Annotated in this window: 49 protein-coding genes and 7 pseudogenes (2 of these 56 running past the window's edge); 28 read left to right on the top strand and 28 right to left on the bottom strand. The window is 69.0% G+C overall.

Features of this window, described 5'->3' with window-relative positions; genetic code table 11:
- A protein-coding gene (locus tag OG698_RS17920) for a creatininase family protein (RefSeq protein WP_406111125.1) crosses the window boundary here: on the top strand, window positions 1–549 show its 3' portion. 192 nt of this gene lie to the left of the window's left edge; the window shows 549 of its 741 coding nt (coding positions 193–741); the start codon falls outside the window, past its left edge; its stop codon occupies window positions 547–549.
- Window positions 550–565: 16 nt separating this feature from the next.
- On the opposite strand, the pseudogene OG698_RS17925 reads toward OG698_RS17920, so the two are convergent.
- The 3 genes and pseudogenes from OG698_RS17925 to OG698_RS17935 form a co-directional block, all read right to left on the bottom strand.
- Window positions 566–685 (bottom strand): annotated as a pseudogene (locus OG698_RS17925) (IS5/IS1182 family transposase); the annotation flags it as partial.
- A 102-nt stretch (window positions 686–787) separates the two neighbouring features.
- Window positions 788–2,689, bottom strand: a complete 1,902-nt coding sequence (locus OG698_RS17930) for a pentapeptide repeat-containing protein (protein WP_406104021.1) — start codon at window positions 2,687–2,689, stop codon at window positions 788–790.
- 267 nt (window positions 2,690–2,956) lie between these two features.
- Window positions 2,957–3,316 (bottom strand): hypothetical protein, encoded by a 360-nt coding sequence (locus tag OG698_RS17935; RefSeq protein WP_406104023.1) that lies wholly within the window; start codon window positions 3,314–3,316, stop codon window positions 2,957–2,959.
- A gap of 363 nt (window positions 3,317–3,679) precedes the next feature.
- On the opposite strand from OG698_RS17935, the pseudogene OG698_RS17940 reads away from it, so the two are divergent.
- Window positions 3,680–3,760 (top strand): annotated as a pseudogene (locus OG698_RS17940) (glutamine synthetase); the annotation flags it as partial.
- A gap of 76 nt (window positions 3,761–3,836) precedes the next feature.
- Window positions 3,837–3,953 (top strand): annotated as a pseudogene (locus OG698_RS17945) (winged helix-turn-helix transcriptional regulator); the annotation flags it as partial.
- A 27-nt stretch (window positions 3,954–3,980) separates the two neighbouring features.
- Here OG698_RS17945 and OG698_RS17950 read toward each other — a convergent pair.
- The 4 genes and pseudogenes from OG698_RS17950 to OG698_RS17965 form a co-directional block, all read right to left on the bottom strand.
- A pseudogene (locus OG698_RS17950) lies at window positions 3,981–4,277 on the bottom strand (integrase core domain-containing protein); the annotation flags it as partial.
- Between the two features lie 4 nt (window positions 4,278–4,281).
- Complete coding sequence (locus tag OG698_RS17955) at window positions 4,282–5,481, bottom strand: IS30 family transposase (RefSeq protein ID WP_406104024.1); 1,200 nt, start codon at window positions 5,479–5,481, stop codon at window positions 4,282–4,284.
- Between the two features lie 89 nt (window positions 5,482–5,570).
- Complete coding sequence (locus OG698_RS17960) at window positions 5,571–6,368, bottom strand: IS3 family transposase (protein ID WP_406104025.1); 798 nt, start codon at window positions 6,366–6,368, stop codon at window positions 5,571–5,573.
- Window positions 6,365–6,706, bottom strand: a complete 342-nt coding sequence (locus OG698_RS17965) for a transposase (protein WP_406104026.1) — start codon at window positions 6,704–6,706, stop codon at window positions 6,365–6,367. Before OG698_RS17965 ends, OG698_RS17960 begins: the two co-directional genes overlap by 4 nt.
- Window positions 6,707–7,031: 325 nt before the next feature.
- On the opposite strand from OG698_RS17965, the gene OG698_RS17970 reads away from it, so the two are divergent.
- On the top strand, window positions 7,032–8,141 hold the full coding sequence (locus OG698_RS17970) for a SpoIIE family protein phosphatase (protein WP_326773036.1): 1,110 nt from the start codon (window positions 7,032–7,034) through the stop codon (window positions 8,139–8,141).
- Window positions 8,142–8,595: 454 nt separating this feature from the next.
- Here the strand turns inward: OG698_RS17970 and OG698_RS17975 are convergent.
- Together OG698_RS17975 and OG698_RS17980 are read right to left on the bottom strand one after the other, a co-directional pair.
- Window positions 8,596–8,767: pseudogene (locus OG698_RS17975) on the bottom strand (helix-turn-helix transcriptional regulator).
- A gap of 42 nt (window positions 8,768–8,809) precedes the next feature.
- Window positions 8,810–9,319 (bottom strand): annotated as a pseudogene (locus tag OG698_RS17980) (replication initiator).
- Between the two features lie 193 nt (window positions 9,320–9,512).
- Between OG698_RS17980 and OG698_RS17985 the strand changes: the two are divergent.
- Window positions 9,513–10,685: an RNA-guided endonuclease InsQ/TnpB family protein gene (locus OG698_RS17985; RefSeq protein WP_406104028.1), complete on the top strand. Its 1,173-nt coding sequence runs from the start codon at window positions 9,513–9,515 to the stop codon at window positions 10,683–10,685.
- A 1,228-nt stretch (window positions 10,686–11,913) separates the two neighbouring features.
- On the top strand, window positions 11,914–12,693 hold the full coding sequence (locus tag OG698_RS17990) for a BTAD domain-containing putative transcriptional regulator (protein ID WP_406104030.1): 780 nt from the start codon (window positions 11,914–11,916) through the stop codon (window positions 12,691–12,693).
- Between the two features lie 83 nt (window positions 12,694–12,776).
- Here the strand turns inward: OG698_RS17990 and OG698_RS17995 are convergent, their stop codons facing one another.
- From OG698_RS17995 to OG698_RS18015, 5 genes are all read right to left on the bottom strand, one after another.
- Window positions 12,777–14,153, bottom strand: coding sequence for a beta strand repeat-containing protein (locus OG698_RS17995; RefSeq protein ID WP_406104031.1), 1,377 nt, complete (start codon window positions 14,151–14,153; stop codon window positions 12,777–12,779).
- A gap of 312 nt (window positions 14,154–14,465) precedes the next feature.
- The gene (locus OG698_RS18000; protein WP_406104033.1) at window positions 14,466–15,194 is read right to left on the bottom strand and encodes a hypothetical protein; all 729 of its coding nucleotides are present in this window, start codon (window positions 15,192–15,194) and stop codon (window positions 14,466–14,468) included.
- A gap of 727 nt (window positions 15,195–15,921) precedes the next feature.
- Window positions 15,922–16,062, bottom strand: a complete 141-nt coding sequence (locus OG698_RS18005; protein ID WP_406104034.1) for a hypothetical protein — start codon at window positions 16,060–16,062, stop codon at window positions 15,922–15,924.
- 89 nt (window positions 16,063–16,151) lie between these two features.
- Window positions 16,152–17,342, bottom strand: a complete 1,191-nt coding sequence (locus OG698_RS18010) for a damage-control phosphatase ARMT1 family protein (protein ID WP_406104036.1) — start codon at window positions 17,340–17,342, stop codon at window positions 16,152–16,154.
- On the bottom strand, window positions 17,329–17,949 hold the full coding sequence (locus OG698_RS18015; protein ID WP_406104037.1) for a TetR/AcrR family transcriptional regulator: 621 nt from the start codon (window positions 17,947–17,949) through the stop codon (window positions 17,329–17,331). The genes OG698_RS18010 and OG698_RS18015 overlap by 14 nt, the downstream gene beginning before the upstream one ends.
- 191 nt (window positions 17,950–18,140) lie before the next feature.
- Here OG698_RS18015 and OG698_RS18020 point away from each other — a divergent pair, with 191 nt between their 5' ends.
- Both OG698_RS18020 and OG698_RS18025 read left to right on the top strand, forming a co-directional pair.
- Window positions 18,141–19,070, top strand: a complete 930-nt coding sequence (locus OG698_RS18020; protein WP_406104039.1) for a class I SAM-dependent methyltransferase — start codon at window positions 18,141–18,143, stop codon at window positions 19,068–19,070.
- Window positions 19,071–19,112: 42 nt separating this feature from the next.
- The gene (locus OG698_RS18025) at window positions 19,113–19,478 is read left to right on the top strand and encodes a PH domain-containing protein (RefSeq protein WP_326774098.1); all 366 of its coding nucleotides are present in this window, start codon (window positions 19,113–19,115) and stop codon (window positions 19,476–19,478) included.
- A gap of 109 nt (window positions 19,479–19,587) precedes the next feature.
- On the opposite strand, the gene OG698_RS18030 is transcribed toward OG698_RS18025, so the two are convergent.
- Window positions 19,588–20,724: a Ku protein gene (locus OG698_RS18030; RefSeq protein ID WP_406104041.1), complete on the bottom strand. Its 1,137-nt coding sequence runs from the start codon at window positions 20,722–20,724 to the stop codon at window positions 19,588–19,590.
- Between the two features lie 176 nt (window positions 20,725–20,900).
- Between OG698_RS18030 and ligD the strand changes: the two genes are divergently transcribed.
- From ligD to OG698_RS18045, 3 genes are all read left to right on the top strand, one after another.
- On the top strand, window positions 20,901–21,785 hold the full coding sequence (gene ligD / locus OG698_RS18035) for a non-homologous end-joining DNA ligase (protein ID WP_406104043.1): 885 nt from the start codon (window positions 20,901–20,903) through the stop codon (window positions 21,783–21,785).
- Between the two features lie 89 nt (window positions 21,786–21,874).
- A complete protein-coding gene (locus tag OG698_RS18040) occupies window positions 21,875–22,777 on the top strand; it encodes a DNA ligase (RefSeq protein ID WP_406104045.1) in 903 nt (300 codons plus the stop codon).
- A gap of 96 nt (window positions 22,778–22,873) precedes the next feature.
- On the top strand, window positions 22,874–23,518 hold the full coding sequence (locus tag OG698_RS18045) for a DNA alkylation repair protein (RefSeq protein WP_406111127.1): 645 nt from the start codon (window positions 22,874–22,876) through the stop codon (window positions 23,516–23,518).
- Window positions 23,519–23,570: 52 nt separating this feature from the next.
- On the opposite strand, the gene OG698_RS18050 is transcribed toward OG698_RS18045, so the two are convergent.
- Entirely contained in the window at window positions 23,571–24,374 is an 804-nt protein-coding gene (locus OG698_RS18050; RefSeq protein WP_406104047.1) for a nuclease-related domain-containing protein, read from the bottom strand.
- A 211-nt stretch (window positions 24,375–24,585) separates the two neighbouring features.
- Between OG698_RS18050 and OG698_RS18055 the strand changes: the two genes are divergently transcribed.
- From OG698_RS18055 to OG698_RS18080, 6 genes and pseudogenes are all read left to right on the top strand, one after another.
- Window positions 24,586–24,846, top strand: a complete 261-nt coding sequence (locus tag OG698_RS18055) for a hypothetical protein (RefSeq protein ID WP_406104049.1) — start codon at window positions 24,586–24,588, stop codon at window positions 24,844–24,846.
- A gap of 138 nt (window positions 24,847–24,984) precedes the next feature.
- On the top strand, window positions 24,985–25,713 hold the full coding sequence (locus OG698_RS18060; protein ID WP_406104050.1) for a hypothetical protein: 729 nt from the start codon (window positions 24,985–24,987) through the stop codon (window positions 25,711–25,713).
- A 337-nt stretch (window positions 25,714–26,050) separates the two neighbouring features.
- Window positions 26,051–27,337, top strand: a complete 1,287-nt coding sequence (locus OG698_RS18065) for an ATP-binding protein (protein WP_406104052.1) — start codon at window positions 26,051–26,053, stop codon at window positions 27,335–27,337.
- A gap of 164 nt (window positions 27,338–27,501) precedes the next feature.
- On the top strand, window positions 27,502–28,866 hold the full coding sequence (locus OG698_RS18070) for an FtsW/RodA/SpoVE family cell cycle protein (RefSeq protein WP_406111129.1): 1,365 nt from the start codon (window positions 27,502–27,504) through the stop codon (window positions 28,864–28,866).
- Complete coding sequence (locus OG698_RS18075) at window positions 28,863–30,329, top strand: peptidoglycan D,D-transpeptidase FtsI family protein (RefSeq protein ID WP_406104054.1); 1,467 nt, start codon at window positions 28,863–28,865, stop codon at window positions 30,327–30,329. Before OG698_RS18070 ends, OG698_RS18075 begins: the two co-directional genes overlap by 4 nt.
- An 82-nt stretch (window positions 30,330–30,411) precedes the next feature.
- Window positions 30,412–31,015: pseudogene (locus OG698_RS18080) on the top strand (DUF3291 domain-containing protein).
- On the opposite strand, the gene OG698_RS18085 reads toward OG698_RS18080, so the two are convergent.
- Both OG698_RS18085 and OG698_RS18090 read right to left on the bottom strand, forming a co-directional pair.
- A complete protein-coding gene (locus OG698_RS18085; RefSeq protein WP_406104056.1) occupies window positions 30,996–31,859 on the bottom strand; it encodes a hypothetical protein in 864 nt (287 codons plus the stop codon). The pseudogene OG698_RS18080 and the gene OG698_RS18085 sit on opposite strands and share 20 nt — an antisense overlap.
- A gap of 90 nt (window positions 31,860–31,949) precedes the next feature.
- The gene (locus tag OG698_RS18090) at window positions 31,950–33,059 is read right to left on the bottom strand and encodes a ferritin-like domain-containing protein (RefSeq protein WP_406104057.1); all 1,110 of its coding nucleotides are present in this window, start codon (window positions 33,057–33,059) and stop codon (window positions 31,950–31,952) included.
- A 150-nt stretch (window positions 33,060–33,209) separates the two neighbouring features.
- Between OG698_RS18090 and OG698_RS18095 the strand changes: the two genes are divergently transcribed.
- From OG698_RS18095 to OG698_RS18110, 4 genes are all read left to right on the top strand, one after another.
- Window positions 33,210–34,148: a diiron oxygenase gene (locus OG698_RS18095; protein WP_383095537.1), complete on the top strand. Its 939-nt coding sequence runs from the start codon at window positions 33,210–33,212 to the stop codon at window positions 34,146–34,148.
- Between the two features lie 378 nt (window positions 34,149–34,526).
- A complete protein-coding gene (locus OG698_RS18100; RefSeq protein WP_406104059.1) occupies window positions 34,527–35,252 on the top strand; it encodes a TetR/AcrR family transcriptional regulator in 726 nt (241 codons plus the stop codon).
- A 10-nt stretch (window positions 35,253–35,262) separates the two neighbouring features.
- Entirely contained in the window at window positions 35,263–35,529 is a 267-nt protein-coding gene (locus OG698_RS18105) for a hypothetical protein (protein ID WP_399969650.1), read from the top strand.
- A 148-nt stretch (window positions 35,530–35,677) separates the two neighbouring features.
- Window positions 35,678–36,829 (top strand): NlpC/P60 family protein, encoded by a 1,152-nt coding sequence (locus tag OG698_RS18110; protein WP_406104061.1) that lies wholly within the window; start codon window positions 35,678–35,680, stop codon window positions 36,827–36,829.
- 22 nt (window positions 36,830–36,851) lie between these two features.
- Here the strand turns inward: OG698_RS18110 and OG698_RS18115 are convergent, their stop codons facing one another.
- The 5 genes from OG698_RS18115 to OG698_RS18135 all read right to left on the bottom strand — a co-directional run bounded on the left by OG698_RS18115 (window position 36,852) and on the right by OG698_RS18135 (window position 42,601).
- Complete coding sequence (locus OG698_RS18115; RefSeq protein ID WP_100595895.1) at window positions 36,852–38,102, bottom strand: styrene monooxygenase/indole monooxygenase family protein; 1,251 nt, start codon at window positions 38,100–38,102, stop codon at window positions 36,852–36,854.
- A 33-nt stretch (window positions 38,103–38,135) separates the two neighbouring features.
- Window positions 38,136–38,735 (bottom strand): GTP-binding protein, encoded by a 600-nt coding sequence (locus OG698_RS18120; protein WP_399970355.1) that lies wholly within the window; start codon window positions 38,733–38,735, stop codon window positions 38,136–38,138.
- Window positions 38,736–38,799: 64 nt separating this feature from the next.
- The gene (locus OG698_RS18125; RefSeq protein ID WP_100595897.1) at window positions 38,800–39,231 is read right to left on the bottom strand and encodes a DUF742 domain-containing protein; all 432 of its coding nucleotides are present in this window, start codon (window positions 39,229–39,231) and stop codon (window positions 38,800–38,802) included.
- Window positions 39,228–39,731 (bottom strand): roadblock/LC7 domain-containing protein, encoded by a 504-nt coding sequence (locus tag OG698_RS18130; RefSeq protein ID WP_116510014.1) that lies wholly within the window; start codon window positions 39,729–39,731, stop codon window positions 39,228–39,230. The genes OG698_RS18125 and OG698_RS18130 overlap by 4 nt, the downstream gene beginning before the upstream one ends.
- On the bottom strand, window positions 39,728–42,601 hold the full coding sequence (locus OG698_RS18135; RefSeq protein ID WP_406111131.1) for a nitrate- and nitrite sensing domain-containing protein: 2,874 nt from the start codon (window positions 42,599–42,601) through the stop codon (window positions 39,728–39,730). Before OG698_RS18135 ends, OG698_RS18130 begins: the two co-directional genes overlap by 4 nt.
- 356 nt (window positions 42,602–42,957) lie before the next feature.
- On the opposite strand from OG698_RS18135, the gene OG698_RS18140 reads away from it, so the two are divergent.
- Complete coding sequence (locus OG698_RS18140; RefSeq protein ID WP_406104062.1) at window positions 42,958–43,746, top strand: protein phosphatase 2C domain-containing protein; 789 nt, start codon at window positions 42,958–42,960, stop codon at window positions 43,744–43,746.
- 171 nt (window positions 43,747–43,917) lie between these two features.
- Here OG698_RS18140 and OG698_RS18145 read toward each other — a convergent pair whose 3' ends face one another.
- Window positions 43,918–44,421, bottom strand: coding sequence for a MarR family transcriptional regulator (locus OG698_RS18145; protein ID WP_329570363.1), 504 nt, complete (start codon window positions 44,419–44,421; stop codon window positions 43,918–43,920).
- 218 nt (window positions 44,422–44,639) lie between these two features.
- On the opposite strand from OG698_RS18145, the gene OG698_RS18150 reads away from it, so the two are divergent.
- The gene (locus tag OG698_RS18150; protein ID WP_406104064.1) at window positions 44,640–45,473 is read left to right on the top strand and encodes a lysozyme; all 834 of its coding nucleotides are present in this window, start codon (window positions 44,640–44,642) and stop codon (window positions 45,471–45,473) included.
- Between the two features lie 235 nt (window positions 45,474–45,708).
- Here the strand turns inward: OG698_RS18150 and OG698_RS18155 are convergent, their stop codons facing one another.
- The 3 genes from OG698_RS18155 to OG698_RS18165 form a co-directional block, all read right to left on the bottom strand.
- Window positions 45,709–45,831: a hypothetical protein gene (locus OG698_RS18155; RefSeq protein ID WP_406104065.1), complete on the bottom strand. Its 123-nt coding sequence runs from the start codon at window positions 45,829–45,831 to the stop codon at window positions 45,709–45,711.
- Between the two features lie 144 nt (window positions 45,832–45,975).
- A complete protein-coding gene (lon, locus tag OG698_RS18160) occupies window positions 45,976–48,390 on the bottom strand; it encodes an endopeptidase La (RefSeq protein ID WP_406104067.1) in 2,415 nt (804 codons plus the stop codon).
- 168 nt (window positions 48,391–48,558) lie between these two features.
- Window positions 48,559–49,254, bottom strand: coding sequence for a rhomboid-like protein (locus tag OG698_RS18165; protein WP_406104069.1), 696 nt, complete (start codon window positions 49,252–49,254; stop codon window positions 48,559–48,561).
- Window positions 49,255–49,607: 353 nt separating this feature from the next.
- Between OG698_RS18165 and OG698_RS18170 the strand changes: the two genes are divergently transcribed.
- The 5 genes from OG698_RS18170 (at window position 49,608) to OG698_RS18190 (ending at window position 56,663) form a co-directional block, all read left to right on the top strand.
- Window positions 49,608–50,309 (top strand): spermidine synthase, encoded by a 702-nt coding sequence (locus tag OG698_RS18170; RefSeq protein ID WP_406104071.1) that lies wholly within the window; start codon window positions 49,608–49,610, stop codon window positions 50,307–50,309.
- Window positions 50,310–50,402: 93 nt separating this feature from the next.
- Window positions 50,403–51,140: a response regulator transcription factor gene (locus tag OG698_RS18175; protein ID WP_406104072.1), complete on the top strand. Its 738-nt coding sequence runs from the start codon at window positions 50,403–50,405 to the stop codon at window positions 51,138–51,140.
- Complete coding sequence (locus tag OG698_RS18180) at window positions 51,137–52,327, top strand: ATP-binding protein (RefSeq protein WP_406104073.1); 1,191 nt, start codon at window positions 51,137–51,139, stop codon at window positions 52,325–52,327. Before OG698_RS18175 ends, OG698_RS18180 begins: the two co-directional genes overlap by 4 nt.
- A 261-nt stretch (window positions 52,328–52,588) precedes the next feature.
- Window positions 52,589–56,395: a multifunctional oxoglutarate decarboxylase/oxoglutarate dehydrogenase thiamine pyrophosphate-binding subunit/dihydrolipoyllysine-residue succinyltransferase subunit gene (locus tag OG698_RS18185; protein WP_406104075.1), complete on the top strand. Its 3,807-nt coding sequence runs from the start codon at window positions 52,589–52,591 to the stop codon at window positions 56,393–56,395.
- Window positions 56,396–56,480: 85 nt separating this feature from the next.
- A complete protein-coding gene (locus OG698_RS18190; protein WP_005312030.1) occupies window positions 56,481–56,663 on the top strand; it encodes a DUF6104 family protein in 183 nt (60 codons plus the stop codon).
- A gap of 17 nt (window positions 56,664–56,680) precedes the next feature.
- On the opposite strand, the gene OG698_RS18195 is transcribed toward OG698_RS18190, so the two are convergent.
- A protein-coding gene (locus OG698_RS18195; protein WP_406104076.1) for a hypothetical protein crosses the window boundary here: on the bottom strand, window positions 56,681–57,015 show its 3' portion. 514 nt of this gene lie beyond the right edge of the window; only the last 335 of its 849 coding nucleotides appear in the window; its start codon lies beyond the right edge, outside the window; the stop codon is at window positions 56,681–56,683.

Genomic DNA, 57,015 nt, shown 5'->3' on the forward strand with positions numbered 1-57,015 from the left:
TACCCGGTGCTGCAGCTCCCGCCAGTGACGATCGCGTGCAGTCACGAACACGGCACGTGGGCCGGAACCGTAAGCATCAGCGCGCGTACGCTCCACGCGATGGTGACGGACATCGCTACTTCCCTGGAAGCCTCAGGGATCCGCAAGCTGGTGCTTGTGAACGCCCACGGTGGCAACTACGTGCTGTCCAACATTGTTCAGGAAGCGAACCTGACCGAGCCGCGGATGACGCTCTTCCCACAAGGCCGCGAGTGGAATCGGTGCCGGGACCGCGCCGGCCTAGTGTCTGACGCTCACAGCGACATGCATGTGGGGGAGATTGAGACGTCCATTCTTCTCCACGCGGAACCCACGCTCGTACGAGATGGGTACGAAACCGCGGATCACGACGGAGGAGAGCGGCCGTTCCTGCTGACGCACGGGATGAAGGCGTATACCGAGACCGGGGTGATTGGCTTTCCCCCGTATGCGACGGCGGATAAGGGAAAGGCTGTGCTTGCGAGTCTTGTGGAGGACTTCTCCGCACACCTTGAAGCACTCGGGGGCTAGTGAGCTCTTTCCAACCTCACGTTGAGCTGGCCAAATGCAGGAAGAGAACGGCTTGGACGAGGCTCGTAATGCGGGTGGTTGAGCATCGCAGTCTGCGGAGGAGCCGCCAGGACTTGAGGGTGGCGACTGCCTGCTGACGTGTGCGGATGAAGCACCCGAGAATCTGAGCACACGACGGAAAGGCGTTCCTTTGGGGTGCCACCCGACAGATCCGATGTCGGCGGGTTTCACAGGCTGGCTACCGCTTAATTCGTCCACGGACGGCGAGTACCGCGAGACCGAGGAAGACCGGCTCCACGACCCGTGAGATCATCTCGACGTACATTCCGGAAGTCGTCAGATCCTGCTCCGAAGAGCGGAACACCACAGAATTTATGACCACGCGCAAGGATTTCTCGAAACGCTCGGTCGACAACCGCGCAAGATATGATCCTGATGGATTCTCAGGATCAGGCGTCTCTGTAGTAATTGTGATCCGATTCCCAGACAATGTACCTGAGCTCTCTAGTTTTGCAGATTCCTTTGGTATACCCCACAACATAATGGCGAGCATGGTGATTAGCATGGAATTTGCAAGCCATCCAACGGCTCGTATCGCGCGCAGGCCATACCCGGACACGGCCCAGTAAGACGTTAGAAGCGTCCGCTCACCCAGGGAGATTTCTGGGTCATGACGACGCATCTCCATTTCACCGTAGTAGAAGTCGGCCGCTCCGGGTTCGTTCTTGCTATCCTCGAAGGCTTTACGAAGCTGCCTGTACACCGGGGCCAGCGCAGCCGGCTCCAGTACTCGAACTCCTTCTGGTGCGGGATTCCAGCCGATTTCCTGCTTGCTCCGCGTGGCCCGCCAATAATGTTCCTCCACCAGCGTCCGGCGTGATGTCCAGCGCAGAGGGAGCAGGCCCCGCCTTCGCACTCCGACCGGGGTTGCCGGCAGAGGGCATCGGCCTTCAAGCCGCAACTGGTCCAGGTGAATTGTTCCCGCGAACCGGCACTCTGTAAGGTCGACATCGGTCAATACGAGGTGCGCGGCGTCCACACCTTGGAGCGAGGTGACACGGGCCACCGGAGGCACATTCGGAACTGCTTCGTGCTCGTCACCTGTCCGGTCGGGCCTAAATCCCCCGACGATGCTCACCGGGAACTCCAGGACGGCTTCACTGAGATCCAGCTCGGCATCCCCTGCGTAAAGTGTGGCAGTAGACGCCCAACGTACGCGGCGACAGACTGCCCGCGTCTCTACCTTCATAGCAATGGAAGATTCGAAGGTGACGCCAGACAGATCCGCAGTGCCTCTGGGGAGCAGCACCTCAAGCAGTGGAGCGCGCGTGAACACGGCATGATTGAGTCGCAGAGTACCGCTCATTTCTGCAAAATCAAACCGCACCTCGCCATCGATTGCCGCTTTATCAAACCGCGCATCACCGTCAAGCGATGATTTGTCGAAAATCACGCCGCCATTGAGTGATGCCCCGACGAACCAGATGCCGCCCTCGATCGTCGTGTATAGGAAGTGGATGCCATTCTCAATATTTGCATTGACCGCCCAAAGGCCACCGTTGACGGTCGTCGCAACAGACCAGATGCCCCCGCCAATCTCAGCCTTAACGAATCGCGCACCGCCCTCGATCTTCGATTCATCGAACCAGACATCATTTTTAACGCTCACCCCGCGAAAGTGTACGCCGCCTTCAATTTTCGCATTTTGGAAAAAGGCCCATCCGATTTTTGCTTCATCGAAACAGGCGCCGCCCTTGACTTCTGCTCTGTCGAGCCGAGCGTCTTTTTCGATTTCAGCGGCGCGGAACAGGAGTTTCCCGCCGACTCTCGCGGCGTCAAATCTGGCGTCGCCCCTAATTGTTGCGAAGTCGAATCGAACGTCCCCAACCACTTGAGCTCTATCGAATCGGACGACGCCGTTTACGGCTGCTTTGACGAACCAGGCGTCGCCTTTAATGCTCACGCCGTCGAACCGAGCCGTGCCATTGATGGTCGTGTTGACGAAGCGGGCTTCACCATCGATCGTCACATTGCTAAATGTGGCGTCACCCTCAATTTTTGCGCCAAGAAAAGAAGCGTTTCCGATTCGAGGAAAGCCGCTTTCGGGATCTCTCAGCGCATCGAGCAGCCGGGTGAGCATTTCCGAAGATAGGACGGTCTCCTCATGGGATATATCGGCACCAGGCGTCAAGGCCGCCAGGAAGGCCGACTTTTCCTGTTCGCTTAGATGCTCCAGGCACGATCCGTACGGGGCTACGCGGCGACCCCGGCAGCCCACGGAGTCGCTGTCCGGGTCGGATCCCTGCCCGCAGTGCGGCCAGTCTGGTGGAGCACAGGACTCCCCAGCGGACGACGTAACAGACATGCCTGGAGGTCCCCCCACACTGACAGCGCCTGGCCGAGAAGCCTAACGCAGTACACAAGGATGCCACGTTATCCACATGAATTCATATTGGCGATCTAATCCGTCTTTGATCGCCTTCGCTGTAGCCGAGTAGCAGTCGGTCAAATACTCGCGATACTTAGGGCCTTGGTTGTCGCTCGTGTACGCCTTGATTTCAGCGTAGAACAAGTTCTTCGTTTTGTTTTCGAAGTATCCGGCTACGTCCCACGACTCCTGCTTCCCGTTCAGCAGGGTCAGTTTTGTCATCTGTGGCGCCTCGTAAACGATCCAAGGAGCGCTCACGCGCGTGGTGCTCTCCAGCCACTGCTGCGCGAAGTAGGCACCCTCGCGGCCCCGTTCCTGCTGCTCCTCGCCCGCCGCCATGCAAGCAAGATATGACCCGCAAACGCGCGTGTCACCATAGCGATCAATGAGTGACTTAGAGTCATGCTTTGGCCAAAACATGGGCTCGTGGTGTCGTCAACGATCGCCGACAGGGTGGGCTCTGTCAGCCTGCTTTCCCCCAGGTGACCCCCGAGCGGAGTGCGCGGAGAAGAACCTCCTGGTCAGCGAGGGGGGAGTCGGCCCGCTGCAAATCTGCCGACCCTCGGAAGGCCGCCTAACCCGGGCCGTCAACGGGTGGCCCTCAACGACAGACAACGACCATCAATGACCCGGTGCCCGCAGGTCAGGAGTGGTCCAGCTTGGATCGCAGCAGGCGGTCGGCGGCGCTCATCAATTCCTGCGCGCAACAAGAAGCAGGAGTGGGAGGAGTACCGCTCCGAGGTCACCGCGTTCGAACTGCGGAAGAACCTGCCGGTGCTGTAAGCACAGGTCAGGGGTGCTTTTCGTCCAACGACCGACAGGGGCCCACGGTCAATGATCGTGGGCCCCTGTCGCGCCTCCCGCCATCTCCCGGCGCATGCTCACCCTCGTCCTCAAGCGCCTTCAGTGCAGCGGCCTTGTCGAGCGCACTGCCTATGCGGAGGTGCCGCCCCGCGTCGAGTACTCGGGCCTTCCCCCGTGAAGGTGGGCACGCGGTTATTGATCACGCGGCGAGCGTGAGTTTAGCGGTGTGGTGTCGGTGTTCGTATGCGTTGGGGCTGAGGTGGCCGTTGGCGGAGTGCCGGCGGCGGGTGTTGTAGCGGGTCAGCCAGGCGAAGACGGTCCTGCGGCAGGTGCCGGAGTCGCTGTAGTCGTGGGCGCCCTGGAGGGTCTCGCGTTTCAGGGAGGCGTGGAAGCTTTCGCAGGCCGCGTTGTCGGCACTGGTGCCGACCGCGCCCATCGACCGGGTGACCCCGAGCTGGTCGCAGAGGCCGGCGAAGGCCCGGGAGACGTATTGGGCGAGTTCAACTGGTCGATGCAACACCGGCTTGTTGAAGCGAGCGTAGTTGCTCCTCGAAGATTTCAGCGGGCGTCTTCCACCCGAGGATCTTTCGTGGCCGGTTGTTGAGCGCGTGAGCGACGGCCTCGAGTTCGTCAGCGGACCAGCGCGACAGGTCGGTGCCTTTGGGGAAGTACTGCCGCAGCAGACCGTTAGTGTTCTCGTTCGTCGGGCGCTGCCACGGTGAGTGCGGGTCAGCGAAGAACACCCGCGTCCCGGTCTCCAGCGCGAACTGCGCGTGGCCCGAAAGCTCCTTCCCGCGATCCCACGTCAGGGTCTTGCGCAACTGGTCGGGCAACTTGGTCATCGACGCCGCGAGTGCGGCGTTCATCGCGACGGCCCCGTAGCCGCCGAGCGATGGCCCGTTCTTCACATACGGCTTCTCGCCCCAGCCCTCCATGCGTGGCAGGTGGACCAGGAGCGTTGAACGGCTGCTGCGCTCGACAAGCGTGCCGATCGCGGACCTGTCCGTCCCGATGATCAGGTCGCCTTCCCAATGCCCGGGCATGGCCCGGTCGTTGGCCTCGGCGGGGCGCTCGCTGAGGACGACATCGGCGGTGACATGCCCTTGGGGCTTGTTCCGTGACCTGGCCCTCGGCTCCCGCAACGCTCGCCCCGTTCGGAGACAAGTGACCAGTTCACGCTTGAGCGCACCACGCCCCTCGATGAACAGCGACTGGTAGATGGCCTCGTGGCTGATGCGCATGGACTCATCATCGGGGAAGTCGACCTTCAGCCGATGCGCGATCTGCTCTGGGCTCCATGCCGTCGACCACCGTCGGTCTTGGCGATGGGGCTTGTTCAACCCCTTCCACGGCGGTGTCCTGGGGCCCGGGACGATCGTGCCGTCATGCCTACGGACGTTCCCAGCGAGCCGGTCTTGCACGTACTCACGCAGCCGCTCGTTGCCCACCAGCTTCGCCGTCTTCGGACGCTTTGCGGCCCGCTGGGCCTTCCACTGCGCCACCACGGCGCGGTAGACCGGCTTCCCGCCCCTGGTCGCAGCGTTTCGGCGCAGTTCACGAGACACGGTCCCGGGGTCGCGGCCGATCGTGAGAGCGATCTCGCGCACGCCCTTGTCCTGGGCCTTGAGCAGCGCGATCTCCTCACGCTCGGCGAACGACAGGTACCGGCCAGTGGGCTCGTCCAGGCTCAGCGGGGTCATCCCGCCAGCGTGTCGAAACCATCGGATCCCGACCGGTGCCGACACGCCGACCCCCTCGGCGGCCTGGACCGTTGTGACCCCGGACTCGATCAGGCGCCAGAACTCCCGTTGCACAGCGCGCGACGGCTCCGGGCGGCCGGGCGAGCGCATCGGCGCCCGCATCGCCCGATCCGCGGCCCACTGCCGTCGCGCCCCGGCCGGCGCCTGCGGCATCGGCTTCTTCGCTCGTCCCATCCAACACCTCCGTGATCAAGGTGTTGCGACGACCAGTTGAATTCGCCTTGGGCCCCGTGGTCGGAGTGGAACACGGCGCCCTCCAGGCTGCCGCGGGTCGCCGCTGCCATCCGCAGTGCGTCGGCGACCAGGCTGGTGCGCATGTGGTCGGCGATGGACCAGCCGACGACCTTGCGGCTGAAGCAGTCCAGCACGGTCGCCAGATAGAGGAACTGCCCTTTTTCCAGGGGGAGATACGTGATGTCGCCCATGTATTTCAGTCCGGGTCCGGTGGCGGTGAAGTCCCGCTGGAACAGGTCCGGGACCGGTGAGGCTGCCGGGTCCGGGACGGTGGTGCGCACGTGTCTGCGCAGGCGGATCCCGGTGATGGAGAACGTCCGCATGATCCGGGCGATGCGCTTCTCGTTGACCCGCCGTCCTTTCTCGCGGAGCTCGGCGGTCACTCGCGGGGAGCCGTAGGCGCCGCCGGACTCGCCGTGGACCTCGCGGATCTCCTCGGCCAGGAGCCGGTCCTGGTGCTGCCGGGTGGCCCGGGCCTCGGCGCCGGCGAGCCACTTGTAGTAGCTGGACCGGTTCACGTCCAGGACCTGGCAGAGCCGCTTCACCTCGTAGGTGTCCCGGTGGTCGTCAACGAACTGGAAGCGGCTCCTCACCAGTTCGTCTCTCCGGCGAAATACTTGGCCGCCTTGCGGAGGATGTCCCGCTCGGTGGCCAGCTTGCGCTCACTCGCCTCGAGCTCGGCCACCCGGGCCTCCAGCTGCCGGACCCGCTCGTCCGGATCAGCGGACGGCACCGCCTCCCGAGGCCGGGTGCCCTTCGCAGCCGCGGCGCCGGCGCCACGGCGTTCGCGGTCCCGCAGCACCCACTCACGCAGGGTCGCCCGGTTGACGCCCAGGTCAGCGGCGATGCTCTTGTAGGTCGCCCCGGGTGTGGACTCGTACAGGGCCACGGCATCGGCCTTGAACTCGTCCGAGTAGTCCTTCATCGCCATCGGCGGTCTTCTCGCTTCCTCCGGATCAAGCAGATCCAGTATCAGCGTGTCCACCACTCAGGGGGAGGCCCCCTCCACTCACTCCCTCGGCGCCTCCCTGCTGTCCGCCATTGAGCACCTGGCTGCCTGGAGCTCCGAGCATCACACCGGGATCCGACGCCACCAGGACGCGTACGACAAGAGCGCCACACAGTGCGTAACTGGCATGAGCAATCGATCATCGTTCGTGTGTAGCTTCCCTTAGGCCTGCAACATCATGATGCGAGCTGTGGCTCTCTGCTCGTATCGTGAAAAGACAGACAGCGGCGTGGTGAGCAGGAAAATCATGGCAGAACCGGCGGTCGACTACGCGGCGGTGTTCCAGGCTCTGCCCGGGGCGGTGGCGCTGGTGACTCCGCAGCTGATCTTCGCGGACGCCAACGCGGAGTTCTTGCGCCTCCGGGGCCTCCCCCGCGAGCAAGTGGTCGGTCGCTTTCTGCCTGAGGACCAGCCCGAAAACGACTCCGCCGAGCCTCTCCTGCTCAGAGTTCTGGCGTCACTGCGCCGGGCGGTGGACACCGGTGAGCGCAGCACCGTAGCGCTGCAGCGCGTCGACATGGAGGACCACGACCAGCCCGGGGTATGGCACGAGCGGTATTTCAACGTGACCAACATTCCCGTATTCGGACCCGATGGGCGGATGACGCTGCTGCTGCATCGGCTGGAGGACGTCACCGAACTCATCCGCGCCCGTGACGTCGCGCTGACCTTGCAAGAAGCCATGTTGCCCGCTCCTCGCACGGTCGGCCGGCACTCGGCGGCCGTTCGCTACCGGCCCGCCGCCCAAGCGCTGAATGTGGCCGGCGACTGGTACGACCTGGTCGACCTGCCTGGCGATCGCATCGCCGTCGCCGTCGGCGACGTCGTCGGCCACGGCCTGCCCGCGGCCTGCGTCATGGGGCAACTGCGCAGCGCCCTCACCGCCGCCTCTCTCGATCCTGAAGGCCCCGCCCGCGCCCTGGAAGTTCTCGGGCTGTACGCCCGCACCATCGACGGCGCCGAGAACACCACCGTGGCCACGGCATTCATCGACTGGGAGAACCACACCATCACCTACAGCAGCGCCGGCCACCCCCCACCAGTGCTCCTGCAGAGGGACGGGACCGTCGAGTTCCTGGACCAGGCCACCGACCCGCCACTGGCCGCTCGTCCTCAACACGGCTCCCGGATCCAGGCTGTCGCTGCCTTCCACGAGGGCGCCGTCCTCGTGCTTTACACCGACGGTCTGATCGAACGCCGCGGCGAAGACATCGACACGGGCCTCGCCCGGCTCGCCGACTCCCTGGCCCGCCACCGGGCAGGTGATCCCGAAGCTCTCGCCGACGCCGTGCTCACGGACCTGCTCCCACCCGGTGACGCCACCGACGACACCGCCCTGGTCATCCTGCGCCTGTAAACCTGGCCCGCCACCTTCGGCCGCTCGGCCGTCCCTCGTCGACGACAGTGAAGTACGAATGCCCAGTTGCGCAGGGACTTCCTCAGTACGTCATCAGCCGGCCGGCCCGGACGGTCGTCCAGCATCGCCAGCGTGACCGACGCCAGCGTCTCATTGATCCCGTCTCGCGTGTTGGGGGCAGCGTGCGGCCACTTCATCGCCAGGTACCTCAGCGCGAAGGCGTACCAGGTCAATGCGGCCGGCTTCTCGGCCATCGCCCCAGGAAGACCCGTCTCGCTGTCGAACTCTTCACCCTCTCGCGCAGCACGCAGGAGCTTGGTGCGATAGTGATCAGCCAGCGCCTTTGTGCGGAACGACTCCGAAAAGACGTTGGCGGCGACCGACCAACGCACGTCATAAGACGGCCGCTTCGTAGCCCTCTTGCGGACTCCCCAGATCTTGACATCGAGGGACTTCACGCGGCCTCCTCCAGGTCACGAAGCCACGCCTTGAAGTCACTCCGCCGGACTCGAAGCTCACCGTTCGGGAGCTTGAAGGCCTTGGGCGCCTGACCCAGTTCACGCCAGCGGTAGAAGGTGCGCCGGGACACTTTCCGAAGCTCACTCAGGATCTCGGGGGACGGTCATGAACTCGTCTTTCACTGGTGTGTTCCTTCCAGGGCGAGTTGGTCATGTAGGGCTTCGCGGGCGGTTTCGCGGTTGAGTTGGAGGTCCCGGGCGATGTTGGCGGCGAGCCACGATTCGCCGGGCATGTGGCCGTGGCCGGCGTAGGTCCAGTGGGCGGGGGTGAGCGCGGTCGACTCCGGGTCGTCGTCCGAAGCGGGTCACGGCGTGGAAGTGGATGGCTCCGTGCTTCTGGTATTCGGCCACCTTGCCGTAGAGGATGCGGATTTGCTCATTGAGCTCGCGTTAGGTGATGCCGACGCGGGAGGCGAGTTCGCGAGGGAGGTAGATCGTCACGTAACGCCACGGGGGCCCGGCGTGGTTGTTCCACAGCACGGCGCCGGCGTAGTCGTACGGGGCCGGGCCGAGCGCGGTGCCGAGTTCCTCTGATAGAGCCGTTCCTGCCGATAGGACGGTACGGCCCTTTCGGGCCCGGCCGGTCGGCGGTGAGGTCAAGGTGAGCTCAGCGGATTCTTGCGAGGAGCCCCGGGCGTTCACGCCCGGGAGGAATCGCATCCACGGGGTGTGACGCGGAGCGTCGCCGTGATGTGCCGCAGGCCATCACGGGCCGCGGAGCGGCCCGGGGCGCTCCGGCGGAGCCGGGCCACGGCGCTGTGCGCGGCCAGAGCCGGAGCAGGTGTCGCTCGTTCGGGTGGGGCGGGGGCGAACATGTGGTGGGTCTTCGTCCAGGTGTATAGGTTCGCTGATCGTGAAGCTGGTGGTGCGGGTGAAGCTGCTGCCGACGCCCGTACAGGCGGCGGCACTTGAGACGACCCTGCACGCCTGCAACGAGGCCGCCACCTGGGCCGCCGAGGTTGCGTTCGAGGAGAATGCGCGACGTGTGCTGGAGCTGCGCAAGCACACCTATGCCGAGATCCGGGCCAGGTGGGGACTGGGCGCGCAGGCCGCCCAACACGCGATCAAGAAGACCTGCGACGCCTACACCACCTTGAAGGCGAACCTGCGTAACGGCCGCTACGGGCGGCCCGGGACCAAGCGGCACGCCCGGGCCTCGGGCAAGCCGGTCGTCTTCCGGCCCCAGGCGGCGCAGCCCTACGACGATCGGATGCTGTCCTGGCAGCACGAGCAGCAAACGGTGTCCATCTGGACCACTGCCGGCCGGCTCAAGGGTGTGGCGTTCACCGGGCAGGCCGGGCAGCTGGCTGTGCTGGCTGTGCACCGCCGCGGTGAGTCCGACCTGGTGTGCCAGGGCGGGAAGTGGTTCTTGATCGCGACGTGCGAGATTCCCGAAGCCGCCCCGAACACTCACCCGGCCGACTTCCTCGGCGTCGACCTGGGGATCGTGAACATCGCCGCCACTTCCGATGGCGAGCGTCACTGCGGCAGGCAGATCAACCGCAAGCGCGAGAGTGACCGCAAGCTGCGGTCCAAGCTGCAGAAGAAGAACACCAAGTCCGCCAGGCGGCGGGCGAAGAGGCATGCGGGCAAGGAAGCCCGGCGCGCCAAGGACATCAACCACAAGATCAGCAAAGGGATCGTGGCGGAGGCTGAACGCACCGGTCGCGGGGGCGCCCTGGAGGACCTGGGCGGCATCCGTGAGCGGGCACGGCTGAGAAAGCCCCAACGCACCACACTCCACTCCTGGCCCTTCGCCCAGCTCGGCTCGTTCATCGCCTACAAGGCGAAGCGGGCCGGGGTGCCGGTCGTCTACGTCGATCCGGCGTACACCAGCCAGGAATGCTCCCAGTGCCATCACACCGCACGCGGCAACCGGCCCGCCCAGGCCGTCTTCTCGTGCCGGGTCTGCGGCTTCGTTGAGCACGCAGACCACAACGCGACCCACAACATCCGCCAACGCGGCTGGATGGTGTGGGTCTGCGGGGCTCAGTCAACGGCCCCTGAACTCACCCTCATCGCGTGAGTCCTGGACGCAGCCGAACCCATCACAGCCAGTGATGACTCGAGCAGCAAGCCCGGTCGTTTCACGACCGGGTAGTTGACAGTCCTTCGCAGTGCGGTGGGTCCCCGGAGCGGAGCTGGACTCTCTCGACATCTGGCGGACCACGCGTCGACGCCTCGAAGAGGGGTTCCGTAACGCCACGGTCCCTCTGATCAGCTGAGTTTCGCCACCACCGCCCTGGCACGCCGCCGCCGTACCCGGGCCTCCCTGGCCATGAGTTCGGGCCGGGCCGCTGATACCACCCGGAAAACGACGTGCTCGGGACCGTGCCGCTCCAGCGCTTCGGAGAGTCGCTCTGCAGGTCCGCCAGATCCCGGCCGGACTCATGGTCAGGTCGCGATAGATGATCGTGTCCATCAACCCGGGTTCGGCGGGCCCAGACTCGTTGAGCGCATGGTCCGACCCGAGTTCGGATGCCTCCCATGAGGAAGACGTGTGGAAGGCCACGATGGTGCACAGACGCGGGTCAGCCCCAACGACGGCGCGCAAGTACCGCGCCCCGTCGGTCATGTGCTGTCCGGTGTCCACGGCGGCGCGGGCATACCCGATGTCGTGCGCAATGTACTGCGGCCGCCAACAGCTCGGCGTCCCCGCCCAACGTCGGCGCCAGGTTCAGTGCCTGGGAGTAGACCCGCTGAGAGTGGGCCCACCGCCGCGGCAGGCTGTCGGCCAATACTGACTCAGCAGGGCCATGCGCCCACTTGGCCAGCTGCATTGTCCAATGCCTCTGAGGCAACCGGGAGTTCAAGAAGGAGAGCTGACGAACCAGCCACCCCGTGTCGCGCCGCGACGTGGCCGGCGGCTCCAGCTCACGCACGGCGCGGCGAACCGTGCCACGCGATACCCCGTACTTCTCGACAGACAAGGGCAGCTTCGCTCTGCGGATCACCGGCTCGCGGCAGGGGACGTCATTCAGTGACGGCACGGTCGTACGGCACGGTCGTGTCGCGCAGCCTTCACCGGTTCCACCTCGTCAGACTCCGTCCCGGCATGCGTGCGGTGCCCGTAAGGGGTCAGCGGCCCACACCCAGAGGGCTCTCCATAGGCCACTTTGGACGATTAGACAATCCTCGGCGGGCGGAGCAGCATGGATTTGTTGGGAGGTGTGGAGATCGCGGATCCTTGGAGAATGGCGGCGCCGCCAGTCTGCGGGCGCCCGGGGCGACGGATCCCGAGCGATCACACAGCAATGAGCCCAGATGATGTCGCTGCCTTTTCCATGTCCGTAAACGGCCAGCCATCCGTACACATAGCCCTCCTTGGCGGTTTCGACCTCGTGGTCAACGATGTCTCGGTGGCAGTCCCGGTAGGCTCGAAGCGACTCTTGGCGTTCATCGCGCTCAATTACCATTACCGCGTCTCTGTCCCCCGGTCCTTGATCGCCGGAAGCCTCTGGCCCGCAGTATCGGAGCAGAAGGCGCACACGAATCTTCGGGCGGCGCTGACACGTCTGCACGGCTTGGGCCGAAAAGCGCTGGACATCTCTCCCAGCGAGGTGCGCCTCGCGCGGGAGGTCACCGTCGACCTCCACCACGCCCGGTCGCTCGCCCAACGCATACTCGACCCCTGCATTCCGGCCGAGGACCTCGGCCTCAATGCGGCGACCGTCGACCAGCTCTCCGCCGATCTGCTGCCCGGGTGGTACGACGAGTGGGTCTTGCTGGAGGCGGAGAAATGGCGCCAGCTTCGACTCCATGCCCTGGAGACACTGGCGGGAGAATTCATCGACGCCGAGCAGTTCGCCGGAGCGGTGACGGCCGCTCACACGGCCGTGCAGGCAGATCCACTGCGGGAGAGCAGCCAGGTCTCGTTGATCCGCGCCCACCTGGCGGAGGGCAACCTGGCTGAGGCGCTGGACCACTTCGAACGCTACGCGTGGCGCCTCCGCAACGAGTTGGGGCTCCGCCCCACACAGCGGCTGCGCCGGCTCGTGGCCGGACTGCGGCAACCCCCCGGAGGCGGACAGTAGGGGCCGCGAGGACGTCTGCGAACTCGCCACTCTCCTGGGTGGCGAGTTCGCTTTGCCGAAGCGGGTCGGTGCAGAGATCACTACTACGCCGAGGCCTGGTTGTTCTGGTTGACGCCGGCGTTGCCGGATGCCTGGTTGTTCTGGTTGACGCCCGCGTTACCAGTGGCCTGGTTGTTCTGGTTACCACCCGCGTTACCAGTGGCCTGGTTGTTCTGGTTACCACCCGCGTTACCAGTGGCCTGGTTGTTCTGGTTACCACCCGCGTTACCAGTGGCCTGGTTGTTCTGGTTACCACCCGCGTTACCAGTGGCCTGGTTGTTCTGGTTACCACCCGCGTTACCGGTGGCCTGGTTGTTCTGGTTGATGCCGCCGCGGAAGCCGGTGGCCTGGTTGTTCTGGTTGATGCCGCCGCGGAAGCCGGTGGCCTGGTTGTTCTGGTTGATGCCGCCGCGGAAGCCGGTGGCCTGGTTGTTCTGGTTGATGCCGCCGCGGAAGCCGGTGGCCTGGTTGTTCTGGTTCACGCCACGGCGGATACCGGTGGCCTGGTTGTTCTGGTTCACGCCACCGCGGAAGCCGGTCGCCTGGTTGTTCTGGTTCACGCCACCGCGGAAGCCGGTCGCCTGGTTGTTCTGGTTCACGCCACCGCGGAAGCCGGTCGCCTGGTTGTTCTGGTTCACGCCACCGCGGAAGCCAGTGGCCTGGTTGTTCTGATTGACGCCGGCGTTACCGGATGCCTGGTTGTTCTGGTTGACGCCCGCGTTACCGGTCGCCTGGTTGTTCTGGTTGACGCCCGCGTTACCGGTCGCCTGGTTGTTCTGGTTCCCGCCCGCATTGCCGGTCGCCTGGTTGTTCTGGTTCCCGCCCGCATTGCCGGTCGCCTGGTTGTTCTGGTTCCCACCCGCGTTACCGGTCGCCTGGTTGTTCTGGTTCCCACCCGCATTGCCGGTCGCCTGGTTGTTCTGGTTCCCACCCGCATTGCCGGACGCCTGGTTGTTCTGGTTCCCACCCGCGTTACCGGTCGCCTGGTTGTTCTGGTTCCCACCCGCATTGCCGGTCGCCTGGTTGTTCTGGTTCCCACCCGCATTGCCGGTCGCCTGGTTGTTCTGGTTCCCGCCCGCATTACCGGTCGCCTGGTTGTTCTGGTTCCCGCCCGCATTACCGGTCGCCTGGTTGTTCTGGTTCCCGCCCGCATTACCGGTCGCCTGGTTGTTCTGGTTCCCGCCCGCATTACCGGACGCCTGGTTGTTCTGATTACCGCCCGCATTACCGGACGCCTGGTTGTTCTGATTACCGCCGGTGCAGGGGGTTTGCTCGGTGCACGCTGTCGGCGCGGCCTTTGCCTTTGGTACCTCCTGATTTGCTGCTGTGGCAGTCGCCGCGCCTGCCCCGAGAGCAAGCGTCGCGGCCAGGCCGGACGCGCTTATCAGGCGAGGTATGCGACGCCGGATGCTTGTCACCATGATGGCTTCCTTACATGTGAAAGCGGGGTTGCGCTTACCTGTCCCAGTCATCGTGGGGCGCCAGGCATCACCGTCGCGTGACGCTGGCGTGACAGGGCTGGTGGCCTGCGCCGACGAGCATCTGCTGCAGCCGGCGCTCATAGTTCAGCCCGCCGCGTCGCCTCACGTCAGCGCCACACTTACGCTCGATGCCGCGCGCCCCGGGGGCAGGGCCTAGGCCCATTCGCCAGATCCCACCCCGATACCGACGGAACCCGCCACGAGACCGTGACGGGTTCGCTTTGTCGAAGCCGATCGGCAGGGTCGGCGTCTTCAGTCGCCCGACACAGTCTGCGCCTGCTTCAGATTCAACGGCTGGATGGCCGGCACGAACGCGATCGTGGGCCTGTTCACCTGGTTGTTCTGGTTGATGCCACCGCGGAAGCCGGTGGCCTGGTTGTTCTGGTTCACGCCACCGGAGACGCCGTTCGCCTGGTTGTTCTGGTTGACGCCACCAGAGGTGCCATTTGCCTGGTTGTTCTGGTTGACGCCACCGGAGACGCCGTTCACCTGGTTGTTCTGGTTGACGCCACCGGAGGAGCCGTTTGCCTGGTTGTTCTGGTTGGTACCGCCGGAGGAGCCATTTGCCTGGTTGTTCTGGTTAACGGCACCAGATGCGCTAATTGACTGGTTGTTCTGGTTGACGCCGCCAGAGACACTAATTGACTGGTTGTTCTGGTTGACGCCACCGGAGACGCCGTTCACCTGGTTGTTCTGGTTCGTTCCGCCGGTGGTGGTTCCGGCCAGCTGGCGCGGCACTTCCAAGAGCCCGTCCGGCAGGCCGACAGTGCGGAGGATGCTCTTCTCCTGCGCCTCTCTCTTCTTCTCCGCCCGTTCCTGCGCTTGCGGAGTGGCGTCGCCCAACAAACCGACGGCGGCGAATGGCCGAGTTCCTCCGTAGACGGAGTCGCCGTAGTCGGCGGCATAGGCGCTTCCCGAGCCGAGAGCGACCAGACCGCCGACCGTTGCAGCGGCGATCACGACCTTCTGGAGCATGAGCATGAAATCTTGCCCTCCGTGCGTCTGCAGTACAGAGCCGCATTACCCATTGCAATGCTATGACTACTTAACGTACATGCGCATTGGGTGGGCCTCCCTCCAGGGGCCCGTGTCGCGCCTCCCGATCACTCATTCATCCTCTGCAGCAGCGCTTTCACGCGCGTACGCCGTGGACCCTCGGTGTCCAAAGGCTGAGGGCTTCGCCGTAGGCCGCGTATGCGGTGGCTTGGCCTTGGCAAACACTTCGAGATCCTGACCGCTGACGGGCCACAGACCTGACACCCGGCCGCTCCGGCGACCTTCGCGGGAAGCGGTCGACCGTCCCTGGTGGAGAGGTCCCGCTCGGGCCGGCGGCAAGGGAGATCGCACCCGGTTCGGCACCCGTCGAAGAGGTCGCCTCGCCGAACCCTGTTCGGCAGAGGTTGGTAGTTACCATTCCGCTCGCGTCGGTCCCCGCCCGCCGACCGGGCCGAAGAGAAGCGCACACGGCGAACCGTCGCCAGGTCCGATCTACCGCATCGCCCAGACAGGGGCGGGCTGAGGTGATGGCCGCGTGCACATCGCTGTCCGGCTCATGGCGCCGCAGAATCTCGTCGACATCTCGTCGACCCGCTCGTGAAAATCGAAGGACTGGCCCGCCGGCCCGGTCTTCGTGTCGGCGAAGATCAGCGCATCCAGGAGCGGTGAGTTCTCGCGCTCATAGGCAGCCGGCTCGGCAGTCAGCCCTCATTCATCCCGCGGGCACCGCCCAAGAAGTCTGCTGCGCCCGTGGCGCCACTTCCTGGGCATGCAGCCAACGATCCCCGAGCGGAAACACCAGCGATTCCGTGAGCTTGGACGCACCGTCCGGCGTATCGAGCGCGAGAGACATGCTGCGAACGTAGCCGGTGAACAACCGCGCAAACACCCGGCAACAGCCCACCCGCGCATGCTCGGAAAGGGATTCCCCGCTTCATCACTTCATCGACGCTCGCCCCGTACCTGGATCACCGCATGCGTTCCCTTTGTTCGCCAGGATTCGGGTTCCGCATCGTTCAGCGTGTCCTCCGTTTGTTTGTCCAGGCCCACGATCACGTCTGATTTGAGGGTGCGTAGGGCTGCTACGGGGGTGGGGAAGTAGGAGGTGCACGTGAGGAATGGGGTTGTGGGGGGCCGGAGTTGGTCGCCTACCAGGCGGCGGTAGTTCAGGTCGCCCTTCAGGATCGTCAGTGTGGCTTTCTCGAAGCACTTCCTCAGGTCGCCCGGCATTGCGGCGTACGGCAGTGGGGCGCAGGAGAACGGGTGGGCGAGGAGCTGCAGTTGGCCCGTTGATGTCGCTTGCCATAGGCGTTCGCCCGTTTCACCCGCCTCGCCCGGGGCCTGTTTCAGGTGGCGTAGGGCGTCGATTACGTCCGTGGGGGTCGCGTCGGAGACGTAGTACGGGTGTGGCTTTACGTGGAGGACCACTTGTTCCGCGTGTGCGTGACGGAGGAAGTGGTCGATGAGGAGGAGGTCCGGGACCAGTTCGCGGCCCGCGTTGTCCGCCACCACGTGGACGGTGTTCCCGGCCCCGGGCGGCAGGAGCGACCAGAGGCGCTCCGAGTCGTCCACCAAGAGGGGAGTGGTGAGGGTGGGCGCGTCGGGGGCGGTCGCTGTCAGTTGGAAGCCGAGGTCTGCTCTGTTGCCCCACAGGGAGCCGTGGAGCAGCGCCCGGCCTTGGGTTTCCGGCGGTTCCTGCGCCAGGCGGTCCAGGGCCGTCAGTTCCGCCTGCGCCTCCGGGCTCCGTAGCTCCGCCTGTTTGAAGGGGCGGAAGGGGTCGATGCCCTGCCACGGTCCGGCGGAATCGAAGTAGCCGACCGCGTCCAGGAGCCTGCGGTAGAAGTAGCTCTCCGCCCACAGGAACGGCGCGTCGAACCACGACCCGCCCTCGTGCTCGCCACTCCCCCACTCCTCCCACTGGTCGCGGTCCCGGGCGTCGGGCGGCAGCGGTTCCATCACGCCGGCCGGGTCCGTGCTCTCGCTCAGGAGCGCGTCCAGTGCCCGCTGCCGCTCCGGGTCGTACGGGAACGCGTCCCGCACCCGCTGGATGAGCGCCGGGTGCCGTTCGCGCAGCACGCTGTACGGAAATGATCCGGGGGCGTTGCTCCGGATGACGTCGTCAACGTTCTCCATGGCTGATTGATCCTCCGGTCGCCGGGCCGAGCAGCATCGTCACCAGTCTCTCCGTCTGCTCCCCCGGGTCCCGTGCCGCGTCTCCCCATGTCGTCATCAACAGGTGGTGGACCGTCCCGACCAGCGCCAGCGCCGTTGCCGTCGTGTCCGTGGCCGGGGAGAGGCGGCCCTGTTCCACTTCCGCGTCCAAGTACGCGGCGATCGACTGCTGGATCGCGTCGAAGCCCGGGGCGCCCGCCTCCAGGGCCTCGCGGATGCGGAGCGACGCCGCCGGGGTCGAGACCGCCAGGCCCGCCGTCGTGGGGTTCAGGGACGTCAGGAGCGCGTAGCCGACCGTCTTCAGGTTGGCCGCGACCGTGGACTCGCCCGCGCGGGCCGGAAGGTCCTCCGCCAGGCGCGCTGTGTGGGCGAAGCGGGCCAGGACCAGTTCCGCGACGAGTTCGTCCAGGCCCGCGAAGTGCTTGTGCAGCAGGCCCTTCGCGCAGCCGGCCTCGGTCGTGATCGCCCTGCTCGTCAGGCCCGACGGGCCCTCCCGCGCCAGGATCCGCTCCGCCGCGTCGAAAAGCCGCTCTCTTACGTCGGGGATCGCCACTCCGCGCGGGGACATGCTGCCTGCCTCTTCTCATCGGGTGCGCCATCGGGTCCGGTCGTCACGTCCGGCCATCCGGGTCGGCCGTCAGGGCCATGCCCGCTCCATGCCCTTGCCATCAGTATGGGCGCGTGCCCATACTTGGTTTGGGCAGACGCCCATTCTACGCCGCCCCGTCGGCCGGCGCACCGCCACGAGGGGATTCCGTCATGCCGCACATCGCGAACGTCGATCAGTCCCAGGCCTGGAACGGGTACGAGGGTGAGCACTGGGCCCGTCACCAGGACCGCTGGGACGCCGTGAACGAAGGGTTCAACCAGCCCCTCCTCGACGCCGCCGCAGTCCGCCCCGGCGAGCGCGTCCTCGACATCGGCTGCGGCGCCGGATCCACCACCCGCCTCGCCGCCCGGCACGCGGGCCCGGACGGGCGGGCACTGGGCGTCGATCTGTCCGGGCCCATGCTCGCGCGGGCCGAGGAGACCGCTCGGCAAGAAGGGGCGGCCGGGGCCGGGTTCGAGCGGGGCGACGCCCAGATCCACCCCTTCCCCGCCGGGGCCTTCGACGTCGCCATCAGCCGGTTCGGGGTCATGTTCTTCGCCGACCCCGTCGCCGCCTTCGCCAACATCCGGCGCGCCCTGCGGCCGGGCGGGAGGCTGGCGTTCGTCTGCGCCGCCGAACCCGAGCGCAACGAATGGCTCCGGGCCGTCGCCGAGCTGCGCGGCATCCTGCCCGTCGGCGACTTCGGGGCGCCGGGCGGCCAGGAGGCTTCGCGCAGCCCGGGGATGTTCTCCCTTGCCGACCCTCACGCCACGCGCGGCGTGCTGTCCGACGCCGGGTTCGCGGGCATCGAGGTGGGGCCCGTGGAGGCGTACGGGCTGTGGGGACGGGACGCCGGTGACGCCGCCGCGTTCCTGCTCGGCTCCGGCCCCGGGCGACACCTGACCGAGCAAGTCGGCAGCGACATACGGGAGGTGGCGCACCGCTCCCTCACGAACACCCTGAACGCGTATGAGCACGTCAGCGACGGGGGCGCGGGCAGGGGCAGTGAGGTACGAATGAAGAGCGTCGGACTCCTCGTCACCGCGCACAACCCTGAAGAGGTCGCCCACCCCCTGGCCAAGCCCTCACCTACAGTGTGAAGATCCTGTGTCTACGCAGGAGTTCATCATCTGGGGGGCCTCATGGCACTGTTCGGAAACGCTCACACCGTCGACCCCGTCGGCGCACAGCAGGAGTACGCCAAGCTGTTCGGCCAGGGCGAGCAGGTGCAGGCCGCGTACCTGCTCATCCGCGACACCATCCTCTTCACCGACCGGCGTCTGATCTTCGTCGACAAGCAGGGGATCACCGGCAAGAAGGTGGAGTACCACTCCATCCCCTACCGGAGCATCACGCACTTCGCGGTCGAGACCGCCGGTCACTTCGACCTCGACGGCGAGCTCAAGATCTGGATCTCCGGCACCGCGGCACCCGTCCAGAAGACGTTCAGCAAGGGAGTCGACATCTACGAGGTGCAGGCGATCCTGACGCAGTTCGTGGCGCGGTAAGCAACACGCACAGCGGTGGCCCGGCGCCGGCGTCCTCGAACGTACGGCCGCCGCCGGGCCGCCACCACGCAAAACCGCCCGTCCCACCCGTTCGGCTCCCCTGGCTCGCCTAAGACGCCCGCCTGCGCGACGCCGTCTTCTTCGCAGGTGCCTTCTTCGCGGTCGCCTTCTTGGCCGTGGCCTTCGAGGCGCTCGCCTTCGAGCCACTCGCCTTGGACGAGCCGGCCTTGGCCGTACCCGCCTTGGACGTGCTCGCCCTCGAAGTGCTCGCCTTCTCCGCGGCCGTCGTCCTCGACGAGGCGGCCGACTTCTTGGCCGTGGTCTTCCTCGCCGTACCGCTCCCGGACGCCGCAGGCTTCGCCTTGGTCGAAGTCGACTTCTTCCCGCCGACCTCCTTCGGTGCCGTACGGGACTTCAGCGGGGTCACCGGGCTCACCTTCGCCTCCCGCTCCGACGCCGCCGCGTCGCCGCGGGCCTCCTTGGCCGCCTTGACGCTGCTCTTCAGGGCCGCCATCAGGTCGATGACCTTGCCGCCGCCCTCGGGGGCCGCGGGCGCCTGCACCACGCCCTCGCCGGACGCCTTCGCCTCGATCATCTCCTCGACCGCGGAACGGTAGTCGTCGTGCAGCGACTCCATGTCGACCTCGCCGAGGGTGTCCATCAACGCGTCCGCCAGGTCGAGTTCGGCCTCACGCACGGTCACCTCGGTCTCGGGCGCCGCCTCCTCCGGGGCGCGCACCTCGTCGGGCCACAGCAGACCGTGCATCGCGATCACGTCGTCGACGACGCGCAGCATGCCGAGCCGCTCCCGCCCGCGCAGGGCGAACTTGGCGATGGCGACCTTCTTATTCCGCTTGAGCGCCTCGCGCAGCAGGGTGTACGGCTTCGCCGCGGGGACACCGTTCGCGGAGAGGTAGTAGGCGGCGTCCATCTGGAGGGGGTCGATCCGGTCGCCGGGGACGAAGGCCACGATCTCGATGGTCCGCGCGGTCGGGATCGGCAGGGAGGCCAGGTCCTCCTCCGTGATGGGGATGATCGCGCCGTCCGCGGCCTCGTACCCCTTGCCGATCTCCGCCGACGAGACCTCCTTCTCCTCCAGCTCGCAGAACTTGCGGTAGCGGATGCGGCCGCCGTCCTCCAGATGGATCTGCCGGAAGGAGATCGAGTGGCTCTCGGTGGCGTTGACCAGCTTGATCGGGATGCTGACCAGGCCGAAGGAGATGGCGCCGTTCCAGATGGATCGCACGGTGTCCCTCTCTGCGTAGTGCTCTGCCGTGTGCCCTGCGTAATGCCCTGCCGCGTGGCCCTGCTCTGCGCGCTGCCGTGGCCGAGCCCGTCGGCCACCCCGCGATCGCCGCGACCGAAGTCACCACCGCAGCCCTTTGAGATAGCTCGTCACGATTTCCGTGGGATTCTCATCGTATGACGCCCATCACAGAGGTGGAGGGGCGGCGGCTCGCGCTCAGCAACCTCGACAAGGTGCTGTACCCGGCGACCGGGTTCACCAAGGGCGAGCTGCTGCACTACTACGCGACGGTCGCCGGGGCCCTGCTCGCGCACCTGTACGACCGGCCCGTGTCCTTTCTGCGCTACCCGGACGGGCCCGAGGGTCAGCGGTTCTTCACCAAGAACGTGCCGCCGGGCACGCCGGCGTGGGTGCGGACGGCGGACGTGCCGCATTCGAGGAGCGCCCCGTCCCGCCAGGTCCTCGTACAGGATCTGGCGTCACTCATGTGGGCGGCCAATCTGGTGACGGAGTTCCATACGCCGCAGTGGCGGGCGGACGCGCCCGGACAGGCCGACCGGCTGATCCTGGACCTGGATCCCGGGGAACCGGCGGACGTGGTGGAGTGCTGCGCGGTCGCGCTCTGGCTTCAGGAGCGGCTGCGCGCGGACGGGCTTCACTCGTACGTGAAGACCTCCGGTTCCAAGGGGCTGCACATGCTCGTGCCGCTGGAACCGACGCCGTCCGATCGGGTGAGCGCCTACGCGAAAACCCTCGCGATGGAGGCGGAGGCCGAGCATCCGGAGCTGGTCGTCCACCGCATGACCCGCAGCCTGCGCCCCGGCAAGGTCTTCGTCGACTTCAGCCAGAACGCCGCCGCGAAGACGACGGCGACCCCGTACACGCTGCGCGCCCGCCCGGAGCCGACCGTGTCGGCTCCGGTGACGTGGGAGGAGGTCGAGGCCTGCACGGACGCGCGGGATCTGACGTTCCTGGCCGACGACATCGCGCCGCGCCTCGAGACGTACGGGGACCTGCTCGGCCCCCTGATCAACCTGAACTGCGCGGGGCGTGTGCCGTGAGAGGCGCGCCGGGGCTGTCCCGGTGACAGTCCGACGCGGGGGGCGAGCCTCTCCTCACCCGCAGGGCCGGCCGGGCAGACCCTGACGGAATGGATGAAAACGAGCCGACCGTAGCCCTACGCCCGCCGGTCGACGTCATGCGTCCCCAGGCTGTGGACGAAATCCCGTCACAAACAGGCACGCCGGAGAGTCTCCAGTACTCGCTCAAACTCGACGGATTCCGCGCCCTGGCCTTCATCCTCGAGGGTGGCCGGGTCTTCCTGCAGTCACGCTCACAAAGAGACCTGGCCCCGGAGTTTCCCGAAATTGCCGCATATCTCGGAGAGCATCTGCCCGCCGGAACCGTACTGGACGGCGAATTGTGCGCCTACCGCGACGGGCGCCTGAGCTTCACCGATCTCCTCCGGTCCCACGCCGACCGCGCGCGATCGGGCGTCCCGGTGTCCTACGTGGCCTTCGACATTCTCGCCGTCCCGGGCCGCGATGTCAGGGCCCTGCCCCTGAGGGAGCGCTGGGAACTGCTCGGCGCGGCGCTCCAGGACGTCGACCCACCCCTGCAACGAGTACTGGCAACGCTCGACGAGGAAACCGCGCACATCTGGTTTCGCGACATAAGGGCTGCCGGCGTCGAAGGAATTGTGGCGAAAGGACTGCGCTCGGCCTATCGGGCAGGAGGAACCCGGGCATGGAGAAAGATCAGGCATGCGGATACGACGGACGGGGAACTCCTCGGAGTTTTCGGCCCGTTGGACAGACCGCAGGCACTTCTCGTACAACTCCCCGATGATCGAACCGTGAAGACGTCGCCCCGCTTGACCCCGACGCAGTCACGGCAGATCGGCACATTGGTGCACGGCCGCCTGGAGCACCTGACGGACCACCCGGAACACGGTCCGGTGCGGATGCTCACAGCCCCCCTCCTCATCGAGCTGCGCCAAGCGGCCGGGCGCCACGAGACCGTCCGCTTCGTGCGGGTGCGGTCCGACGGATGAGATGTCAGTCCTTCGTCGTACGGTGAAATCTCACGTACGGACGGGAGGGCCGAGGTGGCCGAGAAGACGCTGACCGGGACGACGGTCGCCGAGGTGATGGCCGAGCTGGCCGAACTCGAGGACCCGAAGGCACGCGCCGTGAACGAGAAGCACGGCGACGATCACGGCGTGAATCTCAGCAAGCTGCGCGCGCTCGCGAAGCGGCTGAAAACGCAGCAGGAACTCGCGAGCGGGCTCTGGGAAACCGACGACACCGCGGCAAGACTCCTCGCCCTCCTCATCTGCCGCCCGAAGGCGTTCCGGCGGGACGAGCTGGACGCCATGGCGCGCGGGGCGCGCACGCCCAAGGTGCACGACTGGCTCGTGAACTACGTGGTGAAGAAGAACCCACACGCCGAAGAGCTGCGTCTGGCCTGGTCGGCCGACCCGGATCCAGTGGTCGCGAGCGCCGGCTGGGCGCTGACCACGGAACGCGTGGCGAAGAAGCCGGAGGGGCTCGACCTCTCAGGGCTCCTCGACGTCATCGAGGCGCAGATGAAGGACGCCCCGGACCGCCTGCAGTGGGCGATGAACCACTGCCTGGCCCAGATCGGGATCGACCACGCCGACCTCCGCAGCCGCGCGATCGACATCGGCGAGCGCCTACAGGTACTCAAGGACTACCCGACGTCCCCGGGCTGCACGTCCCCGTTCGCCCCGGTCTGGATCACCGAGATGGTGCGCCGCCGGCAAGCCCAGTAGCGAGACCTGCGCTCAGGCGGCCCTGACCTCAGCCCCCAGCCCTTCGCCGGCCTCAGACCCGCAGCCACGTACGGCGGTCGCGAGCCATGGCATGCAGGGCCTCGACATCGGCCGGTTTCAGGACGCCGCCCGTGCGCGCCAGTGACTGGAGTTCGGTGTCGAGGACGATGCGTACGTCCCGTAGGGGTGCCGCCACCTCTACCGTCGTGGCGCCCGCGACGGCCAGGACCGGGCGGACCTCGGCGGTCAGGGCGAAGGACGCGCGGGAGGCGTCCGCGCGGACGCGGCGCAGCAGCGGGTGCGGCTCCGAGCGGCCGGTCATGACCATCGGGTCGGCGACGCGGACGCGCTGCTTGCGGGCCGCAAGCGTGTGCAGCGCGTAGAGGCCGCCGGGCCCGATGACGAGGTGGTGGATGCGGGCACCCCCGGGCAGCGGCACGGAGTGCAGCGCGCGCCAGCCCGCCCGCTCGAACGCGTCGAGCGCTCCGCCGACGCACTGCTCGGCCTCCAGGGCCCGGCGCCGCGGGTCGCCGCGCAGCCGCCGTGGTGGCCCCGGATCCCGGTCGACGGCGATCTGGAGGGCCTCGCCGGGCCGGTTCGGCGCGAGGTCGTCGTCCGGGTGGAGGGCGAGCCTGGCAAGTTCGACGGGGGTGGGCACGGGGGGCGGACCCACGGTGACCTGGCCGGTCAGGAAGGGCCCGAGGACGTCGAGCACGGCGTCCCGGCGGGCCTCGCTGATCAGATTGACGCGGCCGGCCTCACGGTCGTACCAGGCGACATTCCTGCCGTCGTCGCCACAGACATAGAGCCGCTCCCGACCGTGCCGCCAGGTCGGTATGACGCGCAGACCGCTCATGCACCATCACCCCACGCCCATGGGAACAGCCCCGGAGCCGCAGGGCAATATGCCGTCCGGCCCCTCGGTGACACCACCGCCCGCAGAGTTTCGGCCCGCTGTTACACAGCTGCCGAATTGTCGTGATGAGGGGTCTTTACGGTGATGAGGTCAGCGCTTACGCCACCTGGTGGAGCACACCGCACCGGGAGTAGAGCAGAGGAGACGTTCCGTGAGCACCACCCGTCGAGCATGCCTGCTGGCCCGCGGCACCTTCGTCGCCGCCGTTCTCGGCGGCGCGCTCCTGGTCCCGACGGCCGCGTTCGCGCACTCCCAGCCCGCCGTTGCGGCGGCTCCCGCCCCGGCGAGCGAACCGGGGCACGACACACCCGACTCGCACCCGCTGTTCCTGGCGGCGGGCGGTGGCATGGCGGCAGCGGGCGCGGGGGGACTCGCCTTCTCGATGTACCGGCGCGGGCGCACCGACGGCTGAGGGTTCGAGATGCGCACGGTCCCGCGGGTCAATAAAAAGGACTACCTCACCAATAAGGTGTGAGTGGAGTGACCGACCGGCACGCGGACAGGCAGGAGTGCAGTGAATTCAAGGCGCACCTGTACCGCAGCCACCGCCGTGACGGCGTCGGTACTGCTGCTCGCGGGGTGCGGCGACGCGGGCGAGCTGCGCAGCGCGGGTCCGACGTCCACGGCGATGGGACCCGCCCGGCTCTGGCCCACACTGCCGCCGGCGTCCGCCGCTGCCGACGACTACGGCTCGGGCAAGACCGAAGTAGTGAACGGCATCACCGCCAAGGGTGACGACATTCGCCTCGTGAACCCGGTCGACGTGGTCCGCGCACAGGAGGCGGCCGCCTCGGCATCGCCGAACCCGTCCCCGTCCCCGTCCCCGGACAAGGTCGTGGGGCTGGACGACTGCGGCACGAAAGACAGCGCCAAGTGCCCGGTCCTGAAGGCGTACTACCGGGACCTGACGGGTGACGGCAAGGACGAACTGGTCCTCGGGATCCGCCTGCCGAAACGCCAACTGGCCGTGCGCTGCTACAAGTTCGAGGGCCACAAGCTGACGCAGGTCATGGGCACGTCGGACGCGGTCGTGAGCGTGGAGATCGCGGGCCGCGACGTGATCCTGCGGGCGGTGGCGGACCTGCCGGGCTACGAGTACCGCACGGCGTGGTCCTGGGACCCGCACCAGCACGCGATGCTCCCCACCCGGGACGAAATCCTCCGCACGGGCCCCCCGGCGACCCCCACCACAACCCCCACCCCCAAGCCCGGACCCGCCTCCCCCACCACCGCCCCGCCGAAGACCCCGACGACAACCCCATCGGCCGCCACCCGATGACCAGGCACACGAGCCGAAGCCGCCCCACGCACACACGCCGGGGCACAGCCGGCGCCACAACCCACCCGCACCCCCACCCGAGCCCATTCACGGACAAGGCACGAGGGGCAGGGCCCCCGACCTCAAAGCATCCGCACCCGCGAGCGAACGGGAGGGGCCGGGCCGGTACGTCCGCCCGGAGCCGGCACACACTACCGACGCGTACGAAATCCAACGCCGAACCGTCCGAGCGAGGACGGACACAACGGACAGGTCCCGCACCCACCCACACACGCAGGGCGCGAGAACACCGGCCCAAAGCAACCCCGCACCCGGCGACACCCGCCAAGAGCCGCCCATGACCCCCGCACAACACGCCAACCCGAGCCACCCCAGTCCCAAACCCCGGCTCCCCGCCTGGACGGCCACCCTCACCTGGAAGGCCGCGGTCTTCATCACGGTGATGTGCTGCGCACTCGCCGCACTCCTGGGCGCCCTGGTCCACGTATCGGTCAGCAACCAGACCGTCGGCCAGGCCCGCAACCACGCACTGGACCGGCTGGACGAGGCCACCGAGGCGTACGAGGCCGGCGCGAGGCTGGGCCCGCTCGCAGGGGTCGACCCCCCGGACCTGCCCGACTCGCTGCACCGGCTCGCCACGGACGGTGAGCGCGGCACCATGGTGAGCAGCGACGCGAAGCAGCCCACGATGTGGGCGGCAGGACCCATCGACAGGGACCGCGTCCTGGCCGTGGAGGTCGACTACTCGCAGGGCGCCCGCACGATCGCCGGCCTGGACAAGGCGATCGTCGGCTCGTCCGTGCTGGCGATCGGAGCGACGCTGCTGGTGGGGGCGTTCGCGGTGACGCGCGTGACACGGCGCCTGCACGCGACGGCGAGAGTGGCCCGGAGGATCAGCGGCGGGGACCTGGACGCGCGGGTGGGCGATCCGAGGACGAGGAATCCGGCCAGGCATCAGGACGAGGTGGCAGCCGTGGCCGGTGCGCTGGACAGCATGGCGTCGTCGTTGCAGCGCAAGCTGCTCAGCGAGCAACGCTTCACGGCGGACGTGGCACATGAACTGCGGACACCTCTGACGGGCCTGCACGCGGCGGCCGAACTCCTCCCGCCGGGCCGCCCGACCGAGCTCGTACGGGACCGGGTCGCCGCGCTGCGGACCCTCACCGAGGACCTGCTGGAGATCTCGCGCCTGGACGCACGCAGCGAGCGCGTGGACCTGGACGACAACTGGCTCGGCCCGCTCGCCGAGCGGGTGGTGCGGGGGTCCGGCACGGAGACGGAGGTGGTCGTGGTGCGGGACGTCTGCGTGCTGACGGACCGCCGGCGCCTGGAGCGGGTGCTCGGCAACCTCGTGGCGAACGCGCACAGGCACGGGCGCCCGCCGGTGGTCCTCACAGTGGACGGCCCGGTGATCACGGTGCGGGATCACGGGGAGGGCTACCCGGACTACCTGGTGGAGGGCGGTCCGCAGCGGTTCAGGACGGAGGGCGGCGCGAAGGGCCACGGCCTCGGCCTGACGATCGCACTGGGCCAGGCGGAAGTGCTCGACGCTTCGCTCAGATTCACGAACGCGGAGGACGGCGGGGCGATGGCAACGCTGACGTTGGACGACCAGCAGCCCTGACGCGTCACCCCCACACAGAACCCCGTACGAATCCCCGCCCGAAGCCCCCATCCAAGACGCCCGCCGGACACACACCCAGTCAGATTAAAGAGACATACCGGGATTTCCCGGCTATGGCTTGTTACGTTCCCGCCATGACCGGACCGACGGGATCAACGGGACCCATGGGCCCGGCAGGCACGAGAGCCGGCGTCAGCCCTCCCGCGGTCCGCCTCCCGCGGCGCCGTGGCACCGAACTCGTCCTGATCGTTCTGGCCGTCCTGCTCAGCGTCTACGGCTACTGCGACGTAGGGCTCGCCAAGAACGGCTCCGTACCGCCCGGCGCCGCCGGTTACGGCGCCGGGCTGGGCGTGCTCGCGCTCGTGGCGCACGGCGCGATCCGCCTGCGCGCCCCGTACGCGGACCCGCTCCTGCTGCCCATCGGCGTGCTGCTCAACGGCCTCGGCCTGGTCCTGATCTACCGGCTCGACCTGGAGACGCCCGACGACCAGGCGGCACCGATCCAGCTCGTCTGGTCCACGCTGGGCGTGGCCCTGTTCATCGCGGTCGTGGTCCTCGTGCGCGACCACCGGGTGCTCCAGCGGTACGCGTATCTGTCGGCCGTCGCCGCGCTGTTCCTGATGGTCCTGCCGATCCTCTTCCCGGCGGTGAACGGCGCCCGTATCTGGCTCAGGATCGGCGGATTCTCCATCCAGCCGGGCGAGTTCGCCAAGGTGCTGCTCGCGATCTTCTTCGCCAGCTATCTCGCGGCGAACCGCAACGCGCTCTCGTACACGGGCAAGAAGATCTGGCGCTTCCAGTTCCCCACGATGCGGGTCTTCGCGCCCATCCTGGTCTTCTGGCTGATCAGCGTGGGCGTCCTGGTCCTGGAGCGTGACCTCGGGACCTCGCTGCTGTTCTTCGGCCTCTTCATCGTGATGCTGTACGTGGCGACGGGCCGCGGCAGCTGGATCGCGATCGGGCTGCTCCTCGCGGCGGGCGGCGCGGTCTTCGTCGGCGCGCTCGAACCGCATGTGAACAGCCGTGTCCACGACTGGCTGCACCCGTTCGCCTCGATCGACGCGGGCCAGGGGCCCGGCCAGCTCGCACAGTCCCTGTTCGCGTTCGCGGCGGGCGGCATGCTCGGCGAGGGACTCGGGGCGGGGCACTCGATCCTCATCGGGTTCGCCGCGAAGTCGGACTTCATCCTGGCGACCGCGGGCGAGGAGCTGGGGCTCGTCGGCCTGACGGCGATCTTCCTGCTGTACGCGCTGCTCGTGGAGCGCGGCTACCGGGCCGGGCTCGCGCTGCGCGACCCGTTCGGCCGGCTCCTCGCGATCGGTATCGCGTCGATCGTCGCGCTCCAGGTGTTCGTGATCGCGGGCGGAGTGATGGGCCTGATCCCGCTGACCGGCATGGCGATGCCGTTCCTCGCGCAGGGCGGCTCGTCCGTCGTCACCAACTGGATCATCGTGGCGCTGCTCGTACGGATCAGTGACTCCGCACGGGGGCAGCTCCAGTCCGACGAGGCGCTGGAGGCGCATCGGTGACCCGATACATCCGGCGGGCCGGGGTCTTCTGTCTGGTGCTGCTCGTCGCGCTGCTGGTCAACGCGGCCCGCGTGCAGATCTTCGAGGCGGACTCCCTCGACGACAACCCGGCCAACCGCCGCAACACGATCGCGCGCTACGACCAGGTGCGCGGCAACATCCTCGTCGACGGCAAGGCGGTCACCGGGTCCAAGGATTCCGGCCAGCAGTTCCGCTACGAACGGACGTACAGGTACGGCCCGTTGTACGCGCCGGTGACCGGGTACGCGTCCCAGACGTACGGCACCTCGCTGCTGGAGAACGCCGAGGACGACATCCTCTCCGGCACGGACCCGATGCTCGCCCCGCTCCCCCTGTGGAACGACCTGACACGCTCGCAGCAGCCGGGCGGCAAGGTGGCGACCACGATCAACGGGGCGGCGCAGCACGCGGCGTACTCCGGACTGGCCGGGCGCCGGGGCGCGGTCGTGGCGCTCAATCCGGCGACCGGGGCGATCCTCGCCCTGGTGAGCAGCCCCTCGTACGATCCGGGGAAGATCGCCGGGACGGATTCGGCGACGTTGTCGGCGTGGACGCGCCTGAACCGCGCGCCGAGTCAGCCGATGCTCAACCGGGCCATCCGGCAGACGTATCCGCCGGGCTCGACCTTCAAGATCGTCACAGCGGCGGCGGCCCTCGACGCGGGCGTCGTGACGGATCTGGACGAGCCGACGGAGACGCCGAGCCCCTGGCTCCTGCCGGACACGTCGACCTTGCTGCAGAACGAGGCGGACGGCTGCGAGGACGCGTCGCTCGCGGAAGCGATCCGGGTCTCCTGCAACACGGTGATGGCGAAGCTCGGTGTGCAGGTCGGGCTGAAGGGGATGGTGTCGGCGGCAAGGCGGTTCGGCTTCGACGACGCGGGGGTGAGGATCCCGTCGAGCGTCTCGCGGAGCAACTTCGACACGGACATGGACCGTTCGCAGCTGGCGCTCTCGTCCATCGGCCAGTTCAACACGACGGCGACACCGCTGCAGATGGCGATGGTGTCGGCCGCCGTCGTCAACGGCGGGGTCCTGATGGCGCCGCATCTGGTGGACAGGACGACGGACAAGGACGGGAACACCCTCGCGCAGACCGGTGCGAAGACGTACCGGCAGGCGATGAACCCGGCCACGGCGACGCAGCTCCAGGAAATGATGCAGTACGCCGTGGAGGACGGCACCGGCACGAACGCGCAGATCCCCGATGTGATCGTGGGCGGCAAGACCGGCACGGCGCAGCACGGCGTGGGCAACAAGGGCACCCCGTACGCGTGGTTCATCTCCTGGGCGCGGTCCCCGGAGCCGGGCAGCCCGGAGGTCGCCGTCGCGGTGGTCGTCGAGGACGCGTCGGCGAACCGTACGGACATCAGCGGCGGCGGCAGCGCGGCGCCGATCGCACGGAAGGTGATGGAGGCCGCACTCAACTTGTCCGGCCGGTAAGGGCAATTGAGCGATTGGTCCCCGATACCGACAGGGGAAATGGCCCTCTACGGCGACGCGTCCGCTACCTGTCGTGCAGTCCATGACTGACTACGGGACTGCGCATACGACGGAAAACGGGACTCGCCACGAACTCGCCCAGGTGAACATCGGCCGCCTCACCGCCCCGCTCGACTCGGAGCAGCCGAGGGACTTCGCGGAGGGACTCGATCCGGTGAACGCCGTCGCCGACGCGTCGGACGGGTTCATGTGGCGCCTGAAGGACGACACCGGGGACGCGACGAGCTTCCGGATCTTCGACGACGCGTGGCTGCTGGTGAACATGTCGGTGTGGCGGGACACGAACGCGCTGACCGCGATGGGGGTCCCCCTGGTCCTTAAGACCTTGGGGGAGTACCAGGGGGCAGCACCGTGAACTCCTCGCCCGCCGCCGGGAGTTCTTCGAGCGTCTGGACGAGGCCGTGACCGCCCTGTGGTGGGTGCCGGCCGGGCACCGTCCCTCCGTCGAGGAGGCGGAGGGACGCCTGGTCCACCTGCGGGCACACGGCCCGACGCCGTACGCGTTCAATCTGCGTACGGCGTTCCCGGCGGGCGACGCCGGCCCCGAGACGGAGCCGGCGTCGGAGCCGGAGCCGGAGCCGGAGCCGGAGCCGGAGCCGGAGTCCGTCAGCCGATCGGCTTCCTGATCTCCGAGCGAATCTTCGCCGCGGTCGCGGCCGCCGCGTCGAGGTCCACCTCGGAGGGGGTCTGAAGGGCGATCTCGGGGGTGATCTCGGCGACGGTGGCGCCGGTGTTCCCGTCGGCCCAGGCGCACATCGGGATGGTCGCCTGCTGCTTGGTGAGCACCTGGCAGGTGATGGTGACGTCGGAGCCGGCCGGCTTGAAGTCCTTGGCGGGCACGGCGACTTCGGCGCCGTCGCTCTTGGCGGCGCCCTGCATCATGTTCTTGCGGGCCAGGTCGGTGTTCTTGAACCGGCCGTACATGCCGGAGATCACCACACCCGCGTTCTTCTTGGCGGGGTCGGTCGCGGCGTACTGTCCGACGGCCGCCTTGGTGTCGCGTGCGTCCCAGGCGCCGTCCGCCTCGTCCTCGATCTCCTTGCCCTGGGTGCCGGACAGGTCCTCGGTGAGGGTGTACCTCCCGTCGAGGACGGTCTTCGGGATGGTCAGCTTGTACTCGGCCGCCGGGAAGCTCTTGTCGACCTCCGAGCCGAGCATGGCGACCGCGACGATGCCGACGATGACGACGCCGACCGCGCCGCCGACGATGCCGAGAATCATCCCGACCCGCCGCTTCTTGGGCGGCGGGCCCATGGGGGCACCGCCCCATCCGGGGTAGGGGGCACCGCCCGGGTAGGGCTGCTGCGCGTACGGACCGGGCTGGCCCGGCTGGCCGTACGGACCGGGCTGGCCCGGCTGGCCGTACGAGCCCGGCTGCTGCGGCGGACCGTAGGGGCCGGGCTGGCCGTAGGGCGCGGCCGGGGGCTGCTGGCCGTACGGGTCGGGCTGGGGTGGCTGAGGCGTGGACACGTCAGCAAAATACTCCATGCGGGTGACACACCCCCATGCCCCGGACACCACGGACAGGCCCGGACTCGCCGGGTCCCGCTCGGGCGAGCCCTAGGGCTGCTGCGCGCCCTCCCCGATCGTCGACTCGACCTCCGCGACGCGCTCCAGTTCCTCCGCCGCGAAGCGTTCCGCGTCGAGCTTCTCGGCGATCTCCTCGTCCTGGGCCATCAGCTGGTCGAGGTTCGAGTTGCCCATCTCGAAGACGCCCATGTCGACGTACGCCTGCTGGAGGCGCTTGCCCCACAGGCCGATGTCCTTGACGCAGGGCACGATCCGGGAGAAGAGCAGCTGGCGGAAGAGGGCCAGGAACTCGGACTGCTCGCTGTACTCGTCGGCCTCCGCCTTGGAGATGCCGAAGTTCTCCAGGACCTCGACGCCGCGCAGCCGGTCGCGCATCAGGTAGCAGCCCTCGATGACGAACTCCTCGCGCTCGCGCAGTTCGGCGTCGGTGAGCTGCTTGTAGTAGTCGCGCAGGGCCATCCGCCCGAAGGCCACATGGCGGGCCTCGTCCTGCATGACGTACGCGAGGATCTGCTGGGGCAGCGGCTTGTCCGTGGTGTCGCGGATCATGCCGAACGCGGCGAGCGCCAAGCCCTCGATGAGGACCTGCATGCCGAGGTAGGGCATGTCCCAGCGGGAGTCGCGCAGGGTGTCGCCGAGGAGCGACTGGAGGTTGTCGTTGATCGGGTAGAGCATCCCGACCTTCTCGTGCAGGAAGCGGCCGAAGATCTCCGCGTGCCGGGCCTCGTCCATGGTCTGGGTCGCCGAGTAGAACTTGGCGTCCATGTCGGGGACGGACTCGACGATGCGGGCGGCGCACACCATCGCGCCCTGCTCACCGTGCAGGAACTGGCTGAACTGCCAGGACGCGTAGTGCTTGCGCAGCTCGCCCTTGTCCCGGTCCGTCATCTTCGCCCAGTGCCGGGTGCCGTAGAGGGTCAGCGCCTCGTCGGGGGTGCCGAGCGGGTTGTGGGGGTCGACCTCGAGGCCCCAGTCGATGCGCTTGGCACCGTCCCACTGCTTGTCCTTGCCCTTCTGGTAGAGCGCGAGGAGGCGGTCCCTGCCCTCGTCGTACTCCCAGCTGATTCTTGCCGAACCGGCCGCAGGTACTTGCCAGTTGAGCTCCTCGGGCGCCCTGGTGTACAGCTCATGCGTCGACATACAGGCAGGCTCACACGCTTGTGGACACCGGGTCAACAAGTCACGCGCAAGGGATTGACGGCCTTGCTGACAGGCAGTCTCATAAGACGTGACCGCCGGTAACTCCTGTGCCGCGGCGCCCGTTTCCCGTACGACGAGGTGGGGACAGCCATGACGACCGTGACGGAAGCCGACGCGTTCGAGGGTCTGCGCGACGCGCTCGGGCTGCTCAAGGACCGCGAGCAGGTGGCCGAACGCCTGCTCGACTCCTCCGCCAAACACTCCTTCGACCCGGACAAGGAGCTGGACTGGGATTCCCCCGACGTCGAGGGCCTGTGGTACTGGCCCCCGGAGCTCTGCTCGCTCTACGACACCCCCATGTGGAAGCGGATGCCGCAGGAGCAGCGCATCGAGCTCTCCAAGTACGAGGCCGCCTCCATGGCGTCCATGGGCGTCTGGTTCGAGATCATCCTGATGCAGCTCCTCGTACGGCACATCTACGACAAGTCGCTGACCAGCAGCCATGTGCGCTACGCCCTCACGGAGATCGCCGACGAGTGCCGGCACTCCATGATGTTCGCCCGCATGATCAAGCGGAGCGTCGGCGAGAGCTTCCCCATGCCGCGTATCCACCACAACCTGGGGCGCGTGCTCAAGACGATCTCCACGACGCCGGGATCCTTCGCGGCGACGCTGCTCGGCGAGGAGATCATCGACTGGATGCAGCGGATGACGTTCCCGGACGAGCGCGTCCAGCCGCTGGTGCGCGGCGTCACCCGCATCCACGTCATCGAGGAGGCGCGGCACGTGCGCTACGCGCGTGAGGAGCTGCGCCGCCAGATGGTGACGTGCGGCCCGACGGAGGCGGCGTACACCCGGATCGTGTGCGGCGAGGCCGCCCGCGTGATCTACACGGCGTTCCACAACCCGGCCGCCTACGAGCGGGCGGGGCTCGACCCGAAGGAGGCACTGGCGCAGGTCAAGGCCAGCGGCCACCGGCGCGAGATCATGCAGACCGGCGCCAAGCGCCTGACCGACTTCCTGGACGACATCGGGGTCATGCGGGGCGTCGGACGCAGGCTGTGGAAGTCGTCCGGGCTGCTCGCCTGACCGCCACGCGACGGAGCCGCACATCAAAACAGCCTGGACGACATCCAGGCCACGCGCGGCATCGGACACAGGCCGAGGAAGTCGACCGGGCTGCCCGCCCGACCACCACGCGACGGAGCCGCACATCAAAACAGCCTGGACGACATCCAGGCCACGCGCGGCATCGGACACAGGCCGAGGAATTCGACCGGGCTGCCCGCCCGACCACCACGCGACGGAGCCGCACATCAAAACAGCCTGGACGACATCCAGGCCACGCGCGGCATCGGACACAGGCCGAGGAAGTCGACCGGGCTGCCCGTCTAGGACTGCGCCCGGGACCCGGCGGAGCACCTCCGTACAGGACCCCCGCACGCAAAGCCGGTTACGCTGCGGGACATGACCTCGGCACCCGGCACCCGCGCGTACCGACGGCTCAGCGTCGAGGAGCGTCGCAGCCAGCTCCTCGTCGCCGCGCTGTCCCTCTTCGCGCACCGGGCACCCGAGGAGGTGTCCCTCGACGACGTGGCGGAGGCGGCCGGTGTCTCGCGGCCGCTCGTCTACCGGTACTTCCCCGGCGGCAAGCAGCAGTTGTACGAGGCCGCGCTGCGCTCCGCGGCCGACGAGCTGGAGAAGTGCTTCGCGGAGCCGCAGGAAGGTCCGCTGAGCGGCCGGCTCACGCGGGCCCTCGACCGCTACCTCGGGTTCGTGGACCAGCACGACATGGGGTTCGCTGCGCTGCTCCAGGGCGGCAGCGTGGTGGAGACGTCGCGGACGACGTCGATCGTGGACGGCGTGCGCAGGGCGGCGGCCGAGCACATCCTGAGCCATCTCGCCGTGGCGGACCCGGGTCCCCGGTTGCGGATGACCGTACGCATGTGGATCACGGCCGTGGAGGCGGCCTCGCTGATCTGGCTCGACGAGGACAAGAAGCCGCCGCTGGACGAGCTGCGCGACGGGCTCGTCGACCAGTTCATGGCTGTCCTCACGGCGACGGCGGGCCGCGACCCCCAGACCGCCGAGGCGATGCGGCACGCGCTGGCCCTGGAGACGGCGGACGGGCCCGTGGGCCGGCTGGCCCGCCTGGTGCTGCCCGTGGTGAGCGACGCGGCACATCTGCTGTGACACTGGCGCCGTGAAGAGCGAAGAGACGCCGTTCGTCGGCGGGCCGATGGACGGGCGGGTGCTGCCCGTGCTGCTGGGGCCGACGGGGCATCCGCCGAAGGTGTACCGCATCCCGGTGCCGGGCCCCGACGGCTCCCCGGGCACGGTGCTCATCTACCGCCGGGTGCCGATGACCCCCGGCAAGATCCGGTTCACCCACCGCTGGAAGTACGAGTACGACCCTTCGGGGCGCGACGACAGCGGGCTCCGGTGGCCCTGGTCCAAGCCGCGCTCATAGCACTCTCTTTGACGGATCGCCTTCGTGGAGTCCCCCGGCCGGGTGAGGTCCTTGGGCCGAACCGCCCAGCAGGAGGCGCGCGGGCGGGCGGACGTGTTGATGCTCACGGTGCGGGACGGACGGGCCGCCCCGCACCGGAGGTGATGACGTGTCAGGAAGCCTTCTGCGGTGGACCTGTGCCGCGGCGGTGGCCTCAACGCTCGCGGCGCCGTGGCCCGCGTCCGCCGCACCCACACGCGAACCCCAGCCCCTCCCCGCGGCCAACCGCACCGCCGTAGCCACGCTTCTGACGGATCTTCAGCGCCTGTACCAGGAGGCCGAGAAGGCCACCGAGAAGTACAACGCGACCGCCGAGAAGCTCAAGAAGCGCCGGAAGACGGCCGGTGACCTGGCCCGCAAGCTGGCCACGGCCCGCATCTCGCTCCACGACAGCCGCGGCGCGGCAGGACGCCTCGCCCGCGAGCAGTACCAGGGCAGCAGCAACATCTCCCCCTACCTGCGCCTGCTCCTCGCCCGCGACCCGCAGCACGCCCTCGACCAGGGCCATGTGATCCGGCGCGTGGCCCAGGAGCGCATGGCGACCGTGGACCGGCTCGTCGGCGGCGAGAAGCGCGCCGACGACCTGGCGGCGCAGGCACGCAGGGCGCTCGCCGAGCAGACCCGGCTGTCGGAGCGGCAGAAGAAGAACCGGGACGCTGTCCAGGCCCGCCTCAAGGACGTCGAGAGGCTGCTCGCCTCACTCCGCCCGGACCAGCTCACCGAGCTGACCCGCCTGGAGGACGCGGGGATGGCGAAGGCCCAGAAGACGTTCATGGCGTCGGGCGCGCTCAGTTCACAGCGGGCGCCGTCACGGGCCGGGGACGCGGCACTCGCGTACGCGGTGAAGCAGATCGGGAAGCCGTACGTGTGGGGCGCGGAAGGGCCCGCGGCGTTCGACTGCTCGGGGCTCACGTCGCAGGCGTGGGAGCACGCGGGCGAGGACATTCCCCGCACGTCGCAGGAGCAGTGGGCGAAACTGCCGCGCGTCCCGCTGAACGAGCTGCGGCCCGGGGACCTCGTCGTGTACTTCCGCGGGGCCACGCACGTGGCGATGTACCTGGGCGACGGGATGGTGGTGCAGGCGCCGCGGCCGGGCGCGAAGGTCAAGGTGTCGCCGATCGCGGCCAACCCGCTGCTCGGCGCCGTCCGCCCCGATCAGGGAGACGCGTCGATGAAGGGCTACACCCCGCCGAAGCTGCCCGGCGGCGCGACGGGCGGCGACAACACCGGGTACGGCGCCGCGGGGGCGCCCACCGGCTGACCGGTGCGCGCCCCGCCGCGGATCAGCCGGAGACGGAGGCCAGGTAGGCGTTCGTCTTCTCGGGCTCGTAGAAGAAGTTCTCGAAGTCGGCCGGGTTGTTGAAGCCGTTCGCGAAGCGGTCGGCGACCGGCTGGAGCTGGCCGGCGGCGCCGATCAGGTTGAGGACGTGCTCCGGCGGGACGCCCAGCATCGCGTTGGTCCACTTCACGACGTGCTGCGCGGTGTCCCAGTAGCGGTCGAAGGTGGACTGCATCCACTCCTCGTCGAAGGGCTTGTCGCCGTGCTCGGTGATCGAGTCGAGGTACGAGGCGGCGCACTTGGACGCCGAGTTCGAACCCTGGCCCGTGATCGGGTCGTTGGCGACGACGACATCGGCGACACCGAGGACCGCGCCGCCGCCGGGCAGCCGCCCGATCGGGTTGCGGACGGTCGGCGCGTAACGGCCGGCGAGGGTCGCGTTGGCGTCGGTCAGCTCGACCTTCGTGGCGCGCGCGTACTCCCAGGGCGTGAACTTCTCCATCAGCTCCAGGGTGAGGGCCAGATGCTCCGAGGGGTCCTTGACACCCTTGAAGGCGTCCAGCGGACCGCCGGGGATGCCCTCCCAGAACAGGATGTCCGCGCGGCCCGAGGTGGTGAGGGTCGGCATGACGAACAGCTCGCCGACGCCGGGCACCAGGTTGCAGCGCACCGCGTCGAATTCCGGGTGCTCGGGGCGGGGGCCCATGCCGTGCACGTACGCGACGGCAAGCGCGCGCTGCGGCTCGGTGTACGGGGAGCGCGAGGCGTCGCGGCCGAACATCGAGACCAGCTCGCCCTTGCCGGCGGAGACGAGCACCAGGTCGTAGGTGCGGGCGAAGTAGTCGAGGTCGGAGACCGCGGCGCCGTGGATGACGAGCTGGCCGCCGCGCTGCGCGAACGTCTCCATCCAGCCGGCCATCTTCACGCGCTGGTCGACGGACTGCGCGTAGCCGTCGAGCTTGCCCACCCAGTCGATGGCGCGCTGCGAGGGGCCCGGGTCGAAGGAGCCGGGGGCGGCGACGGAGACGCCGAGGCCCTCGATCTTCGGGGCCTGGGACTCCCAGAAGTTCACCTGGAGGTCGCGCTCGTGCTGGAGCGCCGTGTCGAACATGCACTGCGTGGACATGACCCGGCCGGACCGGATCTCGTCCGCGGTGCGGTTGGACATCAGGGTGACCTCGTACCCGTTCGACTGGAGGCCGAGGGCGAGCTGGAGACCGGACTGTCCGGCTCCGACGACGAGTATCTTCCGCATGCGGGTGCCTCTTCTACTGCTGAGGGGTGGTGGCTATTCGGGGGTGGCGTCGAGCGCGTGGCCGACGAGGGCCAGGAGGGTCTCGACGACCGAGATGCGCTGCCGCGCGTCCATGATGAGGACAGGGATGTGCGGCGGCACCGTCAAAGCCTCGCGCACGTCGGCGGCGGCGAACTCGTCGGAGCCGTCGAAGTGGTTGACGGCGACGACGTACGGGAGCCCGCAGCTCTCGAAGTAGTCGAGGGCCGGGAAGCAGTCGGACAGCCGCCGGGTGTCGGCGAGCACGACCGCGCCGATCGCGCCGCGCACCAGGTCGTCCCACATGAACCAGAAGCGCTGCTGCCCCGGCGTGCCGAAGAGGTAGAGCACCAGGTCGTCGTCGAGCGTGATCCGCCCGAAGTCCATGGCGACCGTGGTCGTGGTCTTGTCCGGGGTGGCGGTGAGGTCGTCGGTCTCCTCGCTCGCCTGGGTCATCAGCGCCTCGGTCTGGAGGGGCTGGATCTCCGAGACGGCGGTGACGAGGGTGGTCTTGCCGACGCCGAAGCCGCCGGCCACGACTATCTTCGTGGCGATCGGGGCGCGGGTGCGGTCCGTCTGCCAGGCCTGGAGCTCTTCCTGGGGCTCGGAGGCGATGGCTTCACGGCCGGACGACGGCTGGGCAGGTACGAAGGCGGGCGTGACGCCCTCGGTGACGCCTTCAGAGACGACGGAGTCCACTCAGCACCCTTTCAAGCAGTGCGCGGTCCGGCTGGCCCGGGCCGTGGCCGGTTCCGTAAACGCGGATCTTTCCCTGGTCGGCGAGGTCGCTGAGCAGTACGCGGACCACGCCGAGGGGCATCTTCAGGAGCGCGGCGATCTCGGCGACCGTGCGCATGCGGCGGCACAGCTCCACGATCGCCCGCATCTCCGGCATGATCCGCGTCGAGAGCGTGCCCTGGCCTATCTCGAGGCGTTCCTCGGGCGCTTCGAGCGCGGCGACGAACGTCTCGACGAGCAGCACATGGCCGAAGCGGGTGCGGCCGCCGGTGAGCGAGTAGGGGCGCACCCGGGCCGGCTTGCGGTCGCCGCCCCGGGTGGGAAGTTTCGGGCCGCCGGTACTGAGGTTGGTGACGCTACTGCTGCTGCTCACTTGGCGTTCTCCATCGACTGGCGCAGTTCACTGCGGAGTTCGGGCGTGAGGACGTGCCCGGCACGGCCGACGAAGAGCGCCATGTGGTAGGCGACGACGCTCATGTCGCAGTCCGGGGTGGCGTGCACGCCGAGCAGTGAGCCGTCGCTGATGGACATGACGAAGAGGCTGCCTTCCTCCATCGCGACCATGGTCTGCTTGACGCTGCCGCCGTCCATCAGCTTGGCGGCGCCGATGGTGAGGCTGCCGACGCCGGACACGATCGTGGCCAGGTCGGCGCTGGACCCCTTGGGTCCGCCGCTGTGGTCGGCAGGGCGCTCACTGTTCCTGCCGGGGTCGGAGGAGAGCAGGAGCAGCCCGTCGGAGGAGACGACCGCGACCGAGAGGAGCCCTGGCACCTCCTCCACCAGATTGGTCAGCAGCCAGTGCAGGTTGCGGGCTTCGGTGCTGAGTCCGAATCCGGGGGTGGACGCACTCGGCGTGCGACTGGGCGCAGTCAACTGCTTGCCTCCTCGACTGTGTCCCCCTTGGGTTCTGCGGTCTGTTCCGTCCCGCCGATCTCGGCCTCGACGTCCCGCCGGCCCTTGTTGGCCCCCTGGTGGAACCCGCCGAGCCTGCGGCGCAGGGCGTCCGCGTCGACGGATCCGGTGCGCGGCGCCGCGGCGGGCGCGGGGGCCGAGATCTTGGGGGTCCTCTTGGGCAGGCCCTTGTCCGTGACGCGCTCCCCCTGGGCGGTGCGGGCCGCGGGGATCACGGGCTCGCCCGCCGCCTCGGGAGCGGGAGGCGTGTCGGCCTTGGGCCGGGTGGGCAGGCCCGGGGTGCCGCTGGTCTGCCCGGCGCCCGTCTCGTCGGCGACCCGCTCGTGCGCAGGCTCGTCGTCGAGGTGCAGGGTCTGCGGCGCGGGCTCCGGGGCTGCCGCCGGTACGGGTTCCGGGGCTACGGCGGGTACGGGTTCCGGGTCGACGGCCGGGATCGGCGCCGTCAGCGTCATGGTCGTCTCGGCGGGCGACTCGGCCGGGACCGCGGGCTTCGTGAGCTCCGGTTCGGGTTCGGCCACCGGTGCAGGCGCTTCGGCGTCTGTCCCCGCTTCCCGTACGGCGTGCTCCGCCGCGGCGATCAGCGGGTCGTGGCCGTCCTTGGAACGGCCGCTCAGGACGTTGGAGTTGGCCTCGGCCTCGGATCCGGGCAGGTGCACGGCGGGCGCGGCGCCCGCCACCGGGACCCGCGGCGGCGCGGCTGCCGCGGGGGCCGCCGCGAGGAGTGCCCTGGGCAGCACGACGACGACGGCGATCCCGCCCTGCTTCTGCTCGCGCAGCTGCACCCGCACGCCGTGGCGCGCGGCGAGCCGGGCCACGACGTACAGGCCGAGGCCGAGTCCGTCGCCGTCCTCGGGGTCGAACATCTCGTCGTCCGCGAAGGCGGCGAGGCGGGCGTTGAGCTCCTTCATCCGCTCGTCGGTCATGCCGATGCCCTCGTCCTGGACGGAGAGCATGACCTCACCGCTCTCCAGGAGCCAGCCGGACACCTCGACGGAGGCGTCGGGCGGCGAGAACGACGTGGCGTTCTCCAGGACTTCGGCGACAAGGTGACTGAGGTCGTCGGCGGCGAAGCCGGCGAGGTGGGCGTGCGGCGGGAGCGCGGAGATCCGGACCCGCTCGTAGCGCTCGATCTCGCTGACCGCGGCGCGCACGACGTCGACCAGCGGGACGGCGCCCGGGTTTCCGTGGCCGTGCTCGGCGCCGGCGAGTACGAGGAGGTTCTCGCTGTGCCGCCGCATGACCGTGGCGAAGTGGTCGAGCTTGAAGAGGGTCGCGAGGCGCTCGGGGTCCTGCTCGCGCTCCTCCAGGTTCTCGATGACGCCGAGCTGGCGCTCCACGAGGCCGAGGGTGCGCAGGGCGAGGTTCACGAACGTGCCGTGGATGCTGTGCCGGACCCGGTCCAGGTGGGTCGCGGCCGCGGCGAGTTCGGCGCGCAGCTTCTCGCGCTCGTCGGCCATGGTCGCGCGCTGGCCGATCAGGTGCTTGCGGTCTGCCTCCAGCGTGGTGAGGCGCTCGTGGAGGCCGAGTGTGTGCGCGTGCAGGGCGTTGACGGACCGTACGACCTGGGCGAACTCGTCGTTGCGGCCGGTGAACTTGACCGGCTCCTCGCTCGCCGGGTCCCCCGCGAGGCGGGCCGAGCCGAGGCGGAGCACCGCGAGCGGCCTGGTCAGGGTGCGGGCCATGGCCATCGAGACGCCGACGGCGACGAGCAGGCACAGACCGGCCAGCGCGATGCGGACCTCGAGCGCGTTGACATCGTCGTCGCGCAGCAGGGCGAGGTCCTTGGTGCGCCGGTCGTAGAGGGACGACTCGGCGCCGCGCATCAGGTCGATACGGGCGGACAGCGCGGCGTCGATGTTCTTGGGGTTGCCGGCGAGGTCGTCGGCGGACAGCGTGGGCTCGTCCGTGAGGGCGGCCAGGTACTTGTCGGCCTTGGTGACGTCGGGCCCCGTGACCGTCGCGCCGTAGGAGGCGACGGACGCGGCCGGGGCGGCGTCCTCGAAGTCGGCGAGCGCGGCCTGTTCGCGTACCTGGGCCTGCTGGGCGGCGGCGCTCAGGGCGTCGCGCTGCTTGCCGTCGGCCGAGTCCTGGGAGACGACGGTCTTCGGCAGTCCGGTGACCGGGTCGATGACCGTGGACGTCTGGCTGGAGCGCGGCACGGCGAGCGCGGCGAGCAGGAGTCCGCGGGCGGCGGAGGCCTGTTCGACGGCCCGGTCGAGGTCGGCGAAGGCGTGTGCTCCGGAACCCGCACGGGGCGGGGTGCTCTCGGCGAGCTGCTCGGCGGTGCTGTGCAGCTCGTTGATCGCGTCGGAGTACGCCTTGTGCGCCTCGAGGGCGCTGCCCTTGCCGGTGAGCGCGGCACGGCGGACGGCCGCGACGCCGGCGAGGTCGCGTTGCAGCGGGGCCGGTGCGTCGGTGCGGAGCTCTTCGAGCTGGCGGTCGACGCGGGCGCTGCGGCTCTCGGAGAGCCCCTGTCCCTTGGGCCGCCCGGCGGCGATGAAGGCGGTGACCTCGTCGCGCTCGTCGGCCAGGGAGTGGGAGAGCGTGACGGTCTGCTGGGTCCGCGCCGCGAGGTCGACCAGCTCCTGGGAGTCGCCGACCTGCCCGGACGCGGTCATGAGGGCGGGTGCGGCGGCACCGGCGATCGCCGCGGCGACCACCGCCACGGCGATGATGAGCCGGTTGCGCACCCGCGCGGTACGTCGTCCTCCGGGGTCCGCGGGGGTGCCCGCCGGGGCCTGCGCGACGGGTCCTGCGGGAACCGTCGTGCGCCCCTCGTCCGCTTCGGAGGCCGCTTGCTTGCCCTTGCGTCGAGGCCGCATCTTCCGCACCGGTGCTCGCATTCCTGACTCGTCTACCCATGGGCCCGGGTGACGATCTGTCAACGCGCGCGCCCCCTGGAATGGCTCCAGACCATTCCAGTGCCGGTGAGCAGTGGTCGCGCATCACCTAGCCAGCCACCCGAAGGAGTGAACATCGAGCGGGAGTTGGCGAGCAAGTCCCGATGGCATGAGCACAGAGCCCGAACGGGGCGCCGGTTGGACGTCTCTCACAGGCTTTGGCAAGATGCCCCGCCACTCCCCGACGGAGTCGATCATTCCGGTCGAAACCAGGCGCCTGACCTGCTGATGCGGCTCAACTCGCGGCCCAACGGCCCTCTTGTGAAGGGCTCGTGCAGACTGGCCGGATGCGCATCGAACTCGCGACGGAGCCCGGAAACCCCGACCGACCCAACGAGGACTACGCCTCCGCGGCCGTACCCGCCTCCGGACAGGGTGGAACGCTGGTGGTCCTGGACGGGGTCACACCACCCCGGGGCGCGACCGGCTGTCTGCATTCCGTCCCCTGGTTCACGGCCCGGCTCGGCGGCGCATTGGGTGAACTGTCCGTTTCACTCAGGGATATGACGTTGACCGCCGTCCTCGCCGAGGCAATCCGCCGCACCGCCGACACCCATCGGCGCACCTGTGACCTTTCTCACCCGCGTACGCCTCAGGCAACCGTGGTCCTGGCGCGGTGGGACGCGGAGCGGGTCGAGTATCTGGTGCTGTCCGACTCGGTGTTGCTGGTCGAGGACGCGTCCGGCTCGGTCACGGCGCTGGTGGACGACCGGCTCGACCGCGTGCCGCGCTCCTCCCTCGTCTCGGACGAGGTGGCCGACGCGACCGTGCGCAACAAGGAGGGCGGCTTCTTCACGGCCGCCGCCGACCCCTCGGCCGCCGCCCGCGCGGTCACCGGCGAACTCCCCCGCGCGCAGGCGCGCACGCTCGTGGCACTGACCGACGGAGTCACGCGCTGGGTGGAGAAGTTCCGCGAGGGCGACTGGGCAGACCTGTTCGCGCTCGTACGCAAGGAGGGCGCTCACGCGGCGGTCGCGCGCGTACGGGCCCTGGAGGACGCGGACGAGCAGGACCGGGTCTTCCTGCGGCGCAGCAAGACCCATGACGACGCGACGGCGGTGTACGTGGAGCTGTAGCGCGCGACCAGGGGGTGTCCGGCGGATCAGGGTCGGACAGGTCGCGGCGCCTGGCGCGGTGCATCGCAAGGCGCCGGAGCGTCCTGATGGCGGAGCTGTTCGGACGTTTCGGCAACGCGGCGAGGCGCTGTGTCAGGCGTCTCGGCCCCGGCCGTGATCCGCCGACACCCCCTAGCTCTCGGCCCCGGCGTTCAACTGGTGCAGCAGTCGGGCCAGTTCCGCCACCTCGGCGCGGTCCCAGCCCGCGAGCTGGCGTACGTACGTGGCCCGGCGGGCGTCGCGCACCTGGCGGAAGTTGGCACGGCCCTCGTCGGTGAGGTGGACGAGCCAGGCGCGGCCGTCGGCGGGGTCGGGCTCGCGCGCGACGAGTCCGAGATCCTCCAGGGCGCGCAGCTGCCGGCTCATGGTGGCCTTGCCGACGCCGACGTACGCGGCGAGTTCGGTGGCCCGTTGCCGGCCGCACTCCTCCAGGCGTGCGAGGAGGCCGTAGGCGGCGGGTTCGAGGTCCGGGTGGACGGCGCGCGCCATCTCGCCGGAGGAGGCGCGGGCCCGCCTGAGAAAGACCGTCAACTCCCGCTCCAGGGACAAGAATTCGTGGTCCACACCACTCTCCGTCGCGTCGAATTCTGCGCCCGGCCGCGCGCCGTTCCCGTCCTCGTGCACGTCAGCACCCATGCCAGGGTTTCCCGTTCCTGAAAGTTTCCGCCATTCGCGGCCATTGCCGCAGCTCCGCCAGTATTTCGCAGGAGTAGACCAACGGCAGCATCCGGGCCCCCTTCCCTCCCGGCGGTCTACGTGCGTAGCTTCTTTAGTGACATGTCCACACCAGTGACATGTCGAAAGGTCCCCCCACCGAGCTCACAGAAGCTCAACGAGGCCTTCGGAGGCACGCAATGCCCGTGCACAGATCCGGAACCGTCCGCCGCCCGCGCCTGAGGCGCATCCCGGCGGCCGGAGTCATCCTCGCAGCGCTCTCGCTGCTGTTCACCCTGCCCACCGCGGCCCAGGCGGCCGACGTCCCCGCCCGTGGCTCCGCCACGATGGGCATGGGCGTCGCCGAGCACGACGGCCGAGGCGGTCTGCCCACCGACAACAAGGCGGTCCAGACCGAGGGCGTGGACACCAGCAGCCACAACGGCAACGTGGCCTGGGCGACCCTCTGGAACAGCGGCGTGAAGTGGGCCTACGTCAAGGCCACGGAGGGCACGTACTACACGAACCCCTACTTCGCCCAGCAGTACAACGGCTCCTACAACGTGGGCATGATCCGCGGCGCGTACCACTTCGCGACCCCGGACACGACGACCGGCGCCGCCCAGGCCAACTACTTCGTGGACCACGGGGGCGGCTGGTCCCGGGACGGCAGGACCCTGCCGGGCGCCCTCGACATCGAGTGGAACCCGTACGGCGCGGCCTGTTACGGCAAGACCGCGGCCGGGATGGTCAGCTGGATCCGTGACTTCGTGAACCAGTACAAGGCCCGCACCGGCCGCGACGCCGTGATCTACACGGCGACGAGCTGGTGGACCCAGTGCACCGGCAACTCCAGCGCCTTCGGGGCGACGAACCCGCTCTGGATCGCCCGCTACAACACCGACCCGGGCGCGCTCCCGGCCGGCTGGGGCTTCTACACGATGTGGCAGTACACGTCGTCCGGCCCGACGGTCGGCGACCACAGCAAGTTCAACGGCGCCTACGACCGACTGCAGGCGCTGGCCAACGGCTGAGCCGGCGCGGGACAACGGCCGGGCTCCCCCACGGGAGCCCGGCCGTTGCGTTCGGGAGCCGGATCAGGTCAGCAGTCGCCCGCAGCCCTGGCCCGCTTCACCGGGCTCGTCCGGCCGGTCGTGCCGTCCAGCCACAGGACGCGCGTGCCGGTGTCGGCGGCCGCGTGGACCTGGTCGCCGCGGTTGCAGGAGACGCGCTGGGCGCCGCCCTGCCACCGGGGGCGAGCTGGTGGAGCTACGGCAGTGTGGCGTCGTCCCAGGTGGTGGCCGGCGGCAGCGACAGCACGATGACCGCGTCGTCGGAGGCCGTCAGCTCGGCCGGCTGATGCAGGAGCTGAATGCGGAGACCTGTTTCCACGCGGGGATGCAGGCGGCGATACGCGGCCGGCTGACGGTCCGGTGGGCCGGGCGGTCGACCATGCGGAAGGCCCGGGCCCCGTGTGGGGACCCGGGCCTTCGTCATCCGGCCCCAGTGGTCGGAGCCCACTGAAGGACACAGGCGTCACGCCGCGACCGGAACCTCCACGGCGGCCGGGGCCAGGGCCAGTTCGAGCACCTGGCGCACGTCCGTCACCGGGTGCACGTCCAGCTTCTCCAGGACCTCGGCGGGGACGTCGTCCAGGTCCGCCTCGTTCCGCTTCGGGATGACGACCGTCGTGATCCCGGCCCGGTGCGCGGCGAGCAGCTTCTGCTTGACGCCACCGATCGGCAGCACACGGCCGGTCAGCGACACCTCACCGGTCATCGCCACATCCGTACGGACCTGGCGGCCGCTGAGCAGCGACGCGAGAGCGGTCGTCATGGTGACTCCCGCGCTCGGGCCGTCCTTCGGCACCGCGCCCGCCGGGAAGTGGATGTGCACGCCCCGGTCCTTCAGGTCGGCGACGGGCAGCTCCAGTTCGGCGCCGTGCGAGCGCAGGAAGGAGAGCGCGATCTGCGCGGACTCCTTCATCACGTCACCGAGCTGACCGGTCAGGGTCAGGCCGGCCGCGCCCGTCTCCGGGTCGGCGAGGGACGCCTCCACGTAGAGGACGTCGCCGCCCGCTCCGGTGACCGCGAGTCCGGTGGCCACGCCCGGCACCGCCGTACGGCGCTCGGCCGGGTCCTGCGCCGCCTCGGGCACGTGGTGCGGACGCCCGATGAGGCTCCGCAGGTCGGTGTCCTCGACGGTGAACGGCAGCTCGCGCTCGCCCAGTTCGTGCTGGGCCGCGACCTTCCTCAGCAGGCGTGCGACGGACCGCTCCAGGTTGCGTACGCCGGCTTCCCGCGTGTACTCCCCGGCGAGCTTGCGCAGCGCGCTCTCGCCGAGGGTGACCTCGCCCTTGTCCAGACCGGCCCGCTCCAGCTGGCGCGGGAGCAGGTGGTCGCGGGCGATGACGACCTTCTCGTCCTCGGTGTACCCGTCGAGCCTGACCAGCTCCATACGGTCGAGCAGGGCCTCCGGGATGGCCTCCAGGACGTTCGCCGTCGCGAGGAACACGACGTCGCTGAGGTCGAGTTCGACCTCCAGGTAGTGGTCGCGGAACGTGTGGTTCTGCGCCGGGTCGAGCACTTCGAGCAGGGCGGCCGCCGGGTCGCCCCGGAAGTCGGACCCCACCTTGTCGATCTCGTCGAGCAGCACGACCGGGTTCATCGACCCGGCCTCCTTGATCGCCCGCACGACACGGCCCGGCAGGGCGCCCACGTACGTACGCCGGTGTCCGCGGATCTCCGCCTCGTCCCGTACGCCACCGAGGGCGACGCGGACGAACTTGCGGCCCATGGCGTGCGCCACGGACTCGCCGAGCGAGGTCTTGCCGACGCCGGGCGGGCCGACGAGCGCGAGCACCGCGCCGCCCCTGCGCCCGCCGACCACGCCGAGCCCGCGCTCGGAACGCCGCTTGCGCACGGCCAGGTACTCGGTGATGCGCTCCTTCACGTCCTCCAGGCCCGAGTGCTCGGCGTCGAGGACGCTCTGGGCGCCCTGGATGTCGTACTCGTCCTCGGTACGCTCGTTCCACGGCAGTTCGAGGACCGTGTCGAGCCAGGTGCGGATCCACGAGCCCTCGGGGGACTGATCGCTGGACCGCTCCAGCTTCTCGACCTCCTTGAGCGCGGCCTCGCGGACCTTCTCCGGAAGGTCGGCGGCCTCGACCCGCGTGCGGTAGTCGTCGGACTCCTCGCCCTCCGACTCACCGTTCAGCTCGCGCAGCTCCTTGCGTACGGCGTCCAGCTGGCGCCGCAGCAGGAACTCTCGCTGCTGCTTGTCGACGCCTTCCTGGACGTCCTTGGCGATGGACTCGGCCACGTCCTGCTCGGCGAGGTGCTCGCGCAGCTGCTCGGTGGCCAGCTTGAGCCGGGCGACCGGGTCGGCCGTCTCCAGGAGCTCCACCTTCTGCGGGGTGCTCAGGAAGGGCGAGTAGCCGGAGTTGTCGGCGAGCGCGGAGACGTCGTCGATCTGCTGGACGCGGTCCACGACCTGCCAGGCGCCGCGCTTCTTCAGCCAGTTCGTGGCGAGTGCCTTGTATTCGGTGACCAGCTCGGTCACGGAGCCGGGCAGCGGCTCCGGCACGGTCTCCTCGACCGCGAGGCCCTCCACCCACAGGGCGGCGCCGGGGCCGGTCGTGCCCGCGCCGATCCGCACACGGCTGCGGCCGCGGATCAGGGCGCCGGGGTCGCCGTCGGCAAGCCGGCCCACCTGCTCGACCGTGCCGAGCACGCCGGTGTTCGCGTACGTGCCGTCGATCCGGGGAACAAGAAGCACCTTCGGCTTGCTGCCGCCCACAGATCCGCTGGAACGGGCCGCCGCCTGGGCGGCCTCCACCGCGGCGCGTACGTCGTTGTCGTTGAGGTCCAGGGGCACCACCATTCCGGGCAGCACGACCTCGTCGTCGAGCGGCAGCACGGGCAGGGTGAGCGGTGTGGACGTCGATGCCATGATCTCCCCTTAAGCAGTCAAGTTGAGCTATGCAGACTCAATGCACGTGAGCCCATGAATGTTCCCCCGGCCCTGTTCGCTCTCGGCGATCAGCGGATGGGCAGGTGAAATTCGCAGGCCAGAGGGGGTCTGTGACGTGTACGACCATGGGCCGGCCGGGGGAACGCGTCAGGTCGCGGAGGATCCCGGCGCGCGCCGCCACCGGCGCACCAGCGGCCAGGTCCCGACGCCGATGGCCAGGGCCATGAGGTGGCCCCAGTTCGCCATCGGGTCCGTGAGCGCGATGAGGTCCTCGACCAGCATTCCGCCGAAGACTGCGAGCACGGTCCAGCGCAGCCAGGGCGTGAGGAGACCGGCGAGGGCGCCGACGCTCGCGGCCACGCCGAAGCTGATGCCGTAGTCGAGGCGGTGCAGCGAGCTCTCGGGCAGATGCCCGGCCATCACGGAGAGCCCGACCGGCACCTCGGTGGCGAGCGTCGCCACGGTGTGGCCGAGGACGAAGACACCGGCGGTGCGCCGGCCGCCGATCCTGCGCTCCAGCGCCGTGAGGACGACCAGGAAGCAGACCGCGAACGGGGACGTGATCCCGCCGGCGATCCACAGCGCGCTCGCGACCAGCACGAACACGGGCGTGTGCGCGAGGTGCGCCACGTCGGTACTGGAACCCCGCAGCGCGGACGCGACGACGCCGGGGTCGGCGAGCAGCGCGAAGAGGGACGTGCCGATGAGCACGGCGGCGTAGACGAAGGTGAACGGCGTCCCCGTGGGCGTGGGCAACAGCCGCCAGGGGCGCAGCCGGCGACGGGGGACGGCCTTGGGCCCGGTGCGCCCGTCGGCCGCGGATCCGGGCGCGGCAAGCGCCATGTCACCGGCCGACGCCTGAGCCGGGATCGCGTCGAGCGGCGTCCGCGACGGGCCCTGCGGCAGAAGAGCAGGGCCTGGCAGCGGACGCGAAGAGTCCAGCCGGAATCGGTGAGGCTCACGCACGGGTCGCGAAGCCCCGGACGGAGTCCCCGAAGAAACATCCGCCCCGTCGGCCTCGACCGTCACGCCACTCTCCACCTGCGGCACCCTTCCCCTTCCGGCCCGGCCCAACCCTTCGCCCCTCTATGACCGGCGCCACGTGCGGCACGATCCACAGGACCTGCGCAGGAGAGCCGCCAACTCCCTTTCCAGGGACAGCCGGGCGTCGCACCGGTTACGGCAGGATGGACGCCATGTCCACCTCGTACCCCACCCCGTACGACACCGACCACACCGCCCCCGTCGTCCTCGACCGGCGCGAAGGGCCCTTCGGAGAGGTCGTACTGCGGCGCCACGGCGCGCTGCTCCAGATCATCGCCAACGGATGCTTCCTGATGGACACGTCCGACGGGCGCTCCGAGCGCCTGCTGGTCGACGCGGCGCTCGACGCTCTCGACGACCGCCCGGCGCCAGGAATTCTCATCGGCGGGCTCGGTGTCGGATTCTCCCTCACCCATGCGGCTGCGAATTCCCGCTGGGGCCGCATCGCCGTCGTGGAGCGCGAGCCGGCGATCGTGGACTGGCATCGCGAGGGCCCGCTGTCCGAACTGTCACGGTCCGCGCTCGCCGATCCGCGCACGGAGATTGTGGAGGCGGACCTTGTCTCGTACGTCCAGGAATCGACCGAGACGTACGACGCGCTGTGCCTCGATATCGACAACGGACCCGACTGGACGGTGACGGAGGGTAATGACAACCTCTACTCACCGGTAGGTCTCGCGGCCTGCCGGGAGCGGCTCGCCCCTGGCGGCGTGCTCGCCGTGTGGTCCGCACAGCCCTCCGCAAATTTTGAAGGAACCTTGCGGAATGCCGGATTCCAGTCGGTCCGCACCGAAGAGATCCCGGTTGTCCGTGGCGTTCCCGACGTCGTACATCTCGGGGTCAGGCCTGCGTAGCCGACTCGCGGTAACTCCCCGTACGCTGACTGCCGAAACCCAGATCATTCAAGCGTCAAGCGCACACGGATGTGCGCATTCAGGGGCGGGGCGATGGAGCAGACACACACCTCCCACAACGGCAACACGGCTACGCCGGGTGCCCAGCGACGGGTCCTGGTCGTCGAGGACGACCCCACGATCGTCGACGCCATCGCCGCACGGCTGCGCGCCGAGGGATTCCTCGTGCAAACCGCACAGGACGGTCCGGCGGCGGTCGACACGGCCGAGGCATGGCAGCCCGACCTGCTGATCCTCGACATCATGCTGCCCGGATTCGACGGGCTCGAAGTCTGTCGCCGTGTGCAGGCGCAGCGGCCCGTGCCGGTGATGATGCTCACGGCGCGCGACGACGAGACAGACATGCTCGTCGGGCTCGGCGTGGGTGCCGACGACTACATGACGAAGCCCTTCTCGATGCGGGAGCTCGCGGCGCGCGTGCACGTCCTGCTGCGGAGGGTCGAGCGCGCGGCGCTCGCGGCGGCCACGCCCAGGAGCGGCATCCTGCGGCTCGGCGAGCTGGAGATCGACCACGCACAGCGCCGTGTGCGGGTGCGCTCCGAGGACGTCCACCTGACGCCCACGGAGTTCGACCTCCTGGTCTGCCTGGCCAACACGCCCCGCGCCGTCCTCTCACGCGAGCAGCTGCTCGCCGAGGTGTGGGACTGGGCGGACGCGTCGGGCACCCGGACCGTCGACAGCCACATCAAGGCGCTGCGCCGGAAGATCGGCGCCGAGCGGATCCGCACCGTGCACGGTGTGGGCTACGCGCTGGAGACGCCGACGCCATGACCGGCAGCGGCGGCGCATCCGACGTACGGGACGCGGACGGGTACAAGCCGGGGTCGCCGGGCCTTGCGCCCGGCGCTCCCCCGGCCGCCCGGCCCCTGGCGGGCCACTGGGTGCAGGGCGGCCTGCGGCCTTTCTCCATCAAGACCAAGCTCGGCACGCTGGTCGTCGTCTCGGTGTTCATCACGACCGGACTGCTGATGGTCGCCGTCCGCACCCAGACCGAGCTCCGTTTCATCACGGTCTTCTCGGTCATCGCGACGCTCCTCATCACCCAGTTCGTGGCGCACTCGCTGACCGCGCCGCTCGACGAGATGAACACGGTCGCCCGCTCCATCTCGCACGGCGACTACACGCGCCGGGTCAGTGGCGCGGACCGGCGCGACGAGCTCGGCGACCTGGCCGCGACGATCAACCGCATGGCGGACGACCTGGAGGCGCAGGACCAGCAGCGCAAGGAGCTCGTGGCGAACGTCTCCCACGAGCTGCGCACCCCGATCGCGGGCCTGCGCGCCGTCCTGGAGAACGTCGTGGACGGGGTCTCGGCCGCCGACCCCGAGACCATGCGCACGGCGCTGAAGCAGACGGAGCGTCTGGGCCGGCTGGTCGAGACGCTGCTCGACCTCTCCCGGCTCGACAACGGCGTGGTCCCGCTCAAGGCACGCCGCTTCGAGGTGTGGCCGTATCTGTCGGGCGTCCTGAAGGAGGCCAACATGGTCGCCTCGCAGCGTGCCGGCATCGCCTCGGGCTCCGGCACCCATACGCGTACGGACGTGCATCTGCACCTGGACGTCTCCCCGCCCGAGCTGACCGCGCACGCGGACCCCGAGCGGATCCACCAGGTCGTGGCCAACCTCATCGACAACGCCGTGAAACACAGCCCTCCGCACGGCCGCGTGACCGTGCTCGCGCGCCGCGGCCTCTACCCGGAGTCGCTCGATCTGGAGGTCCTCGACGAGGGCCCCGGCATCCCCCGCTCCGAGTGGCACCGCGTCTTCGAGCGCTTCAACCGGGGCGGCCATGTGAAGGGCGCCGCGCACGGCCCCGGCAGCGACGGCGGCACCGGTCTCGGCCTCGCCATCGCCCGGTGGGCCGTGGACCTGCACGGCGGCCGGATCGGCGTGGCCGAATCGGCTCGCGGCTGCCGGATCCAGGTCACTCTTCCGGGCCTGCCCCGCGCTCAAAGTTGACGTAGGGTTCGAACCGGAAGCACAAGATCGCCGTGCCATTCGCCACGGGGTGCGGGCCGATGGGCCGCGCTCGTACAACGACGTACCCAAGGCGAACCGGAACCCCGCTTGTTTCCCGCCATTTCCAGCGCCGAAACACGGCTTCCGGTGTGACTTACGCGACGGATGACCGGCCCGGTCTGCAAGTCCCGGTGTTGGAGGCGTAGCCTTTATTCCCGCTGTCCATCACCTTGTGAGAAGCGGAAGAGGGCGGTTACCGCCGTGTCGCCACAGTCCCCCAGTAACTCGAGCACCTCGACCGACCAAGAGGGGCAGGGCAAGAGCCCTGCCGCCGCTTTCGGTCCCAATGAGTGGCTCGTCGACGAGATCTATCAGCAGTACCTCCAGGACCCGAATTCGGTTGACCGAGCCTGGTGGGACTTCTTCGCCGACTACAAGCCGGGTGCCCCGGCCCAGCCGACGACCGGAGCCCCCGCACAGGGTTCCGGTCCCGCCGGCACCGCCGGTACCGCAGCCGCGGGGGCTGCGGGCACTGCCGCGGCGCCCGCCGCACCGGCAGCCCCGGCTCCGGCCGCCGCTCCGGCTCCGGCTCCGGCCGCCCCGGTGGCCAAGCCCGCCACCGCGGCGCCCGCGAAGCCGGCCGCCGCCGCAGTGAAGGCTCCGGCTCCCGCCAAGGCGCAGCCCGCGACCGAGGCCGCCGGCGGCCCCGAGTTCGTGACGCTGCGCGGCCCGAGCGCCGCCGTCGCGAAGAACATGAACGCCTCCATCGAGGTCCCCACGGCGACGTCCGTGCGCGCGGTCCCGGTGAAGCTGCTGTTCGACAACCGCATCGTCATCAACAACCACCTGAAGCGCGCCCGGGGCGGGAAGATCTCCTTCACCCACCTCATCGGCTACGCGATGGTGCAGGCCATCAAGGCCATGCCGTCGATGAACTACTCCTTCGCGGAGAAGGACGGCAAGCCGACGCTGGTCAAGCCGGAGCACATCAACTTCGGCCTCGCCATCGACCTCGTGAAGCCCAACGGCGACCGCCAGCTGGTCGTCGCGGGCATCAAGAAGGCCGAGACGCTGAACTTCTTCGAGTTCTGGCAGGCCTACGAGGACATCGTCCGCCGCGCCCGCGACGGCAAGCTCGGCATGGACGACTTCACCGGTGTCACGGTCTCGCTGACCAACCCCGGCGGCCTCGGCACCGTCCACTCCGTGCCCCGCCTGATGCCCGGACAGTCGGTCATCATGGGCGTCGGCTCGATGGACTACCCGGCGGAGTTCCAGGGCACGTCCCAGGACACCCTGAACAAGCTCGGCATCTCGAAGGTCATGACGCTCACGTCGACCTACGACCACCGGGTCATCCAGGGCGCCGCCTCCGGCGAGTTCCTGCGCGTCGTGGCGAACTTCCTCCTCGGTGAGGGCGAGTTCTACGACGAGATCTTCAAGGCGCTGCGCATCCCCTACGAGCCGGTCCGCTGGTTCAAGGACATCGACGCCTCGCACGACGACGACGTCACGAAGGCCGCCCGCGTCTTCGAGCTGATCCACTCCTTCCGGGTCCGCGGCCACGTCATGGCCGACACCGACCCGCTGGAGTACCGCCAGCGCAAGCACCCCGACCTGGACATCGCCGAGCACGGCCTCACCCTGTGGGACCTGGAGCGCGAGTTCGCGGTCGGCGGCTTCGCCGGCAAGTCGATGATGAAGCTGCGCGACATCCTCGGCGTCCTGCGCGACTCGTACTGCCGCACCACCGGCATCGAGTACATGCACATCCAGGACCCGAAGCAGCGCAAGTGGCTCCAGGACCGCGTCGAGCGCCCGCACACCAAGCCGGAGCGCGAGGAGCAGCTGCGCATCCTGCGCCGGCTGAACGCGGCCGAGGCGTTCGAGACGTTCCTGCAGACGAAGTACGTCGGCCAGAAGCGCTTCTCCCTGGAGGGCGGCGAGTCCGTCATCCCGCTGCTCGACGCGGTCATCGACTCCGCCGCCGAGTCGCGCCTGGACGAGGTCGTCATCGGCATGGCCCACCGCGGCCGCCTGAACGTCCTGGCGAACATCGTCGGCAAGTCGTACGCGCAGATCTTCCGCGAGTTCGAGGGCAACCTCGACCCGAAGTCGATGCACGGCTCCGGCGACGTGAAGTACCACCTGGGCGCCGAGGGCACCTTCACCGGCCTGGACGGCGAGCAGATCAAGGTCTCGCTCGCGGCCAACCCGTCCCACCTGGAGACGGTCGACCCGGTCATCGAGGGCATCGTCCGCGCCAAGCAGGACATCATCAACAAGGGCGGCACGGACTTCACGGTCCTGCCGGTCGCCCTGCACGGTGACGCGGCCTTCGCGGGCCAGGGTGTGGTCGCCGAGACGCTCAACATGTCGCAGCTGCGCGGCTACCGCACGGGCGGCACGGTCCACATCGTCATCAACAACCAGGTCGGCTTCACCGCCGCCCCGGAGTCGTCGCGCTCCTCCATGTACGCCACGGACGTGGCCCGCATGATCGAGGCGCCGATCTTCCACGTGAACGGCGACGACCCCGAGGCCGTCGTCCGCGTTGCCCGACTGGCCTTCGAGTTCCGCCAGGCGTTCAACAAGGACGTCGTCATCGACCTGATCTGCTACCGCCGCCGCGGTCACAACGAGTCGGACAACCCGGCGTTCACGCAGCCGCTGATGTACGACCTGATCGACAAGAAGCGCTCGGTGCGCAAGCTCTACACCGAGTCCCTCATCGGCCGTGGCGACATCACCCTCGAAGAGGCCGAGCAGGCGCTGCAGGACTTCCAGGGCCAGCTGGAGAAGGTGTTCGCCGAGGTCCGCGAGGCCACGGCGCACCCGGTGACGGCCCCCTCGTCCGACCCGCAGGCCGAGTTCCCGGTCGCCGTCAGCACCGCGATCTCCCAGGAGACCGTGAAGCGGATCGCCGAGTCGCAGGTCAACATCCCCGACCGCGTCACCGTCCACCCGCGTCTGCTGCCGCAGCTGCAGCGCCGCGCGGCGATGATCGAGGACGGCACGATCGACTGGGGCATGGGCGAGACGCTCGCCATCGGCTCCCTGCTCCTCGAGGGCACCCCGGTGCGCCTGTCGGGCCAGGACTCGCGCCGCGGCACGTTCGGCCAGCGGCACGCGGTCCTGATCGACCGTGAGACGGGCGAGGACTTCACCCCGCTCCTGTACCTCTCGGACGACCAGGCGCGTTACAACGTCTACGACTCCCTGCTCTCCGAGTACGCGGTCATGGGCTTCGAGTACGGCTACTCGCTGGCCCGTCCCGAGTCGCTCGTGATGTGGGAGGCGCAGTTCGGCGACTTCGTCAACGGCGCGCAGACGGTGGTGGACGAGTACATCTCGGCCGCCGAGCAGAAGTGGGGCCAGACCTCCGGCGTCACGCTGCTCCTGCCGCACGGCTACGAGGGCCAGGGCCCGGACCACTCGTCCGCCCGCCCGGAGCGCTTCCTCCAGCTGTGCGCGCAGAACAACATGACGGTCGCCATGCCGACGCTCCCGTCGAACTACTTCCACCTCCTGCGGTGGCAGGTGCACAACCCGCACCACAAGCCGCTGGTCGTCTTCACCCCGAAGTCGATGCTGCGCCTCAAGGCCGCCGCGTCGAAGGCGGAGGAGTTCACGGAGGGCGGCTTCCGTCCCGTCATCGGCGACAGCTCGGTGGACCCGGCCGCGGTCCGCAAGGTCGTCTTCTGCGCGGGCAAGGTCTACTACGACCTCGAGGCCGAGCGTCAGAAGCGCGGCGTGACGGACACGGCGATCATCCGCATCGAGCGCCTGTACCCCCTGCCGGGTGCCGAGCTCCAGGCGGAGATCTCCAAGTACCCGAACGCGGAGAAGTACCTCTGGGCGCAGGAGGAGCCGGCGAACCAGGGCGCGTGGCCCTTCATCGCCCTCAACCTGATCGACCACCTGGACCTGGCGGTCGGCGCCGACGTCCCGCACGGTGAGCGCCTGCGCCGCATCTCGCGGCCGCACGGCTCGTCCCCGGCGGTCGGCTCGGCGAAGCGCCACCAGGCGGAGCAGGAGCAGCTGGTGCGCGAGGTCTTCGAGGCCTGAGCAGCCTGACCTCGTACGTACGATTGTGGGGCCCGGGACGTCGTCCCGGGCCCCACGTCCGTATCACCCCAGGAGCGACTGGCCCATGTACTTCACCGACCGCGGCATCGAGGAACTGGAGAAGCGGCGCGGCGAGGAGGAGGTCACCTTCGAGTGGCTCGCCGAGCAGCTGCGCACGTTCGTCGATCTGAACCCGGACTTCGAGGTGCCGGTCGAGCGGCTGGCCACGTGGCTGGCGCGTCTCGACGACGAGGACGACGAGGAGTAGTCGGTCCCGGGCAGGTCTCAGTCCCAGGCGCGCAGCCGGTCGTAGGCGAGGCCGAGCGCGCCGTGCACGACGAGAAGCGCGCCCGCGACCGCCCAGCCGATGCCGTGTCGGCGCAGGCCCCAGACGGTGAGCGGGATGCCCACGGCGAGCTGGCCCGCCGCCGCTGTGCGCGCCTTGGGACCGCGCAGCCAGGGCCCCATGGCGCTGCGCTCGACGACGTCGAGTTCCGCGCGTACGGCGTCCCGCCAGCCCGACCACACGATGTACTCGGCGCCGGGTTGCACGCGTGCGACCGCGCGCAGCCGGTCGGCGGGTTCGCCGGGGTTCATACCCGCCGGGAGCGTCAGCCCCG

Source organism: Streptomyces sp. NBC_01003 (genome assembly GCF_045162695.1).
Classification (GTDB): Bacteria; Actinomycetota; Actinomycetes; order Streptomycetales; family Streptomycetaceae; genus Streptomyces.

Excerpts from the sequence above, each read along its gene's own strand:
- OG698_RS17930 (WP_406104021.1), bottom strand. The coding sequence starts at position 2,689 with ATGCTCACCCGGCTGCTCGATGCGCTGAGAGATCCCGAAAGCGGCTTT.
- OG698_RS17935 (WP_406104023.1), bottom strand. The coding sequence starts at position 3,316 with ATGGCGGCGGGCGAGGAGCAGCAGGAACGGGGCCGCGAGGGTGCCTAC.
- OG698_RS17955 (WP_406104024.1), bottom strand. The coding sequence starts at position 5,481 with ATGACCCCGCTGAGCCTGGACGAGCCCACTGGCCGGTACCTGTCGTTC.
- OG698_RS17965 (WP_406104026.1), bottom strand. The coding sequence starts at position 6,706 with ATGGCGATGAAGGACTACTCGGACGAGTTCAAGGCCGATGCCGTGGCC.
- OG698_RS17970 (WP_326773036.1), top strand. The coding sequence starts at position 7,032 with ATGGCAGAACCGGCGGTCGACTACGCGGCGGTGTTCCAGGCTCTGCCC.
- OG698_RS17990 (WP_406104030.1), top strand. The coding sequence starts at position 11,914 with ATGAGCCCAGATGATGTCGCTGCCTTTTCCATGTCCGTAAACGGCCAG.
- OG698_RS17995 (WP_406104031.1), bottom strand. The coding sequence starts at position 14,153 with ATGGTGACAAGCATCCGGCGTCGCATACCTCGCCTGATAAGCGCGTCC.
- OG698_RS18000 (WP_406104033.1), bottom strand. The coding sequence starts at position 15,194 with ATGCTCATGCTCCAGAAGGTCGTGATCGCCGCTGCAACGGTCGGCGGT.
- OG698_RS18005 (WP_406104034.1), bottom strand. The coding sequence starts at position 16,062 with ATGTCTCTCGCGCTCGATACGCCGGACGGTGCGTCCAAGCTCACGGAA.
- OG698_RS18010 (WP_406104036.1), bottom strand. The coding sequence starts at position 17,342 with ATGGAGAACGTTGACGACGTCATCCGGAGCAACGCCCCCGGATCATTT.
- OG698_RS18015 (WP_406104037.1), bottom strand. The coding sequence starts at position 17,949 with ATGTCCCCGCGCGGAGTGGCGATCCCCGACGTAAGAGAGCGGCTTTTC.
- OG698_RS18020 (WP_406104039.1), top strand. The coding sequence starts at position 18,141 with ATGCCGCACATCGCGAACGTCGATCAGTCCCAGGCCTGGAACGGGTAC.
- OG698_RS18025 (WP_326774098.1), top strand. The coding sequence starts at position 19,113 with ATGGCACTGTTCGGAAACGCTCACACCGTCGACCCCGTCGGCGCACAG.
- ligD (WP_406104043.1), top strand. The coding sequence starts at position 20,901 with ATGACGCCCATCACAGAGGTGGAGGGGCGGCGGCTCGCGCTCAGCAAC.
- OG698_RS18040 (WP_406104045.1), top strand. The coding sequence starts at position 21,875 with ATGGATGAAAACGAGCCGACCGTAGCCCTACGCCCGCCGGTCGACGTC.
- OG698_RS18045 (WP_406111127.1), top strand. The coding sequence starts at position 22,874 with ATGGCCGAGCTGGCCGAACTCGAGGACCCGAAGGCACGCGCCGTGAAC.
- OG698_RS18050 (WP_406104047.1), bottom strand. The coding sequence starts at position 24,374 with ATGAGCGGTCTGCGCGTCATACCGACCTGGCGGCACGGTCGGGAGCGG.
- OG698_RS18065 (WP_406104052.1), top strand. The coding sequence starts at position 26,051 with ATGACCCCCGCACAACACGCCAACCCGAGCCACCCCAGTCCCAAACCC.
- OG698_RS18070 (WP_406111129.1), top strand. The coding sequence starts at position 27,502 with ATGGGCCCGGCAGGCACGAGAGCCGGCGTCAGCCCTCCCGCGGTCCGC.
- OG698_RS18090 (WP_406104057.1), bottom strand. The coding sequence starts at position 33,059 with ATGTCGACGCATGAGCTGTACACCAGGGCGCCCGAGGAGCTCAACTGG.
- OG698_RS18095 (WP_383095537.1), top strand. The coding sequence starts at position 33,210 with ATGACGACCGTGACGGAAGCCGACGCGTTCGAGGGTCTGCGCGACGCG.
- OG698_RS18100 (WP_406104059.1), top strand. The coding sequence starts at position 34,527 with ATGACCTCGGCACCCGGCACCCGCGCGTACCGACGGCTCAGCGTCGAG.
- OG698_RS18115 (WP_100595895.1), bottom strand. The coding sequence starts at position 38,102 with ATGCGGAAGATACTCGTCGTCGGAGCCGGACAGTCCGGTCTCCAGCTC.
- OG698_RS18140 (WP_406104062.1), top strand. The coding sequence starts at position 42,958 with ATGCGCATCGAACTCGCGACGGAGCCCGGAAACCCCGACCGACCCAAC.
- OG698_RS18145 (WP_329570363.1), bottom strand. The coding sequence starts at position 44,421 with ATGGGTGCTGACGTGCACGAGGACGGGAACGGCGCGCGGCCGGGCGCA.
- OG698_RS18150 (WP_406104064.1), top strand. The coding sequence starts at position 44,640 with ATGCCCGTGCACAGATCCGGAACCGTCCGCCGCCCGCGCCTGAGGCGC.
- lon (WP_406104067.1), bottom strand. The coding sequence starts at position 48,390 with ATGGCATCGACGTCCACACCGCTCACCCTGCCCGTGCTGCCGCTCGAC.
- OG698_RS18165 (WP_406104069.1), bottom strand. The coding sequence starts at position 49,254 with ATGGCGCTTGCCGCGCCCGGATCCGCGGCCGACGGGCGCACCGGGCCC.
- OG698_RS18170 (WP_406104071.1), top strand. The coding sequence starts at position 49,608 with ATGTCCACCTCGTACCCCACCCCGTACGACACCGACCACACCGCCCCC.
- OG698_RS18175 (WP_406104072.1), top strand. The coding sequence starts at position 50,403 with ATGGAGCAGACACACACCTCCCACAACGGCAACACGGCTACGCCGGGT.
- OG698_RS18180 (WP_406104073.1), top strand. The coding sequence starts at position 51,137 with ATGACCGGCAGCGGCGGCGCATCCGACGTACGGGACGCGGACGGGTAC.
- OG698_RS18190 (WP_005312030.1), top strand. The coding sequence starts at position 56,481 with ATGTACTTCACCGACCGCGGCATCGAGGAACTGGAGAAGCGGCGCGGC.